The organism is Marinobacter antarcticus (genome assembly GCF_900142385.1).
Lineage (GTDB): Bacteria > Pseudomonadota > Gammaproteobacteria > Pseudomonadales > Oleiphilaceae > Marinobacter > Marinobacter antarcticus.
In genome coordinates this window covers 1,543,398-1,600,057 of record NZ_FRAQ01000001.1, presented here as the reverse complement: position 1 = coordinate 1,600,057, position 56,660 = coordinate 1,543,398, and the positions used below count along the sequence as shown (strand labels likewise).

General features: G+C 55.2%; 56 protein-coding genes (1 of these 56 only partly in view). 22 read left to right on the top strand and 34 right to left on the bottom strand.

Translation table 11 applies throughout. From position 1 onward, the window contains the following. The first annotated feature begins 230 nt into the window (after window positions 1–230). The 8 genes from BUA49_RS07575 to BUA49_RS07540 all read left to right on the top strand — a co-directional run bounded on the left by BUA49_RS07575 (window position 231) and on the right by BUA49_RS07540 (window position 8,440). Entirely contained in the window at window positions 231–3,032 is a 2,802-nt protein-coding gene (locus BUA49_RS07575; protein ID WP_072796571.1) for a monovalent cation/H+ antiporter subunit A, read from the top strand. Further along, the gene (locus BUA49_RS07570) at window positions 3,032–3,400 is read left to right on the top strand and encodes a Na+/H+ antiporter subunit C (protein WP_072796570.1); all 369 of its coding nucleotides are present in this window, start codon (window positions 3,032–3,034) and stop codon (window positions 3,398–3,400) included. Before BUA49_RS07575 ends, BUA49_RS07570 begins: the two co-directional genes overlap by 1 nt. Further along, window positions 3,397–4,935 carry a monovalent cation/H+ antiporter subunit D gene (locus BUA49_RS07565; protein WP_072796569.1) on the top strand — a complete coding sequence of 513 codons (1,539 nt, stop codon included), beginning with the start codon at window positions 3,397–3,399 and terminating at the stop codon, window positions 4,933–4,935. Before BUA49_RS07570 ends, BUA49_RS07565 begins: the two co-directional genes overlap by 4 nt. Continuing rightward, entirely contained in the window at window positions 4,935–5,423 is a 489-nt protein-coding gene (locus BUA49_RS07560; protein ID WP_072796568.1) for a Na+/H+ antiporter subunit E, read from the top strand. Before BUA49_RS07565 ends, BUA49_RS07560 begins: the two co-directional genes overlap by 1 nt. Then, window positions 5,420–5,689, top strand: coding sequence for a K+/H+ antiporter subunit F (locus tag BUA49_RS07555; RefSeq protein ID WP_072796567.1), 270 nt, complete (start codon window positions 5,420–5,422; stop codon window positions 5,687–5,689). The genes BUA49_RS07560 and BUA49_RS07555 overlap by 4 nt, the downstream gene beginning before the upstream one ends. A gap of 54 nt (window positions 5,690–5,743) precedes the next feature. Continuing rightward, the gene (locus BUA49_RS07550) at window positions 5,744–6,076 is read left to right on the top strand and encodes a Na+/H+ antiporter subunit G (protein ID WP_072796566.1); all 333 of its coding nucleotides are present in this window, start codon (window positions 5,744–5,746) and stop codon (window positions 6,074–6,076) included. Window positions 6,077–6,207: 131 nt separating this feature from the next. Further along, the gene (locus tag BUA49_RS07545) at window positions 6,208–7,851 is read left to right on the top strand and encodes a fatty acid--CoA ligase (RefSeq protein ID WP_072796565.1); all 1,644 of its coding nucleotides are present in this window, start codon (window positions 6,208–6,210) and stop codon (window positions 7,849–7,851) included. 118 nt (window positions 7,852–7,969) lie between these two features. After that, window positions 7,970–8,440, top strand: a complete 471-nt coding sequence (locus tag BUA49_RS07540) for a DUF4442 domain-containing protein (RefSeq protein ID WP_072796564.1) — start codon at window positions 7,970–7,972, stop codon at window positions 8,438–8,440. Here BUA49_RS07540 and BUA49_RS18140 read toward each other — a convergent pair. From BUA49_RS18140 to BUA49_RS07440, 21 genes are all read right to left on the bottom strand, one after another. Beyond that, a complete protein-coding gene (locus BUA49_RS18140; RefSeq protein WP_267283707.1) occupies window positions 8,437–8,580 on the bottom strand; it encodes a RidA family protein in 144 nt (47 codons plus the stop codon). The two genes, BUA49_RS07540 and BUA49_RS18140, sit on opposite strands and share 4 nt — an antisense overlap. A gap of 34 nt (window positions 8,581–8,614) precedes the next feature. Beyond that, window positions 8,615–8,701, bottom strand: coding sequence for a hypothetical protein (locus BUA49_RS18265; protein WP_407656689.1), 87 nt, complete (start codon window positions 8,699–8,701; stop codon window positions 8,615–8,617). 155 nt (window positions 8,702–8,856) lie between these two features. Further along, entirely contained in the window at window positions 8,857–10,737 is a 1,881-nt protein-coding gene (locus tag BUA49_RS07530; RefSeq protein WP_072796563.1) for a sigma 54-interacting transcriptional regulator, read from the bottom strand. A gap of 25 nt (window positions 10,738–10,762) precedes the next feature. Then, window positions 10,763–11,398 (bottom strand): 3-isopropylmalate dehydratase small subunit, encoded by a 636-nt coding sequence (gene leuD, locus BUA49_RS07525; RefSeq protein ID WP_072796562.1) that lies wholly within the window; start codon window positions 11,396–11,398, stop codon window positions 10,763–10,765. Window position 11,399: 1 nt separating this feature from the next. Beyond that, complete coding sequence (gene leuC, locus BUA49_RS07520; RefSeq protein ID WP_072796561.1) at window positions 11,400–12,809, bottom strand: 3-isopropylmalate dehydratase large subunit; 1,410 nt, start codon at window positions 12,807–12,809, stop codon at window positions 11,400–11,402. A 4-nt stretch (window positions 12,810–12,813) separates the two neighbouring features. Continuing rightward, window positions 12,814–13,158 (bottom strand): isopropylmalate isomerase, encoded by a 345-nt coding sequence (locus tag BUA49_RS07515; RefSeq protein WP_228704426.1) that lies wholly within the window; start codon window positions 13,156–13,158, stop codon window positions 12,814–12,816. 82 nt (window positions 13,159–13,240) lie between these two features. Then, a complete protein-coding gene (locus tag BUA49_RS07510; RefSeq protein WP_072796559.1) occupies window positions 13,241–13,831 on the bottom strand; it encodes an isochorismatase family protein in 591 nt (196 codons plus the stop codon). Next, window positions 13,831–15,702, bottom strand: a complete 1,872-nt coding sequence (locus tag BUA49_RS07505) for a hydantoinase B/oxoprolinase family protein (protein ID WP_072796558.1) — start codon at window positions 15,700–15,702, stop codon at window positions 13,831–13,833. Before BUA49_RS07505 ends, BUA49_RS07510 begins: the two co-directional genes overlap by 1 nt. Before the next feature lie 4 nt (window positions 15,703–15,706). Continuing rightward, window positions 15,707–17,779, bottom strand: coding sequence for a hydantoinase/oxoprolinase family protein (locus tag BUA49_RS07500; RefSeq protein WP_072796557.1), 2,073 nt, complete (start codon window positions 17,777–17,779; stop codon window positions 15,707–15,709). Window positions 17,780–17,816: 37 nt separating this feature from the next. Next, entirely contained in the window at window positions 17,817–19,079 is a 1,263-nt protein-coding gene (locus BUA49_RS07495) for a DUF1329 domain-containing protein (protein ID WP_072796556.1), read from the bottom strand. 19 nt (window positions 19,080–19,098) lie between these two features. Next, window positions 19,099–20,757 (bottom strand): DUF1302 family protein, encoded by a 1,659-nt coding sequence (locus BUA49_RS07490; RefSeq protein ID WP_228704425.1) that lies wholly within the window; start codon window positions 20,755–20,757, stop codon window positions 19,099–19,101. Window positions 20,758–20,770: 13 nt separating this feature from the next. Then, the gene (locus BUA49_RS07485; RefSeq protein WP_072796554.1) at window positions 20,771–23,161 is read right to left on the bottom strand and encodes an efflux RND transporter permease subunit; all 2,391 of its coding nucleotides are present in this window, start codon (window positions 23,159–23,161) and stop codon (window positions 20,771–20,773) included. A gap of 2 nt (window positions 23,162–23,163) precedes the next feature. After that, complete coding sequence (locus BUA49_RS07480; RefSeq protein WP_072796553.1) at window positions 23,164–24,153, bottom strand: WD40/YVTN/BNR-like repeat-containing protein; 990 nt, start codon at window positions 24,151–24,153, stop codon at window positions 23,164–23,166. Next, window positions 24,143–25,069: a hydroxymethylglutaryl-CoA lyase gene (locus tag BUA49_RS07475; protein ID WP_072796552.1), complete on the bottom strand. Its 927-nt coding sequence runs from the start codon at window positions 25,067–25,069 to the stop codon at window positions 24,143–24,145. The genes BUA49_RS07480 and BUA49_RS07475 overlap by 11 nt, the downstream gene beginning before the upstream one ends. 14 nt (window positions 25,070–25,083) lie before the next feature. Further along, the gene (locus BUA49_RS07470) at window positions 25,084–26,280 is read right to left on the bottom strand and encodes a CaiB/BaiF CoA transferase family protein (protein WP_072796551.1); all 1,197 of its coding nucleotides are present in this window, start codon (window positions 26,278–26,280) and stop codon (window positions 25,084–25,086) included. Between the two features lie 244 nt (window positions 26,281–26,524). Next, window positions 26,525–27,778, bottom strand: coding sequence for a D-amino acid dehydrogenase (locus tag BUA49_RS07465; protein WP_072796550.1), 1,254 nt, complete (start codon window positions 27,776–27,778; stop codon window positions 26,525–26,527). A gap of 143 nt (window positions 27,779–27,921) precedes the next feature. After that, entirely contained in the window at window positions 27,922–28,278 is a 357-nt protein-coding gene (locus tag BUA49_RS07460; protein WP_072796549.1) for a translation initiation factor Sui1, read from the bottom strand. A 93-nt stretch (window positions 28,279–28,371) separates the two neighbouring features. Beyond that, entirely contained in the window at window positions 28,372–28,902 is a 531-nt protein-coding gene (locus tag BUA49_RS07455; RefSeq protein ID WP_072796548.1) for a DUF4136 domain-containing protein, read from the bottom strand. A gap of 76 nt (window positions 28,903–28,978) precedes the next feature. Further along, entirely contained in the window at window positions 28,979–29,584 is a 606-nt protein-coding gene (locus tag BUA49_RS07450; protein WP_072796547.1) for a YigZ family protein, read from the bottom strand. A 20-nt stretch (window positions 29,585–29,604) separates the two neighbouring features. Beyond that, window positions 29,605–30,921 (bottom strand): sensor histidine kinase, encoded by a 1,317-nt coding sequence (locus BUA49_RS07445; protein WP_072796546.1) that lies wholly within the window; start codon window positions 30,919–30,921, stop codon window positions 29,605–29,607. After that, on the bottom strand, window positions 30,918–31,604 hold the full coding sequence (locus tag BUA49_RS07440) for a response regulator transcription factor (protein ID WP_072796545.1): 687 nt from the start codon (window positions 31,602–31,604) through the stop codon (window positions 30,918–30,920). Before BUA49_RS07440 ends, BUA49_RS07445 begins: the two co-directional genes overlap by 4 nt. Before the next feature lie 206 nt (window positions 31,605–31,810). Between BUA49_RS07440 and BUA49_RS07435 the strand changes: the two genes are divergently transcribed. Both BUA49_RS07435 and BUA49_RS07430 read left to right on the top strand, forming a co-directional pair. Continuing rightward, the gene (locus BUA49_RS07435; RefSeq protein ID WP_072796544.1) at window positions 31,811–32,173 is read left to right on the top strand and encodes a hypothetical protein; all 363 of its coding nucleotides are present in this window, start codon (window positions 31,811–31,813) and stop codon (window positions 32,171–32,173) included. Window positions 32,174–32,230: 57 nt separating this feature from the next. Next, entirely contained in the window at window positions 32,231–33,397 is a 1,167-nt protein-coding gene (locus BUA49_RS07430) for a GNAT family N-acetyltransferase (protein ID WP_072796543.1), read from the top strand. 39 nt (window positions 33,398–33,436) lie between these two features. On the opposite strand, the gene BUA49_RS07425 is transcribed toward BUA49_RS07430, so the two are convergent. The 4 genes from BUA49_RS07425 to BUA49_RS07410 all read right to left on the bottom strand — a co-directional run bounded on the left by BUA49_RS07425 (window position 33,437) and on the right by BUA49_RS07410 (window position 35,966). Further along, on the bottom strand, window positions 33,437–33,652 hold the full coding sequence (locus BUA49_RS07425; protein WP_072796542.1) for a dodecin: 216 nt from the start codon (window positions 33,650–33,652) through the stop codon (window positions 33,437–33,439). Between the two features lie 126 nt (window positions 33,653–33,778). Next, entirely contained in the window at window positions 33,779–34,090 is a 312-nt protein-coding gene (locus tag BUA49_RS07420; protein ID WP_072796541.1) for an AzlD family protein, read from the bottom strand. Then, on the bottom strand, window positions 34,087–34,821 hold the full coding sequence (locus tag BUA49_RS07415; protein WP_072796540.1) for an AzlC family ABC transporter permease: 735 nt from the start codon (window positions 34,819–34,821) through the stop codon (window positions 34,087–34,089). The genes BUA49_RS07420 and BUA49_RS07415 overlap by 4 nt, the downstream gene beginning before the upstream one ends. Before the next feature lie 74 nt (window positions 34,822–34,895). Then, window positions 34,896–35,966, bottom strand: a complete 1,071-nt coding sequence (locus tag BUA49_RS07410) for a mechanosensitive ion channel family protein (protein ID WP_072796539.1) — start codon at window positions 35,964–35,966, stop codon at window positions 34,896–34,898. A 420-nt stretch (window positions 35,967–36,386) separates the two neighbouring features. On the opposite strand from BUA49_RS07410, the gene BUA49_RS07405 reads away from it, so the two are divergent. The 3 genes from BUA49_RS07405 to BUA49_RS07395 all read left to right on the top strand — a co-directional run bounded on the left by BUA49_RS07405 (window position 36,387) and on the right by BUA49_RS07395 (window position 40,273). Then, the gene (locus BUA49_RS07405) at window positions 36,387–37,487 is read left to right on the top strand and encodes a Leu/Phe/Val dehydrogenase (protein WP_072796538.1); all 1,101 of its coding nucleotides are present in this window, start codon (window positions 36,387–36,389) and stop codon (window positions 37,485–37,487) included. 85 nt (window positions 37,488–37,572) lie between these two features. After that, window positions 37,573–38,982 carry a sodium-dependent transporter gene (locus BUA49_RS07400; RefSeq protein ID WP_072796537.1) on the top strand — a complete coding sequence of 470 codons (1,410 nt, stop codon included), beginning with the start codon at window positions 37,573–37,575 and terminating at the stop codon, window positions 38,980–38,982. Window positions 38,983–39,211: 229 nt separating this feature from the next. Continuing rightward, the gene (locus BUA49_RS07395) at window positions 39,212–40,273 is read left to right on the top strand and encodes a sodium:calcium antiporter (RefSeq protein WP_228704424.1); all 1,062 of its coding nucleotides are present in this window, start codon (window positions 39,212–39,214) and stop codon (window positions 40,271–40,273) included. Here the strand turns inward: BUA49_RS07395 and BUA49_RS07390 are convergent. From BUA49_RS07390 to BUA49_RS07375, 4 genes are all read right to left on the bottom strand, one after another. Next, entirely contained in the window at window positions 40,264–41,166 is a 903-nt protein-coding gene (locus tag BUA49_RS07390; protein ID WP_072796536.1) for an NAD-dependent protein deacetylase, read from the bottom strand. The two genes, BUA49_RS07395 and BUA49_RS07390, sit on opposite strands and share 10 nt — an antisense overlap. 16 nt (window positions 41,167–41,182) lie before the next feature. Next, window positions 41,183–41,914 carry a polyamine aminopropyltransferase gene (locus BUA49_RS07385; protein WP_072796535.1) on the bottom strand — a complete coding sequence of 244 codons (732 nt, stop codon included), beginning with the start codon at window positions 41,912–41,914 and terminating at the stop codon, window positions 41,183–41,185. Between the two features lie 240 nt (window positions 41,915–42,154). Continuing rightward, window positions 42,155–42,718 (bottom strand): DUF1415 domain-containing protein, encoded by a 564-nt coding sequence (locus tag BUA49_RS07380; RefSeq protein WP_072796534.1) that lies wholly within the window; start codon window positions 42,716–42,718, stop codon window positions 42,155–42,157. Window positions 42,719–42,888: 170 nt separating this feature from the next. Then, on the bottom strand, window positions 42,889–44,475 hold the full coding sequence (locus BUA49_RS07375) for an ABC-F family ATPase (protein WP_072796533.1): 1,587 nt from the start codon (window positions 44,473–44,475) through the stop codon (window positions 42,889–42,891). Window positions 44,476–44,657: 182 nt separating this feature from the next. On the opposite strand from BUA49_RS07375, the gene BUA49_RS07370 reads away from it, so the two are divergent. Further along, entirely contained in the window at window positions 44,658–44,936 is a 279-nt protein-coding gene (locus tag BUA49_RS07370) for a peptidylprolyl isomerase (RefSeq protein WP_072796532.1), read from the top strand. A 79-nt stretch (window positions 44,937–45,015) separates the two neighbouring features. Here BUA49_RS07370 and BUA49_RS07365 read toward each other — a convergent pair whose 3' ends face one another. Next, the gene (locus tag BUA49_RS07365) at window positions 45,016–45,834 is read right to left on the bottom strand and encodes a DUF2059 domain-containing protein (protein WP_072796531.1); all 819 of its coding nucleotides are present in this window, start codon (window positions 45,832–45,834) and stop codon (window positions 45,016–45,018) included. A gap of 167 nt (window positions 45,835–46,001) precedes the next feature. Here BUA49_RS07365 and BUA49_RS07360 point away from each other — a divergent pair, with 167 nt between their 5' ends. After that, window positions 46,002–46,643: a transglycosylase SLT domain-containing protein gene (locus BUA49_RS07360; RefSeq protein ID WP_139248751.1), complete on the top strand. Its 642-nt coding sequence runs from the start codon at window positions 46,002–46,004 to the stop codon at window positions 46,641–46,643. An 18-nt stretch (window positions 46,644–46,661) separates the two neighbouring features. Here BUA49_RS07360 and BUA49_RS07355 read toward each other — a convergent pair whose 3' ends face one another. After that, complete coding sequence (locus BUA49_RS07355) at window positions 46,662–47,561, bottom strand: LysR family transcriptional regulator (protein ID WP_072796529.1); 900 nt, start codon at window positions 47,559–47,561, stop codon at window positions 46,662–46,664. Between the two features lie 142 nt (window positions 47,562–47,703). Here BUA49_RS07355 and BUA49_RS07350 point away from each other — a divergent pair, with 142 nt between their 5' ends. Beyond that, complete coding sequence (locus tag BUA49_RS07350; protein ID WP_072796528.1) at window positions 47,704–47,898, top strand: hypothetical protein; 195 nt, start codon at window positions 47,704–47,706, stop codon at window positions 47,896–47,898. A 115-nt stretch (window positions 47,899–48,013) separates the two neighbouring features. Here the strand turns inward: BUA49_RS07350 and BUA49_RS07345 are convergent, their stop codons facing one another. Together BUA49_RS07345 and BUA49_RS07340 are read right to left on the bottom strand one after the other, a co-directional pair. Continuing rightward, complete coding sequence (locus BUA49_RS07345) at window positions 48,014–49,696, bottom strand: AMP-binding protein (RefSeq protein ID WP_072796527.1); 1,683 nt, start codon at window positions 49,694–49,696, stop codon at window positions 48,014–48,016. A 237-nt stretch (window positions 49,697–49,933) separates the two neighbouring features. Continuing rightward, window positions 49,934–50,362 carry an Lrp/AsnC family transcriptional regulator gene (locus BUA49_RS07340; protein WP_072797733.1) on the bottom strand — a complete coding sequence of 143 codons (429 nt, stop codon included), beginning with the start codon at window positions 50,360–50,362 and terminating at the stop codon, window positions 49,934–49,936. A 116-nt stretch (window positions 50,363–50,478) separates the two neighbouring features. Between BUA49_RS07340 and BUA49_RS07335 the strand changes: the two genes are divergently transcribed. The 6 genes from BUA49_RS07335 to BUA49_RS07310 all read left to right on the top strand — a co-directional run bounded on the left by BUA49_RS07335 (window position 50,479) and on the right by BUA49_RS07310 (window position 56,382). Next, entirely contained in the window at window positions 50,479–51,591 is a 1,113-nt protein-coding gene (locus BUA49_RS07335; RefSeq protein WP_072796526.1) for an arginine N-succinyltransferase, read from the top strand. Next, on the top strand, window positions 51,581–52,387 hold the full coding sequence (locus tag BUA49_RS07330) for a DUF1338 domain-containing protein (protein ID WP_072796525.1): 807 nt from the start codon (window positions 51,581–51,583) through the stop codon (window positions 52,385–52,387). The genes BUA49_RS07335 and BUA49_RS07330 overlap by 11 nt, the downstream gene beginning before the upstream one ends. 204 nt (window positions 52,388–52,591) lie before the next feature. Next, window positions 52,592–53,257 carry an AbiTii domain-containing protein gene (locus BUA49_RS07325; protein ID WP_072796524.1) on the top strand — a complete coding sequence of 222 codons (666 nt, stop codon included), beginning with the start codon at window positions 52,592–52,594 and terminating at the stop codon, window positions 53,255–53,257. 61 nt (window positions 53,258–53,318) lie between these two features. Continuing rightward, window positions 53,319–53,804: a hypothetical protein gene (locus BUA49_RS07320; protein ID WP_072796523.1), complete on the top strand. Its 486-nt coding sequence runs from the start codon at window positions 53,319–53,321 to the stop codon at window positions 53,802–53,804. A gap of 63 nt (window positions 53,805–53,867) precedes the next feature. Beyond that, window positions 53,868–54,653, top strand: coding sequence for a ZIP family metal transporter (locus tag BUA49_RS07315; RefSeq protein ID WP_072796522.1), 786 nt, complete (start codon window positions 53,868–53,870; stop codon window positions 54,651–54,653). A gap of 55 nt (window positions 54,654–54,708) precedes the next feature. Beyond that, the gene (locus BUA49_RS07310; RefSeq protein WP_072796521.1) at window positions 54,709–56,382 is read left to right on the top strand and encodes a GMC family oxidoreductase; all 1,674 of its coding nucleotides are present in this window, start codon (window positions 54,709–54,711) and stop codon (window positions 56,380–56,382) included. On the opposite strand, the gene BUA49_RS07305 is transcribed toward BUA49_RS07310, so the two are convergent. After that, on the bottom strand, window positions 56,379–56,660 hold the final stretch of the coding sequence (locus BUA49_RS07305; RefSeq protein ID WP_072796520.1) for an NAD(P)H-binding protein. It continues 399 nt past the right edge of the window; 282 of the gene's 681 nt are visible here — the last part of the coding sequence; the start codon falls outside the window, past its right edge; its stop codon occupies window positions 56,379–56,381. The two genes, BUA49_RS07310 and BUA49_RS07305, sit on opposite strands and share 4 nt — an antisense overlap.

The following is a 56,660-nucleotide window of genomic DNA, read 5'->3' as shown; positions in this document are numbered from 1 at the left end:
AGGTCCGTCGGCTGCATGCAGATCAATCGTCCCCCTATTACCGCTGACATCGCGCGGCATCGTGGGCGTTTGCCGTACTTCCCAGACCCACCGGCCTCCCGCTGATTCATCTCCTGGCGCCTGCCATGACCGCCTCGATGCGACTTATGCAGGGTGGCTGACCGGAGACTAGACTCAGACTCATAAGCCATCCCTATCCATAACAAAAGAAAACCGTTAACGAGGCTGCGATGTCGCTACCGCTGGTTGTACTACTGCCATTTCTGGGGGCCTTAGCCGCACCCCTGTTTGCCCAGGCCGGGCGAACAGCTATCGCAATAGCATCATCTGTCCCTGCACTGATTGCCCTGGCGGCACTTTTTCCACACTGGCCTGTTCTTTCGGCGGGCGGCACTGTGCTGCACAGCTACGAATGGCTTCCTGCGCTCGGGCTGTCTTTCAGTTTTCGTCTTGATGGCTTGGCACTGCTGTTTGCATTGATAATTCTGCTCATCGGACTTCTGGTCATACTCTATGCCCACTACTATCTTAAAGCGCATGAGAATGTAGCCAAATTCTACTCTCTGCTTCTGTGCTTCAAAGGCTCGATGTTGGGCATAGTGCTCTCCGGCAACCTGCTGCTGATGCTTATTTTCTGGGAGCTCACCAGCTTGACGTCATTCCTGCTGATCAGTTTCTGGACGCACAAACAAGATGCCCGGCGTGGCGCACGTATGGCACTGGCCGTCACCGGAGGCGGTGGCCTCGCCTTGCTGGCCGGCATTCTGCTTATCGGCAATATTGTTGGCAGTTTTGAACTGGATGATGTGCTCGCCGCCGGCGATCAGATAAAAGCCCACGCCCTTTACCCGGTTGCACTAACCCTGGTTTTGCTCGGCGCCTTCACGAAATCTGCCCAGTTCCCGTTTCACTTCTGGCTACCCCACGCCATGGAAGCACCCACGCCAGTCTCTGCCTACCTGCATTCTGCCACCATGGTCAAAGCCGGCATATTCCTCATGGCACGCCTTTACCCGGCTCTGGCTGGAACCGAGCAGTGGTTCTACATGGTCAGCTTTACTGGCTTGGCCACTCTGCTGCTTGGCGCCTATGTGGCCATGTTCAAGCACGATCTGAAAGGCCTGCTCGCTTATTCAACTGTGAGCCATTTGGGCCTGATCACCCTGCTGTTCGGCATGGGTACCCAACTGGCCGCGGTCGCGGCGGTATTTCATGTGATAAATCACGCCATTTTCAAAGCGTCACTGTTTATGGCTGCCGGTATTATTGACCACGAAACCGGCACCCGTGATATGCGTCGAATCAATGGGCTCTGGCGCTATATGCCGCATACCGCCACGTTGGCGATGGTTGCAGCAGCATCGATGGGGGGGGTTCCTCTGTTGAACGGCTTTCTCAGCAAGGAAATGTTCTTTGCGGAATCCCTTCAGCTCAACCTTCCTGGCCTATGGTCATGGATTCCACCCATTATCGCGACCTTGGCGGGCATCTTTGCCGTTGCCTACTCGGCTCGCTTCATTCACGATGTTTTCTTCAACGGCAAGCCGGTTGACCTACCGATATTCCCGCCCCATGAGCCGCCACGCTACATGAAAATTCCGGTGGAAATTCTGGTGTTCGCGTGCGTCATGGTTGGTATCTTCCCAACGTTCTCCGTGGGCCCGCTACTTTATTCTGCTGCTTCAGCCACACTCGGTGTTGACGCGCCAGATTATCAGCTTGCGGTGGTCCATGGCCTGAACCTGCCCCTGTTGATGAGTTTCCTGGCGTTCTTCGGTGGCTTGCTGATGTACAGCCAGCGCCAGCGCTTTTTCGACTTCCATGCCCGTTTCCGGGAGATTGACGAGAAAGCCGTGTTTGAAACCGTGGTTTCAAAGTTCGTTGACCTGGCACACCGTTTTACCGGATGGGTCGAAAATGGCTCTCTCCAACGCTATGCCATGCTTTTGGTTGTGAGCGTGATTGCAGTGACCGCCCTGCCTCTGGCCGACACCGGTTTCTATATAGGGGAGAACGGGCTGAGCAAAGTAGACTGGCCCACGGCGCTTGCCGCCGGTGCGCTCATGATATCTGCACTGGCAGCAGCCGTCTGGCACCGGGAGCGCTTTTACGCACTCGTGCTCCTGAGCGTTGTTGGCCTGATTGTCGCGTTAGCGTTCGCACGCTTCTCCGCACCGGATCTGGCCATGACACAACTCTCTGTGGAAGTGGTCACCATTGTTCTGTTGATGCTGGCACTCTATTACATGCCGTCCTGGACACCAGTGGAGACCTCTAGAGGACGGCGTATTCGCGATATCCTGATTGCACTGGTTGCAGGTACCGGGATGACCCTGATCACATTGGCCATGCTGACCCAGCCGTTCAGCTCTATTTCCGAATTCTTTCTGGAAAACAGCAAGCCGGGCGGCGGCGGAACCAACGTAGTTAACGTAATTCTGGTCGACTTCCGTGGTTTCGATACGCTGGGTGAGATCACTGTGCTGGCCATTGCCGCACTGGGCATCTACTCCATGTTGAAAAATACGGCGCTGACACCACCGCCCGGAGACGGACTGGGGCATGCCTGGACCCGGGACAGCTACCCGCTAATGCTGCGCCAGATTGCCCGCCCCATGCTGCCGCTGGCCCTTATGGTGTCTGCCTATATTTTCCTGCGCGGGCATAACCTGCCCGGCGGTGGCTTTATCGCCGGCCTGATCACCTCCGTGGCGCTAATCCTTCAGTATATCGCCAGCGGCATGATATGGACTCAGGATCGCATTCCGTTCCGCTACCATAATGTTATCGGCCTCGGCCTGCTGTTCGCGACCATTGCTGGTTCCGGCAGCCTGGCCTTCGGCTACCCCTTCCTGACATCCACATTTGGCTATATTACCTGGCCCGTGGTGGGCAAGTTCGAGGTTGCCTCGGCACTGGTGTTTGATCTGGGTGTCTACCTGGCCGTGATTGGCGCCACCTTGCTGGCACTGGTCAGCATTGGCAGGCTGTCGCCTCATTCGGCCATCAAAAGCAAAAAGGAGGGCGTGTAATGGAACTGTTATTTGCACTGGTTATCGGCGCCCTGACGGCGTCCGGTGTCTATCTTCTGCTACGCGCACGCACCTTCCCGGTGGTCATGGGCCTCACCATGCTTTCTTACGGTGTAAACCTGTTTCTGTTCGCCACGGGGCGTCTCGCTACCGGACAGCAACCGGTCATCGGAACCTCCGCCAGCTATTCCGACCCGCTGCCTCAGGCGCTGGTGCTCACGGCAATCGTTATTGGCTTTGCCATGACAGCGTTTCTGGTTGTTCTGTCCCTGCGCAACCTGGCAGACAACGAAGACGATCATGTGGATGGCCAGCGTAAAAAAATGCCGCCATCATCGAAACAGGAACGGGAGGTAACCGGTAAATGACTCACTGGCTTATCGCTCCGATTCTGATACCACTGCTCGGCGGCATCCTGCAGGTATTCATGGGCTATGCCCCGATCAGGCTGCGCCGCACTCTGGCAATCGCCACGACCGTGCTGATGCTGGTGTCCGCTGTTGTGCTGCTGATGCTTGCCAGTGATGGCAGCTACCGCATCTATGCGTTTGGCAACTGGCAACCGCCCTTCGGCATAGTTATGGTTCTTGACCGTCTGGCTGCACTGATGCTGGTTCTGACGGCGATTCTTGGTCTGTTCTGTCATATCTATGCCAGTGGCGGAGCCGATGAGGACAACCGGCAGTTCCATGCCCTGTTTCTGTTCCAGTTGATGGGCCTGAACATCGCGTTTCTGACCGGCGACCTGTTCAACCTGTTCGTTGCCTTTGAGATTCTGCTTATCGCCTCCTACGGTTTGCTCATGCACGGCGGTGGTACTGCACGAACCGTACCCGGGCTTCACTATGTAGTCCTGAACCTGTTGGGCTCGGCACTGTTCCTGATCAGTGTCGGTATGATTTACAGCGTTACCGGCACATTGAACATGGCGGATCTGGCCGTAAAAATCCCGCAAGTCTCCGGCAGCAACCTGAACCTTGTGAAGGCCGGCGGCATGATGCTGCTGGTAGTTTTTGGCCTGAAAGCCGCCATTCTGCCGCTGTGCTTTTGGCTGCCCAAGGCCTATGCCAGGGCAACCGCCCCGGTGGCGGCGCTCTTTGCGGTCATGACCAAGGTAGGCATTTATGCCATCGTGAGAATCTACCCGCTGATCTTCGGAGAAGGCGCCGGCGAGTTAGCGAACCTGGGCATGGATTGGCTATTCCCTCTGGCCCTGGTAACCCTCAGCATGGGTGTTATCGGAGCACTCGGCGCCAACAACCTGAAAACACTGGTGGCCTGGCAGGTGATTATTTCCGTGGGCACTCTGCTTGCGCCCATCGCGCTTGGCTCAGTAGCTGGCTTGTCGGCGGCCCTGTTTTATCTGGTCAGCACCACCTGGACGGTTGCCGCCCTGTTTCTGGTTTCCGAACTGGTCGCAAGCCAGAGAGGCCAGGCCGGTGACAATATCGTCACAGCGCCAAAGATGCGCCACCGGACTTTTCTGAGTGTACTTTTTCTGATTGGCGCGGTCTCCGCCGCAGGCCTACCACCCCTGAGCGGTTTTTTCGGCAAGCTTCTGATCCTTCAGTCGGTTGACCCCGGCATCGAAATGGCGTGGCTATGGGGCGTTCTTCTGGTTGGCAGCTTTCTGACGCTTATTGCCTACAGCCGCGCCGGGAGCATCGTTTTCTGGTGGAACATAGATGGCCACCTGGAAACGCCCGAACCTCTTAACAGCCGGGTTTCGGTCTCGACCGGTATTCTGACCTGCCTGACCATTCTGATCGTTGTCCTGGCCGGGCCGGTAAGTGATTACACCCGCGCAACCGCTGAGCAGTTGCACGACAACCATGGCTATATCAATATTCTGCAGACTCCCATGTATGTTCCGCAGGACTCTCTGGTGGGGGAGATAAACTGATGTTTGATCGTCTGAGTTTTCCTCAACCCTGGCTGAGCCTGACTCTGTTCCTCACCTGGCAGATACTCAGCGATGGCGTATCCGGTGGCAGCCTCGTTCTCGGGCTGATCCTGGCCTGGCTGATTCCCCAAATGACTCACGGTTTCTGGCCAGAGCGACCTGCCTTTGTAAAAGCCTGGCGTATGCCGGCTTACATACTGCGAGTGCTAAAGGATATTCTGGTGGCGAGCTTTTCCGTCGCCTGGCTTATTCTCAGCCCCCGTGCGCCACGCCCGGTTTTCGTCTGTTACCCGCTGAGACTGGAGCACCCACTGGCAATATCCATTCTGGCCAGCACCATCTCACTCACTCCCGGAACCGTCAGTGTGGATATAAGCGATGACAATAAAACCCTGCTGATCCATGCGCTCGACGCCACCAGTGACCAGGAGGTTATTGACGCCATTTACAACAGCTATGAGAAGCCGTTGATGGAGATGTTCCAATGATCACCATTGCTCTTTACCTCACCATTGCCATGGTGACCCTGGCCGCGCTGCTTAACGTGTACCGTGTAATCAAAGGGCCGGATGCGCCAGACAGGGTACTGGCACTTGATACTCTCTATATCAATGCCATTGCGCTAATTATTCTGCTGGGCATAACCCTGGGTACGCGTATGTACCTTGAGTCCGCCCTGCTGATCGCAGTTATGGGCTTCGTCGGTACCGTAGCCATGGCTAAATACCTGAAGCGAGGTAGTGTCATTGAGTAACGATCAAGCCCGGTCGGCCTACCTTTGCCCGTTCGCTCACGGAGGATATAACTCATGAGCCTGTTTGCGGAATACGCCATCTCGGCCCTGCTGTTGCTAGGTGGTTTCTTTACACTGGTTGGCGCAATCGGCCTTGCCCGACTGCCAGACTTTTACACCCGGCTGCACGGGCCAACCAAAGCAACCACCGTTGGCGTGGGCGCCATCATGCTCAGCTCGGTTATTTATTTCAGCAGCCGGGGCGAGGCTATCGGCATTTCTGAAATTCTGATTACCGTTTTTCTGCTGATGACCGCCCCGGTGAGCGCCAACATGCTGGCCAAAGCAGCCATGCACATAGGTGTAAAAACCATGGACGGCACCGAAGGCAATCCCTGGGAGCAGTAACTCAAACCCAGCCCGGATTCTCCACCGGGCTTTAACGGGAATGCGGTGCAAGCTTCCGGTTTTACACAATTTATGTCAGATTTAGCCAACTTCTCAGATAACACCAAAAAACGGGAAAGAGGATTCCAGACATGGCACAGACACGAGTTTTACCCGCGGCTGAAAATGCCCACCAGTACCCTCTGTTGATCAAGCAGCTGCTGCTTTCGGGGCCAAGATATTCTCCAGATCAGGAAATCGTATATGCCAATCGTAGCAAGTACACCTACACCGATCTGGTAGAGCGCATTCACCGCCTTGCTAACGCCCTCACTGATGCCGGCGTTAAGCCAGGCGATACTGTGGCGGTTATGGACTGGGATACGCCCCGCTATCTGGAATGCTTTTTCGCGATCCCGATGATTGGTGCGGTATTGCATACTGTAAACGTACGCCTGGCACCGGAGCAGATTGTTTACACCATGAACCACGCTGAAGACGATGTGGTGCTGGTGCATGACGACTTCCTTCCAATCCTGGAAGGCGTCCGGGACGAAATCAAAACCGTCAAAACCTATATCCAGCTGAGCGATGAGAAAACCGCGAAGGATACAAAGCTCGAGACCGCCGGCGAGTATGAAGCACTTCTGGCCGGCGCGGCAGCAGAGTTCGACTTCCCGGATTTCGATGAGAATAGTATTGCCACCACCTTCTATACCACCGGCACCACCGGTAACCCGAAAGGTGTGTTCTTCAGCCATCGCCAACTGGTGCTGCATACCCTGACAATGACCGGCTCACTTTCAGCCTACGATGAATTGCCGCTACTGCGCTCGTCGTCGGTCTATATGCCGGTTACGCCGATGTTCCACGTTCATGCATGGGGCGTTCCCTATGCTGCCACCATGATGGGTATCAAGCAGGTTTACCCCGGCCGCTATGAGCCAGAGTTACTGGTTGACCTGATCAAGGAACACAAGGTGACCTTCTCGCACTGTGTTCCAACCATCATGCAGATGATGATGGGCACGGAATCCATCAAAACGGCGGACCTGAGTAACTGGCAGGTTCTGATTGGCGGCAGCGCATTGACCAAAGGCCTGTGTGATGCTGGCGCGAAGCTTGGCATCCGCATGTACACCGCTTACGGCATGTCGGAAACCTGCCCGTTGCTCAGCGCAAGCCATCTCAAACCAGAAGACCTCGAACTACCGCTGGAGCAGCAAACCGCCAAGAGGATCAAGACCGGCATCGCGGTACCCATGGTGGAACTGGAGATTGTTGACACTTCAGGCAATCCGGTGGCGCACGATGGCGAAGCCAAAGGTGAGGTCGTTGCCCGGGCACCCTGGCTCACCCAGAGTTACTTCAAAGAGCCGGCTAAAGGCGAAGAGCTTTGGGAAGGTGGCTGGCTGCATACTGGTGACGTTGCTTCCATGGAGCCAAATAACACGCTTACCATCAAGGATCGAATCAAAGATGTGATCAAAACGGGTGGTGAGTGGCTGTCATCCCTGGATCTGGAAAACCTCATCAGCCAGCACCCTGCGGTAGCCGGTGCTGCTGTTGTAGGCATTCCGGATGAAAAATGGGGCGAGCGGCCTTATGCTCTGGTGACCCTGAAGCCGGGCGAGCAGGCAAACTTGGAAGATATACAGAGCCATCTGCAGCACTATGTCGATAGCGGTGAAATCAACAAGTGGGCGATACCCTCCCAGATCGATTTTGTTGATGATATTCCGAAAACAAGCGTCGGGAAGATCAACAAAAAGCTGATTCGTGACCAGATGCAGTAAACAGATCTGATATGGCAATGGCCCGCCAGGTTTTCCTGCGGGCCATTTTTGTTTTTCATCGTATAATTCCCCGCCTCAGACCTTCCTCAACTTACTACTGCAAAAGAGTCTTACCATCATGATGCCCAAACTGCGCAACTGGATAGCCAGCCCGAACGGCGTTCGTAAAATAATGAATGTTTACGGTCCATACGCAGGCGCAGGCGTGAAGGTTACCCACATTGCGGATGACTACAGTTCCGCGTCGGTAGAAATGAACCTGCGCTGGTATAACACCAATTACGTGGGCACTCACTTTGGCGGTTCGCTGTACAGCATGGTCGACCCTATATACATGCTGTTGCTGATGAACAGCTTGGGCAATGACTATATTGTGTGGGACAAGTCTGCCTGTATCGACTTCATCCGCCCAGGCAAAGGCCGGGTAACGGCACACTTCGAGCTGACAAAAGAGAGACTTGAGGAAATCCGCACCGCCACCGCAGGCGGCGAAAAAATGCTGCCCCAGTGGGATGTGAATATAGTCGATGAGAAGGGTGAGCTGGTCGCCCAGGTTAACAAGGTTCTCTATGTCAGGAAAAAGCGCTAACTCCGGGTGGCGATGACGACGTCCAGCTCTACCACAAGCCCCGGTAGTGCCAGTGCCTGAACGCCGACTGTCGTATCGGCGGGCCAAGGTTCGGAAAAATACCGGTGGCGCATGGTTATGATGTGCTCGAAGTCGGCCATATCGGTTAGATAGACAGTTATCTTGAAAATACGCTCAATGCTCGGGCCGGCGGATTAAAGCGCGCCTGATGTTCGACACCGCCTGTTCGATCTGAGCGTTGATATCTCCCGGGCCAACCACTTCTCCTGCGTCATTGATGCCAGCCTGACCTGAAAGAAAAATCAGGTTACCAACGCAATGCCCCTACCCAATTGCGAAAGCACTGAAGACATCCGGCTCAACACGAATGGGCTCTGTTCCAACTGTCATGTTTTCCCCTTGCAAAGATTCACGCTTCAACCCTGACCCGTTTGCGGTTTAAGCTGTTTTAACCGACGCCACAAAGTAGTCTGGCTCATTCCCAGATATTCAGCGGCGCGCGTTTTGTTACCTTCAAATTGATCCAGCACTCTGAGGATTTCCTCCTGTTCCAGCGCCTGAAGATGACCGCCTTCAGCTTGACCTGACCGCGGCTTCGTTACGGTCTCAAACAACTCTGGAATAAGGGTGGGCAAATGCGCTGAAAACTGACTGATGGAGTCATAAAGTGTCGAGGATACCAACAGACGTTCGAGCAGGTTTTCAAGTTGACGAACGTTGCCTGGCCAGTGGTATCTATGAAAGTGTGGAACCAGAATGGCGGCCAAAGACGCCTCTTCTGCGTTAATCTGGTAGCGTCGACCAAGCAAGGAAATAAAATGCCGGGTCAAGGGTTCAATATCTTCTGGACGTTCTCTTAACGGCGGGAGGTTAACGATGAATACATTGAGCCGGTAGTAGAGGTCTTCCCTGAAACGGCCCGCCCGAACCTCCTCGATGAGATCGTGAGTCGTGGCTGCTACAAATTTGATATTCAGTGCAATAGACCGGCGCGACCCAACCGGCCGGACTTCCCTTTCCTGGAGAACCCGCAGCAGTTTTGCCTGCTGGGGCATGGGCAACGAATTGACCTCGTCCATAAAGAAAGTGCCGTTGTTTGCCGACTCCAGCAAACCAGACTTACCACCACTGCGGGAATTGGTAAAGGCCCCATCAGCGTACCCGAACAACTCAGACTCAAACAGCTCTCCAGGAATAGCGGCGCAGTTGATAGCGACGAAAGGGCCGTCACGGTTGGCACTCGACTCATGAACAATGCGCGCGGCAAGCTCCTTTCCGGTTCCAGTTTCGCCCCGCACCAGGACCGCTCCCGGCGTAGCTCCATATATCCGCAGGAAATGCTTCACTTCCGCCATGGATAGCGATTGGGAAACAAGCCGTTCTGCCGATGAATTGGTCTCCGCGTTTTTATTAGGGGCTGCCTTGATAGAATAGAGGTGACCTACGCGCTTGCCGTCGATATCAAATGCCGCTTTATCGACCCGACATAAGCGATCATCAAGCAATATGGCTTCCGCTACCGTATTCGGCGCCTGCAAAAAACGCCCGTCGAGAAAGCGGTCGATCCGTTTGTTACGGACCAGCCCGTTCACCAACTGCAAGGCCTGGCGGTTGAAGCCAATGACCTCTTCATCTCGGTTGGTAATGATTGCTGCCACTGGCGACTGATCCAGCAGGAACTGGCCAAATGCCCGCTGTTCTCCCTCACGCTTGTACTTACCCGCGACGGCAATCGCCTTTCGTACCATCTGTCGGCAAGCTTCACGGGAATAAACAAGGATGTAGGGAATACCGGCTTGCTCCGCCAGATCGCACACAAAACTTGTCCCGATCACTACCCCGAACCCGTCTTTGTCGATTCCGTTGAAGATGTCTTTTGCCTCTTCTGCAGTCTGATAAGTGCGGTGGACAATCTCGGCCCCTTCTACATAATCCAGAAACTCCGTCCAGGCGCCCTGTTGTTCATGGGTAAGTATCAGCATTGTGCGGCTGACCAGCCGGGCCTTGAGCACGGCATTCACCAGATCAGACTGGAGGACTTCTAACGCCACCACCGGAACCGGAAGGGTATCCTGAAGATAGAACGCGTTGGCACCGGCACTGACAAACACATCAACGGCATCATGCTCCACCAGCCTTCGTGCTGACATCAATGCATCGTTGAAAATACTGTCAATAATGATGACATCGGCAATCGATGCAAACTCCGGTATCAACGAATGAACCAGTTTGCTGAGCTTGGAGTTGCCAATAAGGCACACTCTTACCCGGCTGGTTTCGGCATTATTAAAATCCAACGCGGTTCTCCCTCGTGTCGGCTACTTAACGAAATATCCAGGGCTCAAGGTGACGTCGCCGAGCCTCATAGTCACGAATGGCTTCGCCAAAAGCCAAAGTGCGGCCGATATCGTCCAGACCACTCAACAGATTGTCCCGTCGGCCCGGCTCCACTACAAACGGCCAGAGATCCTCACCGTGAACGAGCTCGCACCGCTCAAGATCGACATTCACGGCAAATTTTCCTGGTCGGCTCGCCAGCTCGAACAGCTTGTCTATAACAGGCTGCGCAAGAATCACAGGTAGCAGGCCATTGTTGAAACAGTTATTAAAGAAGATATCACCGAAGCTGGGAGCCAGCACCACACGGATACCAAAATCATGCAACGCCCAGACAGCATGCTCTCGGGATGATCCACACCCGAAGTTTGCACCCGCAAGCAGAATCGTCCCGCGCTCGAACGGAGATCGGTTGAGAATAAAATCAGGATTAGGTCGTCGTTCGGCGACTGGAATATCCACATCGCCGGGATCCAGATAGCGTTCATCATCGAACAGGAAATCACCGTAGCCGGCCTTTCCCAACATTTTCAGATATTGCTTGGGCAGAATAGCATCCGTATCAACGTTGGCGCGGTTGAAAGGAATAACCAACCCCGAATGTGTTTTGAAGGGCTCCATGTCATAACTCCCGAACATCAGTGAGTTTACCGGTCAGAGCTGCCGCAGCCGCCATAAGAGGACTCATTAGATGAGTTCGGCCGCCCTTGCCCTGCCGCCCTTCAAAATTACGATTGGAGGTGGATGCACAGCGTTCACCTGGCTGCAAACGATCATCGTTCATCCCGAGGCACATGGAGCATCCGGCTGAACGCCATTCAAAGCCGGCTTTCTGAAATATCGCATCCAGACCCTCTCGCTCAGCCTGCAGCCTGATCTGACCGGAGCCCGGGACAATCAGTGCCTGGGAAATCGAGCGGCTCACCTTCTGACCCTTCACAAGGTTCGCTACGGCCCTGAGATCCTCCATCCGGGCATTGGTACAGGAGCCGATAAAAACCTTGTCTACAGGCAAGCCCTTCAAAGCCTGTCCTGGCTCAAGTCCCATGTAGTCCAGTGTGCGCTTCAACGAACGCCGTGCTGCCTCGTCAGATCTGGCAGATTCCGGCACACATCCGTCAATGCCGACCACCATTTCAGGGGACGTGCCCCAAGTAACCTGTGGTACCAGCGCGGATACCGGGAAATGCTCCTCACGATCAAAAACAGCATCATCGTCTGAGCGCAGCGATTGCCAGTAGCGACAGGCATCAACATACTCAGTGTCCTGAGGGGCATAGGGCCGGCCCCGCACGTAAGCCTCGGTAACCGCATCGTAAGCTATCATGCCAGCACGAGCGCCAGCCTCAATGCTCATATTACAAACAGTCATTCGCCCTTCCATGGACATGTTTCGTATGGTTTCTCCCGCATATTCTATGGCGTAGCCGGTTCCGCCAGCAGTACCAATGCGACCGATCAGCGCCAGGATCAGATCCTTGGATGTCACTCCAAAACCCATGGCTCCATCAAACACCACCCGCATATTTTTCTGTCGATGAGTGCGCAGAGTTTGGGATGCCAGCACATGCTCAACCTCGCTGGTACCAACACCCATGGCCAGCGTGGCAAACGCACCGTGGGTCGCGGTATGGGAATCACCGCAGACGATCGTCATACCAGGTAGAGTCAGCCCCTGCTCGGGGCCAACCACATGCACAATGCCCTGGCGTGCGTCTTCCAACTCGATAAGCGGGATGCCGAACTCACGACAATTGCTGGTCAATGTCTCGACCTGAACCCGCGCCACTCGATCGGCGATGCCTGCAACACCAAGCTCCCTGCGCCTGGTCGGTACGGCGTGGTCCGGCACCGCCACGTTAGGCCCAATACGCCAGGGCTTTCGTTCAGCGGCACGCAATCCTGAGAACGCTTGAGGAGACGTAACTTCATGGAGCAGATGTCTGTCCACGTACAGTAAAGATGAACCGTCGGGCAGCTCCGCTACCAAATGCCTGCCCCAAAGCTTGTCGTAAAGCGTCTGTGGCGCCATGCCGCTATCCTCTTTGTGAACGCTTCATTCCCGCCTGAACCGTCTCCCAGTCAAGCCACTGATAAAGATCTTCACCTTCGTCGGCGTCGAGCCGGTAACCGCACCAGGTGTCCAGCCGGCCATTCTGCAAAGGCTCAATGATGCAGTAAGGTCGCAAACAATCCGCTTCAGTCAGACCCTCATCCACAAGCTTGAGACGGCTGTCCGACAGTCGCTTTTGCGCCTGATCCTGAGCATCCGCATTCTGGGCGGCCAAAGCCGCCACATTTTCTCGAAAGCCACGAACGTAAGCTTGTCTGTATGTCTGACATGCCGCAGGGGTGCTGGCAAGACCCTCAATAAACTGCATACGATTGTCGCCTCCTGCTTTCATGCCCGGCTGCATGGCGCATCCGGATAGGCCCACGAACACAGCCAGAGCCGCAGCTCCGTTAAGCCAGGAACTGAAGAGTTTCTTCGAGGGAAAGTACATCGACATATTTGATTCCCAAGTCTCGCAGATTAGCTTCATGCGCTGCGGCATCACGATCACCCACGGCCTCGCGCGGAACTAACGTACGATAGTTGTATTGCAGACTGTCCAGAGCGGTTGCGCGAACGCAACCGCTGGTTGTAAGCCCGGTCACTACCGTGCCGTCCACTCCGGTTGCCTGAAGCTTCTCATGCAGATCTGTTGCAAAAAAGCCGCTCGCCCAATGCTTTACCAGCACCGGTTCATCCTCCTGAGGCGCAAGCCTTGCATCGATTTCTTCTAGGCCGGAGCCAACCTGGAGCATATTCAGCGCCGGCAGTTTTTCCCGGAACACCGTGGCTTGCGATTCGTCGGAGTAAGCAACTGTGGTGAAAAACACCGGCCAGTTACGTTCCCGAAAAAACGCGAGCAGCTGCTGATTGGCCGCCACCACACTGTCAGCATTCGACGCCAGCGGGCTGAGCGCCGGGTTCGTAAACCCGACGCACATGTCCACCAAGATCAAGCCGTAGCGATTACCGCGCCTCAACACGTTGGATTCCAGTTGCATCAGTGCACCCCGGAGGTTTTCCAGACCGGTGTTGCAGGCGCCGGTAATCCGGTTTCCGCCTCGCACCTGGCCTTGATCTCTTCAATGGTGCCCCCTCTGGAGAACAGATCATCGCTGTTGCGGGAGAGCGCCATGTCGGCCCGCAATTCCGCAGTATCTTCAGCAGAGATTTTACCCATTCTGTCCAGCACTACGCCGTAGCGAAGGGCGCCTTCAACACTGACAAGGCCCTTTAGGACGTCCATTGCAACCGCAGCAGGATCACGCTCCAGAGGGTTGCCCCAACCACCACCGCCCCAGGTATCAAAGATCACCAGATCCCCGGCCTCAACCTTGATATGGTCACACTTGGACGGAAGAATCCTGCTCTCACCGTTCGCTTTGATGAGTTCCTTGCGGCTTCGCATTCCAGGGTCACCACCAATAACGCCCCAGGGATAAGTCAGCCAGCGATCATCATGGATGGAGATTTCGCCATCAGCCAAAAGGCGATAGGCCATCCGAATGCCGTTGCCACCGCGATGCTTGCCTGCGCCACCCGAATCGGTAATCGTTTCATAAGTCTCGATCCGAAGGGGGAAATAGGCCTCTACAAACTCGTTGGGCACGTTGGTGAAGTTAGGCCAGAGGCTATGGCCGTCCGGCCCATCGCCGATCGGACGACCGGGAATGCCGCCAAACCCAATCTGGAACAGCTGGAACCATTCGCCTTTGGAGTCGTATCCTGAATACATGAAGTGCGGTGAATCCGAGAAGCCGGCCGCGTTCATGGCATCCGGTGTTCCCTGCCCCAACAAACCGCCCATCACATCAAAGATGCGGCCCAAGAGGTGTGTGCGACAAGAAAGCGCCGCAGGGAAGTTCGGCTTTAAAATAGAACCTTGCGGAATGCGTACGTCCACCAGGTCGTAAAACCCGTCATTGAACAAAATCGAAGGGTCAAACAGGTTGATGGTGAACGCGCCGAAGAACATCTTGAACATTTCTTCGTTGAGGAAGTAGTTCACGGATGAAGGCGCCTGAGGGTCGGTCCCCTCAAAGTCAAAAATGGCTATATCACCCTCGCGCCACATGGTGCAGCGAATGGTGTAAGGGCCCAGGCCCGCGCCATCATCACAGATGTAATCTTCAAACGACCGTTTTTCTTCAGGCACCACATTGCGAATGATCTCGCGCATAGCCACATAGTTACGCTGCAGCATCATGCCCAGGGCGCTGGTAAAAATGTCGTCGCCAAAACGGTCGGCCAGTTCCACACAGCGGCGCCCCGCCGTGCGGCAGGATGCAACGATGGCGTTGAAGTCAGAACGGTTCCAGCTGGGCATCCGCACGTTGTGCAGAATGAGTTCCAGTACATCGTGATTGAGCACGCCTTTTTTATAGATCTTCACCGGCGGAATCCGGATGCCCTCTTCAAATATGGTCTGGGCATCGGTTGGAAGACTGCCAGGAACTTTGCCACCGACATCTGACATGTGGCCAAACATGGCGGCCCAGTTGATGAGTCGGCCATCCTTGAAGACCGGCACCAGCACCAACCAGTCTGGCAAATGGCTCACTGCACCATCGCACATGTATGGGTCGTTGGTCAGGAAGATGTCGCCCTCTTCGATATCGCCGCTGTAGGACTGCGTAAACCCGGTGATAAACGAGCCGAACTGACCCACCACCATTTTGCCTTCGTGGTTAGCGATCATGGGAAAGGCATCACCCTGCTCCCGGATTCCCGGAGACATGGCCGTTCGAATCAGTACCGCATCCATCTCGTTACGGGCGTTGGCCATAGCGTTTTCGATAATATCGAGGGTAACGGTGTCGACATCAATCCGCTTGAGCGGAGTGGTATTTGGTTGAATAATATTCGCAGGCATACGATTACTCCTTACCCTTGAAGCCAACGGGCTCGATCAGCAGGTTGCCGACTTTGTCCACGGTTGCCTGATGGTCAGGGAAGATAACGGTGGTGGAGTCCATTTCCGTCACAATGGCGGGGCCAGGTACAACGTGACCCGGGCAGAGCTTTTCACGGTCGTATAACGTCGCCTGATAGTCCGTCCCGCGAAGATATATCGAGCTGTGTCCAGTCACGGCGTCCGCAAGTGCGCCGGCCTCGGCTTCCCAGACACGATCGGCGATATTCGGCCGCGGTGCACGGGCAATGGCCCGCACGTTCACAAGCTCCCGGTTCTCATCAAGGGAGAAGCTGAACAACTTTTCGTGCTCTGCATCGAACGCCTTTTGCAGCAACTCAAGCCCGTCCTTACGCAAATCATCAGGCGATACATCCTGAGTCAACAACAGCGCCTGCCCTTGATAACGCACATCCGCCTGCCAAATAACAGTCTGCTCATTGGAGGGTATTGCCTGTTTTTCCAGTGAATCGCCGACCTGCTTGGTCAGACCCTCAAGAATACCCACCACCTCCTTCAAACTGAGTTCAGAGAAATTTTTGACCAGCGAGCGAGAGGCTTCATCCTTAACCCGAGTTGTAGCGTCACCATAGGCGCAAAGCACGCCGGGCGATGGCGGCACGATAACCGGCCAGGCGCCCATAAGAATGCCGAGAGCATTGGCGTGGAGAGGTCCCGCGCCGCCGAAACCGCAAAGAGCAAACTCTCGCGGATCGTAGCCCTGCTCGACAGAAATAAGGCGCAGAGCACCAAATATATGCTCGTTGGCAATGCGTACAATGCCTTCAGCAGCCTCTTTCAGTGAGACGCCCATGGCATCCGCAACTTTCTGCACGGCTGCCTCTGCAAGGTCCGTGCGAATGGCCATTTCACCACCGAGCTTCTGGTTTGCAGGGAGGTAACCCAGCACGACGTTGGCATCCGTTACCGTCGCCTGTTCACCACCTTTATTGTAGGCAGCGGGTCCTGGCTCTGCGCCAGCGCTGTCTGGCCCGACACGCAAGGCCCGGGTCAATTCCGGTACAAAGGCAATCGATCCGCCACCCGCACCTACCGTTCGAACGTCCACCGAAGGCGCACGAACGGCCACATCACCCACCCGGGTTTCACGTCTTAGCCGCGCGCTGTTGTGCTCTATCAGAGCCACGTCCGTGGATGTGCCGCCCACGTCAAAAGTTAAAACCTTATCGAACCCTCCGCGAGAGCAGAACCAGATTGCACCGGCCACACCGCCGGCAGGGCCGGAAAGCAGCAGGTTCACTGGTGTATAAGACGCCGACTCACACGCGGCGAGACCGCCGTCCGAGCGCAATATTGAAAGCTCAACATCATCGGCCAACCGCGCACGAATCTCGGTTTCAAGATGGTTCAGGTAGTTGGAAACTTCCGGGCGAACAAAGCTGTTCACCACGGTCGTTTCTGTGCGCTCATACTCCTGCATTTCAGGCACAACCCGAGACGACAGGGAAACAGGTATTCCCGGCATTACCTCAGCCGCGATCTCGCCAATCCGCTCTTCGTGAACCCCACTGACATAGGCATTGATGAGCGATACGGTCAACGCCTCAATGCCTGCATCCTTCAGAAATTGGAGCTGTTTGCGGATATCAGCCTCGTCCAGGGGCGTCACAACCTCGCCCCCTGCGCCCAGCCGCTCTATGGCTTCTACCGTATGCTCCAGCGACGCAAGCAGGGGCTGTTTTTTGAACGTCACCCAGCCGCCCAGGCCACCCGGTACAAACGAGCGTGCAATGTGCAGCACCTGCCTGTAACCGCGAGTCGTGACAAGACCAACCTTGGCACCTCGTTGCGTGAGAATGGCATTGGTTGCCACCGTGGTTCCGTGCATAACCGAGCGAATCTGCTTCGGGTCAATGCCAGATGTCCGGCAGATCTTTTCAATGCCGTTCAGGACCCCCACGGACGAATCCGAGGGGGTGGAGGGTACCTTGGCCGTATAGGTCGCACCCGTGTCGTCGTTGATGAGGAGCAGGTCCGTGAAGGTTCCACCGACATCAGCCCCAAGTCGAAAGCTCATACTTCTCTCCTGACTCTGCAATAGGGTTTGTGCCAGTTCAGCGAACCGCTGCCTGTTCAAGCTGGCGCAAACTTATGGAGTTACCGTCAACACCCGGCGTGTTGAATTTCGGTATCGGGTTCAGAAAGATAGTGGCGTGGCGGCGTTGATAGTCGATGGTAAAGCCCGCCATTGAAACGATGCCGCGATCGCCATCTTCTGTATCGATGGTGCGAAGGCTGTAGTTCATCCACTTCCAGAACTCACCCTTGCGATCATAGACATCCGCCATGTAAAACCGCGGAAACTCGGTGTCCATATACATCACTTTTTTGCTGTAAGGATGCTCGGGCGGTGCAATAGCTTCGATTACCCATACCTCACGGGGCTCCCATTCTTCTTTCGGGTTCCAATAGGGTGCGTTATCCAGATCAACAACGGGGAATCTTGCGTTGCCACTGGCATCAAAATCCCAGGGCGTAGTGGTGTTGTTTGCTACGACCAGAATTTTGCGTTTACCCAGCAGTTTGTACTCGGGGTACCAGGTTGGGTGGGCGTTGAAAATCTCGATATCATCGTTGAGCTGATCGGTTCCACCAATAGGGTCCATCCAGGTTCCCCCGGATAAGCGACGGGTACGACGTACCGATTTGATGTACGCCCAGCTGTCATCGAGCTTTGGGCTGTCATAACGAACCGTGTAAAGACCCAGCCCGCGAATATCCGCCGGATAGGTGGCGTAAAGCAATTGCTTCCAGAGAACGTCGTCATTCCCCTCGACGGTATCCTCCTCGCCCAGGCGTCCTTTCATGTAATAGCGGAGCAAAACCCATTCCTGAGTTCGCTCGAGGCCACGATCGTCATCTATAAACAGATAGGTGAATCGCGAATAATCCTGGTAGTTCTTGATTGGCTGAGCAACGTTGTGATTCCAGATCAGCTTTTCAGCAGCGTTCGCGGTGTCTTCTGTGATATTCGGGAAGGGTATACCGGCTTTCCAGCCCTCCATCATCCGGGTATCCGGGTTGAAGCTAACGCCGCCGGAGTATTCCTTGGTGGCCGCCAGATAATCATCGCCTAACCGGATGGGCTCCGGGTCTTTCAAGGTTATGACCAACCCTTCGTCCCGGATCAGTTTCTGCTGAACATCGGTTAACAAAGTGTCTATTCCGTCACCCTTAAAGGTATCGGAAAGACGCTGATCAAGGTTGCCCGCGTTAATGACGTCACCGGCAGACAGATCCGCCGCTGAGAGAAAGCCCGAGCTCGTCATTAAACCCACGGCAAGGGCGAGGCTTTTAACAGAAGTGATTGTTTTCATTATTACTCTCCTCAAATCCTCAGAACTGATAAGTCAAGCGGGCGACGAGCTGATCGTTGCCGGAGAAGTATCCGAACAGGTTGGTATCGTTAAAGCCCTGAAGTGGGCGATCCTGATCCTTTTCATGGAAGAAAATGTCCGCCTCAAGGCGCACCCGCAAATGGTTACCGTAAGCAAACTCAACCGCTGGAATGACAAAGCCACCGCCGTAGGTAAGGTCAGAACCCAGTGCCAAAGATGGATTGATCTGGTCATTGGCGTAGTTGGCCGCAAGAACCGCCGTAAGAATACTGCTGAACTCTTTGGTCTCACCGCCAAAGCCGGCAAGGTTTACAAGCTGCTCGTCTTTTTCAAAATCCGTTATCCAGTTATTGAACAGTTGGACGGTGAAGAAAGACGGACGGCTCGTACCCAGAACACTCTGGAGATCAAGCTGCTTGTCTACGCGGAGCATTGAACGGAAAAGGCTCTTTTCTTCTATGCCACAGAAACCAGGGAAGAATCCGCAGCCCGCGCCTTCCGCAATGCTTTGGATACCCACGTTGTAGGGTGCGTTAGGGATGTAGGCCAGCTCGGCACTGAACACCAGGTCGGGGCCGGCAAAGTAGTTGTTGGCAGTTACGCCAAATACATCAATGTAGGGGAATATAAACTCACCCGCCTCGGTGGCGCCGCCCTCATAGACTCCTTCATAAGGACCCGTCTGAAGCTGCGGCTGACCCGGATTTGTTGCCGGATTGGCATTAGCGACCGGATTGGGGTTAGGCCCGTGGAAATAACCCAGAGAATAACCCCAGTCACCCGCCAGACCACTCCACCGCAGGCCGAAGGAGTCATCGTCCATATCAGCATCCGGGTGGTCATAGTTGTAGCGCACATTCGCGCCGAAAGGTGCCGAGGCAAAGGTTATGCCTTTATTGGGATTGTTCGCCCAACGGCCGCCTTCAACATCATAATTATTGCCCCGGTCTTTACCGTCGTTGAGTTTTCCCGGGATGTAGAGCACCTGAAGGCTGCCATCAAGATCGTAAAACTGCTGTGTCAGGTTGATCATGTTCAACGGTTTACGCAGTTCCTCGTTTTCAGGCTCGAGGAACGAACGCCAGCGGAAATCATAACCATGAACAACGTCCAGCAGCTGGAAGAAATCGGTCTCCCCCCAAACTACCTGCTGTCGGCCAATCTTTATGCTGGTTGTATCGGTAAGGTTGCCCTGCACCCAGAACTCGCGCAGCTCTTCGTCATCGTAGACGTCGTCGCGCAGATTCACCGCAGAGCCGGAAGCACCGCCGGTGCCTGCCCACTCATCCATCACATCCTGCAAGTCCTTGCCATAGTCTGTGGGCGACTCACGGGAAATCCGCCCGGTCATTTTCATTCGCCAATTACCGAAATCACGGTAAAGGTCGAGTTTCGCCACTGAGCGGGCCATCGACAGATCGTATCGATAGTCGTCCCGCTGCTGCCCGTCGGGCCCGATCAACGTCGGATTCTCAAGATTCCAGGACAGGTACTGGCGGAGATAACCGCTCACTTCCCAGTCCCGGGTTAACCAGTCACCCTCATCGGCAAACACCGCCTGGGGCGTGCCGACTGTCGCTGCCATAACTCCGGCTGCCAGAAGCCCTCGCTTCAAAGGCCAGCCGCCCAAATGTCTATTTTTGTTATCACTTTTCATGTTGGTACCCATGTCACTGAGTGGATTGCGCCAGCCGCTCCGTCTGTTGACCGGATTCAGCATTTTTGATGCTGTCACCAAAGATAAACTTCGGCTTCAGCACTCGGATCAGGGATGGCATAACGAACAGCGATGTAAACGCTGCCACGAGCAACCAGAGCCCAATCAATGTCCCCATCTCCGCCTGGAACCGCAGCGAAGAGAGAGACCAGAACAAAACGCCGGCCGCGAGAGTCACCGATGTGAGGAGTACACCGCGGCCAGCAGAAAACAGGGATTGCCGAATAGCCTCCATGGGCTCAGACTCCGGATATCTCTCAAGATATTCCTTCACAGAATCAACGATATAAAAGGCATAATCGACACCCAGTCCAATCCCGAGCGCAACTACCGGGAGAGTGCTGATACTCATGCCAATTCCCTGCCACGCCATAAAGGCAAAGGTCACCACGTTGGAGATAAGCACCGGGACGATGAAGAAAACGCCGCTGGCAGAGGATCGGTAGACGGCCAGACAAGAGAGAATGACCACCAGCAGAGCAAGCGCAATCGCCTCAATCTGGTCAGACAGAAGGATTTCATTGACGGCAGCGATAATGCCGAGAGACCCTCCCGCCAAGCGAACCTTCACGCCCTCCAGAGGGTTCTCATCAATGTATCTCCGAATCTGATAGGTCGCCTGGCGCAGTGTTTCACCCTGACGGTCCCGGAAAAACAGAATGACTGAGCCGTTGCGGAACAAGGGGTCTGCAAACTGTGCCAAGTCGTCGGGTGCGGCACCCTGCATGTAAAAACTGATCAGCTCGCCATTCTCGAGTTGCGTTGCGCCTAACTCGCTGTAGCGGGGATTGCCTTCATAGAGATTTCTGCGCACATCCAGCACGATATCGGCGAGGGAGACACTGCCACCGACTTGGGGAAGCCGCTCCATCCGACGCTGAAAGCCCTGCATCCAGGCAAGCACGTCCGGGCGCTTGAGGGCATCGTTCTCTTCAGACTCAATCACAATGAACATCTGCTCAGTGCCGGGATAACTGGCGTTGATCCTTGCGCTATCCCTGTTAAACGCGGAATCCTCCCAGAGCACCGGCGAACCGGTGGTGGCGTCACCGATCGTCAAGTCCGTCGCCTTGAAGACAAGCAGGCCAACAACCAGCAGAGTCACGGGTATCACGAAAAAGCGCGCTCGGGTTTCCACAACCCGAACCGCAAGTGTGAGAACAGCCGTCAGCAGAAAGCGCAGATTGAGCGGGTGTGCATTACGCAGAGGAGTCTTGACCCAGCTCAGCATGACCGGCGTGAGGATCACCGCCGAGAAACCAATGGTGACAACCCAGATTGCACCGATAATGGACACTTTCTGGATCAGCGGGATGGGCGTGAGCAGCACACAGAGGATTGCACCGGCGTCGGAAACCAACCCAAGCAGCCCGGGCCGGAATAGCTCCTTCATGGTTTGTTCAGCAGACTTGCGGGGTGAGATGCCCTCGCCCTCGCAAATATCATCAAATCGGGTGATCAGTTGAACTGCATGACTGAAACAACGCGCCGTGATGATGAACGCCACAACAATGACCAGTGGGTCAAAATTGAACCCGAGCAGTACGCCGATGCTCAGTGCCCAGATCGCCGAGACCACGCCGCTGAGTAGAGGGAGCAGCGTGCCACGCCAGGTGCGGTTGAGCAGGAAGAGCGCAAACAACATGGCTCCGAGGGAGACCAGCGCGATCGTGACGGTTTCGTCGAGGAAATGGTCCACCCAGCCATAAAGGATTGGTTCCCCTACAACATGGTACGTCACTTTATCCGCTACCGGTGAGGCATCCAGAATGGACTGGACCTGCGGAAAAATGCGGCTGTAATCTACCAGATGGTCATAGAAGTCCATCTGGATGAGCGTTGAAGAGAGATCCGGCTCAACGTAGATCCCGTACACCAGCGGGTTACTGACAATTGCTTCCCTCAGATCCTCAATTCCCGCCTCAGTCTCTGGCACATCCGGCCACATCAGCGGAACGCTTTCAATACCCATAGAAGACGCACGGACAGACTTGAGTTTGCGAGATGCAAGGGAGACAATCTGGAATGAGTTTACGCCACTCACTTTTGCCAGTTCGCGGGTTACCCGCTGGACTTCCTGGAGTATCGGGAGGGTCATAATATCCCCGTCCCGGGCCTGAACCAGAATAGAAACCTTGTTACTGCCGCCAAAAGTTTCCTTGTAGGCCTCGTGCACATCCACGTATTCGTGGTCGCTCGGAATCATGTCGCTGAACACAGTACGAACATCGATTCTGAGCAGGTTCAGAGCCATCAGCGCGGTGCTGAGGAAAATGATAACCGCGACCCAACCCCGATAACGGATTGAGACTTCAGATAAAGACCGTGCAACCTGATTAATCATGATCAGCGCCCTCCCGCCAGCGAGTCAGGCAAGCTCATCCAGCGCTCCCCAGACAGCAAACCGATTGACTGGCCAGCAACGAGAACACCGTTTTCTGTTGCCAGTAAGCGCGTGTGATAGCCATCTGCGAAGCCTTCGGGGGATAGCAGGCTCCAGCTTTCGCCATCCTGTGAGCTCAATAGAACCCCGCTGTTACCGGTAGCCAGCCATCGCTCTCCGTCATTGATTACATCATAAAGATGCTCTGATGTTGGTGACGAAACCTCGGCCCAGTTCAAGCCGGAATCGTCTGTGCGGAAAATTACCCCACCATTACCCACGATGACGCCTTCCGTTCCATGAAATGCCACGGAACGGAGACTTTCATAACCTAGTTCCTGACTTTTCCAGCCCTCGCCCTGATCGACAGAGCGATAGAGCGTTCCAAACTCGGCGGTGATCCAGAGATCACCATTTTGGGTTCGGGCAATATCGTTGAGTGCCACATCGCCTTCAATGCTGAGGTCTTCCCATTGAGTGACTTCAGCATCAGTACGGAAAATCGCACCCATCTCACCGATCACCCAGAAGTAGCCGTCCTGCCAGGTAACTTCGATCAACTTGCCTGCAATGTCGGAAACCGGCAGGTGATACGGCGCCCACTCTCCATTACCGTGATGCCTGAACGTCCAACCGGCATTGCCAACCGCCAGGACCGTTCCATCAGTTGAAGCAGCGATACCCTGAAGGTTCACGGGCTCCGACATGATATGGCGTTGCCATTGCTCTATCGTCTGTCCTCCCTCGAGGATCAGACCGTTATTACCCGCAAACCAGAACTGGCCCGGTGCGGATTCACTCACGTCATAAAACAGGTCACGAGGCTCGTTAAGCGGTTGCGGTAACGGCAAAGCCTCGACACCGGGCTTGATGAACGCTGCTGCGTAAGCCAGCCCACCGACGATCGCCCAGGGCGCTATTTGCGCTGCAAAACCCAGAACTTTACCCACCATGAGGAGTCCCCGCGGCAGAAGCCTTTGATGACTGCTGACTGAGCCAGCGGAAACTCTTCCCGCCCAAAGACACGCCGGTTAACTGTTCGGCCAGGCTTACAACTGGGATGAGATCAAGGGGATTAATTCCAGTGCCATACCCCATACTATTGAGCAACAGCACCACATCTTCGGTGGCCACATTACCGGTGGCACCCGGCGAAAACGGACAGCCACCGAGACCGCCAATGGATGAATCAAACTCACGTACACCGCGATCCACGGCAGCCGTGATATTGGCTAAAGCCATACCCCGCGTATCGTGGAAATGACAGGACAGAATGTCGGAACCCACTTCGCTGATGACCGCATCCAGCAGACGGCGAACATGTTCCGGATTTGCGGCACCAATGGTGTCGGCAATGATGACCCTGCTTGCCCCGGCCTGTTTCACAAGTTTGGCGAACCGCGCAACGACCGCTGGCTCCACCAACCCCTCAAACGGACACTCGAATGCCACCGCCAGATAAGCCTGAACCTCAACGCCCTCGCGCCGGCCGCGCTCAATAATCGCCGTGCAAACCTCAACGGTCTGTGGCAGCGACATGCAGATGTTTTTCTGGTTCATGGTTTCAGTCACAGAAAGAACGACATTCACCACATTTGCGCCGGCAGCAACCGCAAGCTCATAGCCTTTCATATTCGGCACAAGCCCGGCGTAACGCACCGCGTTTCGCTCTGGAAGCAGCGCAAACAGATCATCCGTACCCGCCATTTGAGGAACTGCTTTTGGTGACACAAAGCTGCCTGCCTCGACGCTTTTAAGTCCAGCCTTCACCAGCGCCTGGATCAGAGACAGCCGGCTCTCCACCGATAACGTCTTGCCCTGGCTCTGCAGCCCGTCACGGGGACCCACTTCATTGATACGAATTTTCATGCTGCTTCCTCCCGTTACCCGACGGCCTTACTGGCCTTTAACTCGCTTATGCGCTGAGCGCTGTAACCGAGTGATCTGAGCACTTCCTCCGTGTGCTGCCCCAACAAGGGTGGCGCGGTGAAGGAATCCGAGGAGTCCACGCTAAGTTTGATCGGGTTACCAGGCGCCTTGACCACACCGCCGTCCGACTGAGGGATATCCACCACCATTTTCCGGAACAGCACTTGTGGGTCAGTCAGTGCATCCGAGAACTTGTTGACCGGCCCGCAGGGAATACGAGCGCTGGAGAGCTGCTCAACCCAGTGTTCTGTGCTGTTAGTTTGCAGCAGTTCGGTGAGGATTCCATTGATCTTGTGTTTGTCGGCAAAGCGACCAGGCTGGGTTTTGTATTTGGAGTCCCGGAGCTCATCAATGTCGAGCAACTCGACCAAGCTGTCCCAGAAACTGTCGAAGATTACCGCGATAATCACAAAACCATTACTGGTTCTGAAGGAGTCGTAGGGCACATGAACAAAATGTCCGTTACCAATGGGCGTCGGGTTATCACCGCTGAGGAAGTGCATGGTAGCCATGTAGTTCAGCATGCTGATCTGGCAATCCAGCATGGAGATATCCACGTGCTGGCCGTAGCCTTTAGCGTTCCTTGACTGCAGCGCCGCAAGGATGCCCATCGCTGCAAACATGCCCCCGCCAAGGTCGCCAATGGGAACACCTGAACGTGCGGGATGTTCAGAATCATGACCAGTAATGGACATGCCACCACCAATACCCTGCACAACCAGATCAAATGCCGGCCGGCTGAAGTTGGGGCCATCCTGACCGAAGCCAGTAATGGAACAGGTTATGATGCGAGGATTTATTTCTGACAGGTGTTTGTGATCGATTTTAAGTTTGGCGGGGACACCGGCGGAAAAGTTATCCAGAACGATGTCTGCATCCTTCACCAGATCGTAGAAGGTGCTGAGGCCACTATCGCTTTTCAGATCGATACAGACGCTTTTCTTGTTTCGGTTGAGCGTTATGAAATAGGCGCCCTGCCCGTCGTAAGAGTTATTAGGATCTTTGGCAAGAAGAGCGCGGGTACCCTCCCCTTTGAGAGGCTCAACCTTTATGGTGTCTGCCCCCATATCAGCAAGGAGCATTCCCGCATACGGACCAGAGAGCATATGCGTCAGATCGAGAATCCGGACGCCTTCCAGAGGTTTGGTCATGTTCAGTCAGCACACTGTTGTCGAATGAATTGTTGTTGCCCTTTGCAACGGGGCTTTTAAATCATTCAACGCAAGCGCGGTGCCAACTCACAAAAAAACGACTAAAACACCTGCAATCAACTGAAAAATATTGACTTTATTATATGTAGAAACCGAGATAGGTATAACCCGAAATGCAGGAAGCCATTTCACCATGAAATAACTGAATTTCACAATGAAATTACTCTGTTCTTTGGCAAAGGTATTACAATCCGGAAAACGCAAAGTCCACTTCCGGTTTTCGGCCATCAACAATATCGGCCAGCGCTGCGGCGGAGCCACAGGAGTGAGTCCACCCTAAAGTGCCGTGCCCGGTGTTCAGATAAAGGTTAGCAAAGTGGCTCTTGCCCACGTAAGGGACATTAGAGGGAGTGGCGGGGCGCAGCCCTGTCCAGAACTCGGCCTGATCCCAGTCACCCGCCTCAGGCATTATTTCTGCGGTTCTGCGCACAATGGCGCGGCAGCGGGTGTAATTGAGGTTACGACTGTAACCACTCAGCTCGGCCGTGCCTGCGACACGGATACGATCGCCCAACCGTGAATACACCAGCTTATACTCATCATCCGTCAGGCTGACATTGAACGCCGCTTCTTCATTCTTCACCGGTACAGTGATCGAATAGCCTTTAGCCGGGTAGATATTCAAAAATAGCCCGAGTTGTCGGGCAAGTGCTGCACTGAAGCTTCCGAGGCTGAGCACATAGGCGTCTGCCCGCATGGTTTCATGGTGGCCGTCCCTCAGAACCTGCACTCCAAGAATACGCTCACCGGCTCGTTCGAAACCAAGAATATCGGTGCCATAACAGAACTCCACACCGGCATCCTGACACCTCTGGGCAAGCGCTTGCGTAAACTTGTGGGCGTCGCCAGATTCGTCTTCAGAAGTGTAGGTTGCGCCCGCTATTTTGTACTGGATATGCTTGAGTGCAGGCTCCAACTCTACCGCTCTATTCGCATCTATTACCTGGCGGTCACATCCGAGATCGCACATGATCCGGGTTGGCTCAAGCGCTGCGTCGAACTCCGCCGGGTCGGTGTAAAAATGCAGAATGCCCTTTTCCACCTGGTCGTATTCCAGTCCGGTTTCCTCGCGCAAAGCCTGTAACTGGCTGCGACTGTAAGTGCCGAGATTAACCATCTGACGGATGTTATGGGCGGCCTTGGCCGAGGTGCACTGGCCCAAAAAAGACAGCGCCCAACGCCACTGCGCCGGGTCCAGCTTAGGGCGGAACAGCAGAGGCGCATCCGCCCGGAATAGCCATTTCAGAACTTTCAGAGGCGCGGAAGGGTTGGCCCACGGCTCTGCGTGCGAGACCGAAATCTGACCTCCATTTGCATAACTGGTTTCCAGGCCGGCCTGGCTCTGTCGGTCTATTACCGTTACCTGATGGCCCTGCTTTTGCAAAAACCACGCGGTGGTTGTACCAACAACTCCTGCGCCCAAAACCAGTACGTGCATGCTTGCCTCTTTTCAATGAGAGCCCGCACTGCTGAAGATGATTCGGGAGTTCCAGCAGGGCTCTGGTCAGTATTCAGAAAAAGAAATAGTTCTTCGGGAGTCTTGATTGGAGCGTGAGGCTTCAGTACTTGTGACTTATGTCATCAGCCACCGGAGCGTGTTACAACCCAACCCTTTTGTTCCAGAAGAGGAATAAGTACGTCACGTTGATCTCCCTGGATTTCAACAACGCCCTCCTTCACCGTGCCGCCAGTGCCGCATTTGGCTTTGAGCACTTTGGCGTAGGCTTTGAGTTCCTTCTCGTCCATGGGGATACCGGTAATCAGCGTTACACCCTTTCCCTTGCGCCCCTTGGTCTCGCGACTGACCCTAACGATACCGTCACCTTCCGGGCGTTGAGGCTGGCGGCAGGTGCAGTCTGAAACAGGGTTGCGACATTCGGGACACATTCGCCCTTGCTCGGTTGAAAACACCAGCCCGCCTGTAGATCGATTCGCCATTTATCCCCCGTATCTAAGGCTCCTGGAGTTTATGACCCAAAAGAGCCTTCAGCTTTTTAAAAGCCTTCACCCTGCAATAAAACCTGCTGCTTTTCAGTCCATACCGGGAGGATACTTGGTGAACATCTCGGCGACCACCTCGTCAACCAGCTTACGGCGGGTTTCCGGGGACTGGTTTTCATTAAGATAGCGACGGCTGGCAGCACGCCAGACAACTTCTTCAGTGCTCTTGTCTACCAGCTCAACCACAAGCTTTCCTTCTTTGACTTCGCGCACGGGAGGCGGTGCAGAAAGCCCCCAGCCAAAATTGCCCGTACCAAAACCAAAGCCAAGCCCGACACCAGACTGCTGAAGGCGGTCCTCTTCCACAATTTGCCAGCTCACCAGAAGGTCGGCTTCCGGCTCTGCCACCTTGCGTAAAGACTTACTGTTGAGCTCCCGCTCAACCGCGTTCTGCACACGATTTCCATCCAGAGAAACGAACGAGGAATTGCCGGCACCGGGCGCGAAGGCCCAGGATGAATAGTCGCCGAAAACGACGGCTGAGTTGTAATCAGTCACCACGTTACTGGCGCACCCGGTCATTGCCAGTGCTACCAGCGCTGCCATCAGAATACGAGCCATTGTCTACTCCTTGGTTTCTTAGAGTCTTGGTATCAAGTATACGCACAAGACACTTATCCGATGCGATTTTGCCCAATCATGTTTCAAAACTGTAATCCAGTTTGTGAGCGTCACAAAAGGCGGAGAACACTTCCGCCTGATCTTCCGGAACGAGAACGCGCGCGGCGACCGAAGCGCCGTAGGTAACGGAATCCAGCTCGGCCGCATTCATATCGCACCAATGCCGCAGTGGCTGCTCATCGGCAAACCCCATTGTTATGTTTGCTGCACTGAGCGGTTTGTGGACGACCCTGCCCACTTCTGAAAGCACGCTCTCAGCGGCGCCGGCGTAGGCTCTTACAAGGCCTCCGGCGCCAAGTTTGATGCCGCCAAAATAGCGAATCACCATCACGAGGACATCGCCCATATCCTTGTGCTGAATCACGCTGAGAATCGGTTTGCCTGCGGTACCTGAAGGCTCGCCATCATCGTTCATAGCGGCTTCTGCTGCGGAGCCAGGGCGTCCGACCTGGTAGGCCCAGCAAATATGGCGCGCATCTGGATGATCCTGATGCGCCTTTTCCAGCCAGTCTTTCACCTCATCCCGGGAACCCACAGGCGCAACCCGGGCAATAAAGCGGCTTTTCTTCACTTCTGTTTCGCGCTCAAGGAAGCTGGCAGGTACCGGATAATCTTTTTTCATAAATTAGCCCGTGGTTATGATCAATCAACAGCAAACACCGGTAGCCGGGCCACAACCTGCAAACCACCGCGCGCGCTGTTAGTTGCCGCGATATCCCCATCATGGGCCTGCAGAATATCCTTGGCGATTGCCAAACCAAGCCCCCAGCCTTTGCCGCCACGGGATTTGTCAGCCCGGAAAAATGGCTCGAAGAGATGTTCCAGGATTTCATCTGCGACCCCTGGCCCCTCATCCTCGATCGTCAGGCTTATCCAACCTGCAGACAACGTCAGCGCGACATGAACCACCTTGCCCGGCGGGGTATGGTCCAGAGCATTCTGCAGGATATTGTCAAAGGCCCGCTGCAACAGGCCTGCATCCCCAAGCACGGACACACCGGTGCTTTCAGGCATTGAAACCAACTTGCAATCCACCCCATGATGCTCTGCGTAGTCTGCCGAGTCCCGTAACACCTGACTCAGAAGATCCACGGGCCGCACAGGCTCCCGCGCAATATCTCCACCCTGCTCGGTAACCCGATACAAAGTCAGTATCTGCCCGGTCATGGTATCAAGACGCTCGTTCTGGCGCAGAATACTGGCCATCAGTTCACCTTCCACGCCGCCTTCACTGGCCAGTTCAATGGCAACGCGCTGACGCGCCAGCGGGGTTCGCAAATCATGGGAAATGTCCCGTAGCAGGTGTTTCTGCCGGCCCAGCAGGGTGCAAAGCTGATCCGTCATCGCATTAAACGCCGTCGCCAGTTGCCCCACCTCATCTCTGCGCGCCGCTATACGCTCATTGACTCGCAACTCTGTATTACCCCCGGCGATAGCCTGTGCGGTGGATTCCATATGCTTCATGGGCCGCGATACAAAGCGCGCAATCAACCAACAAGCCAAGGTGATCAGAACAAACGCCAACCCCATTTCCATAAATCGGAAAACCCGGGGTTCCAGCCAGCCCTCACCGTCCATTTTCGGCCACGCAACCAATCGATACCCATCACCGACATCTACAATCGCGGGCTTTTGCCGATACCATCCGGATTCAATCCGTGACCGAATGGCCGACGGTAAGCGTTTGTCATCATCAGCACTGATCATCATCAGGTGCAGGCCCAGCTCTTCCCCCTGCGCCCGGAGAAATCTGTGGGCATCCCTGCGCCCACGGCTATCACGGATGGCTGACACCTCAAACCCAAGATCCCGCAGCTCAAGCTGGCGCTCAATGGCAGCGCGCTCGCGATCCAGTAATACCCGCGAGGCCAGGTTACTCACAACCACCGTTATGGCCATGGCCAGCCAGATCAACAGGAAGATACGCCAGAACAGCGGCACCATCAGCCGGCGTTTCATACCGGCACCCGGTAACTGTACCCAAGACCGCGCACTGTCTCGATCCGGGGCGGATCATCATTGCCCAGTTTTTTACGAAGATTACTGATGTGCATATCCAGTGTCCGGTCGAAGGCCTCGAGGCGGCGCCCCAGAGCCCATTGCATCAGGTCTGTCTTGCGCACTACGCTACCGGCATGAGCCAGCAACACCTGCAGAATTTCGTACTCTGTCGCCGTCAATTCCAAAGGCTCGTTGTGCTGGTATATGCGGCGGTGATCAGGCTCTAAGCGCAAATCCCCATAGTGCCGCTCCGCCTTCACTTCAGCCTTCTGATCCCAGGCAACCCGACGCAGAATCGCCTGAAGCCGGGCAACCAGCTCACGGGGGTTGCAGGGCTTGGGAATATAGTCATCCGCACCTACCTCAAATCCTACTATGCGATCCGTTTCATCTCCCCGGGCGGTCAGCAATACCACCGGCAGATGCGTTTCAGAACGTAATTCACGCAGCACCTCCAGCCCGTTAATATCCGGCAGCATTATGTCCAGCACAACAATATCGCAATGTTGCCCGAGCGCCAGTGCCAGCCCGTCCCTTCCATTGGCGGCTTCGCGCACAGTGAACCCCTGGCCGCTCAAGTAGCGGGCAAGCAGTTCACGAAGCTCGTCGTCATCTTCTACCAGCAGGACTCTGTTCTGCATCGTTTGTCTCTACCCAGGTTTACCCGATCAATATACACAAGATGTGTTGACCGAAGTCTAACACGGGCCCCGGAACCTGCTGACTCTGGCCTGCATTCCTTTGCAGAACCTTTACATGCCGCTGACGCTCGTTTACCAAGACCCGCAGTACCATAGCGGTGAATCATGCTTCTGCCGCAACGCGGCTAATAATGCGAGGAAATATCATGACTAAACGTAAAACATCTACCATTGCTGCCGGCCTTCTGGCGACCACATTGCTTGCCGCCAGTCCGATGCTGATGGCAGGTAACCACTCGGAACATGATGGTGACAGCTACCGTGGCAAGCACCACGACAAAACTGAAATGTGCGAAAACATGCGCGAGGGTAAAGGCCCTTTCAACAAAGAAGAACGGCAGGAAAAAATGGCCGAGAAGCGCGAAGCTATGGCGGAGCGCCTGAAGCTGAACGACGAGCAGCGTGGAATCTGGAACGAGATTCACGAAGAAAGGCGTCAACAGCACGAAAAGCGCATGGAAAAAATGATGGAAGAGATGGAAAAACGCTGCGACCAGTCTAAGGAGTGATCACAAGCCGGGTTTTGACGTAAGGTATTGGGAGCGATCAAGGAGTCCGCCCCAGCCATGTCAGAACCCGCAGTATCATCTATAACGATCGAGGCCTGCCATTCCCTTTCCGACATCCCCCGGGAAACATGGGAAAGGCTGGCAGGCACCGACAATCCGTTTCTTCGATACGAGTTTTTCGAGGCGCTGGAAACGTCCCGCTGTACCACTGAGGAAACCGGCTGGAAGCCCTGCCATCTTGTATTCCGTCTGGAAGGCGACATTGCCGGGGTTGCACCCGCCTACCTCAAGTCCCACTCCATGGGCGAGTATGTATTTGACTGGGCCTGGGCGGATGCTTACCGCCGTTATGGGCTGGATTATTACCCCAAACTCCTGATAGCCGTCCCTTTTACACCTTCCCAAGGGCCGAGGCTGCTGCTTGATCCACAACTGCGCAGTGCTCTCGATGCCCATCGGATTCACAATCTTCTGGACACCCTCATCGCCGACCTTGGCGCTCACTCGTGGCACCTTCTGTTTCCGAATGCAGATGATCAGCAACTGCTACAGCATGAAGAACAGCTGCACCGCATTGGCTGCCAGTTCCACTGGCACAATCGCGGCTATGGATGCTTCGACGATTTTCTTGGCCAACTCACGTCCCGCAAGCGCAAATCCATACGCAAGGAACGCCGGCAGGTCGCAGAGCAGGATATTACGTTCACCCAGTTTCAGGGACGAGACATCCCCGACCATGTTCTTGCTGCTTTCTATGTATTCTATCAAGCAACTTACCTGAAACGCGGGCAGCGGCCTTATCTGACCCAGCAGTTCTTTGAACAGATGCGGGAGAAAATGCCGGAGCACCTGCACGTGATAATGGCCGTAAAGGATGGAGAGATGATTGCGGGGGCTCTGTTTCTGAGTGGGCAGAACACACTCTACGGCCGCTACTGGGGCTGCCTTGAGGAGTACAACCACCTGCACTTTGAAACCTGTTACTACCAGGGCATTGAATTGGCCATTGAACTGGGCCTCCAAACGTTCGACGCAGGCGCACAGGGGGAACACAAACTGGTGCGCGGCTTCGAGCCTGTGCTCACGCATTCATGGCATGGGATCGCCCACCCTGCCTTTCATGAGGCTATTGAAGCGTTTACATGGGAAGAAGCGGAACAGGTTATGGGTTACTACGAGGACGCCAAAACGGCGCTCCCGTTCCGGCAGAACGACGGAGCCTGATGGGGTCACCCTCCGGGCGTTGCAGGCTCCGCATTCATATCAGCTTTCCTTGATCCGGAAACCTATTTTCAGCGACACCTGATAGTGGCCAACCTTGCCATCAACAATGTGTCCACGGGTTTCCGTTACCTCGAACCACTCCATATTGCGAATGCTCTTCGCCGATTCCGCGAGGGCATTTTCGATCGCGCCCTCAATGCTTTTCTCTGACGAACCTACAATTTCAACTTTCTTGTACACGTGGTTATCGGACATACCAAAGCTCCTTGGACTCAGTGGCTTTCTCCAAAAGCCTATAAGACAAGCCGCTGCCCGGCAAATCACAACCTTGCAAGCTTAGGGAGAAGCACGCTACCGATTTCCAAGCTATCTGCTCATTACCTAAATGAGATACCGAACAAGCGCGGCCGCTAGGATACCAGCTGCAATCGCTGGCAGTGGCTTCTTGATAATGAGCATGACAACGGCGGTAACTGACAGGGCCGCAAGCGCGCCTGCATCACCACCAAACGCCATAGGCACAATGATGGCGATCAGCACGGAGCTGGCCATGGCATTGATAAAACTCTCAATGCGAGGACTTATCCGCACATAGGACATAACAAACACGCCGCCGAACCGGGTGACCAGGGTAACCAGCATCATGATCAGTATTAATGCCAGAACGCCTGTCGTGTTGGTTTCAATGGTCATGCCGGTTCCTCCACATCCTTATCAGCCGGCTTCTTTTCAAGCCAGAAGAAGCCGACTAAACCACCAGCAAGGGCTCCGGCGACCACATGCGTATTGGCGGGCAGCCACTTCCATGCCGCCAGCGACGCAACAGCTGCCAGAGACCAGGCAACCAGCACCCGTGGGTTCTTCTTTCCGCCCAGTGCCATGGCCAGCAAAAAACAGCCCAGAACCATGTCCATTCCAAGGCTTTTAGGGTTCTGCAAAAGCCCGCCAAAATACACGCCCAGCCAGGTGCCGACAATCCACGCCAACCAGAGCGCCAGGCCACCGCCCAGAATCACCTCCAGGTTCCGTCTGCCACTTTGATACTCTTGGGCAGATATGGCCCAGTTGGCATCTGTCAGAAGCAAAATAAGGCCATAGCGTTTAGCCGGGGACACATCCTTCAGCATGGGATAAAGCGAAGCGCCCATCAAAAGGTGTCGGGAATTGATGGCAAAAACCACAACCATAACGGGGATAACAGAGACTTCAGCTCCCCACATATCAATCGCAGCAAACTGCGAGGCGCCGGCAAATACCAGGGTGCTCATCAGCAGCGACTCTAGCGGAGCCAGACCTTTCTGCACCGCCGCCAAGCCAAATGCAGCGCCGAACGCCACCACAAAGAGTGAAATAGGGAACATCCGGATAAGTTCGGAGCGAACCTTCGCGGGCTGGAACTGATAGGAGTATGGCGTATTTTTCATCTACGCAAGCTAAGGAAGTTTTGCGGAAACGCGTATAGGTACTTTCCGCATACGTGGAAAATAGCCTGCCCAATCTACTGCTCGGGAGCCATATCGGAGCTATCCACCAGCCGGGCCCGAACCCTTGGCAGGTATTGCGGATAGTGGTTCTGGACAAAGGCCACCAATCCCTCCCGCACTGCGCAACGCAGATCCCAGGTCTGACTGGAATTCGAGGCGCTCATCAGAAAACGTATCTGCAAAGCCCGATCGCTGGAGTCGGTTACCTGCACCGTCTCTATTTTTCCGTCCCACTGAGGCGATTGTCTGAGCAGGCGTGCAAACTCCTCGCGCAACGGCTGCACCGGCATGGCGTAATCGAGCCAGAGAAAAACCGTGCCCATCAGGTCGGCGGTATTGCGCGACCAGTTCTGAAACGGGTTCTCGATAAACCATTGCAATGGCACGATCAGCCGGCGCAGATCCCAGACCCGCAACACCACGTAGGTCGCGGTCACTTCCTCGACCCAGCACCACTCACCCTGAACATGGAGTACATCGTCAATGCGGAACGGCTGGGTCAGCGCAATCTGCATGCCCGCCAGCAGGTTACCCAGCACGGGACGGGCCGCGAAGCCCAAAACAATGCCACCAATACCCGCGGAGGCCAGCAAACTGCCGCCAACGTGGCGTACGCCGTCAAAGGTCATCAGGGCTGCCCCCAGCCCTATGATCACAATCAGGATATTAAGGCCGCGAACCAGAAAACGGGTCTGTGTTTCGACTTTACGGGCACGTTTCCATTGACCCTCAAGCACCGGGTTGAGCGTGACAATCACATCACCGATGGCCGAGGTGCAGCGCACCGCCGCCCAGGTCATCGACAAGATCAGCAGCAGCGTGGCGAAATGCTGCAGCTCTGCAAGCAGGGGAAGGCCTTCGGGTGCGGCTTCCAGGACCCCGTTCAGCACCAGCAGACACAAAACGACGCCCAGGGCGCGGGCCGCTGCGTCAAGAAAGATACGGGGAACGGCCTTGGAGCGGGTAAACCGGCGTGTCAGTGCCAACGCAATGCGATAGGCGGCGTAGGTTGCCACCAGCGCCAGTAACGCGGACGCTCCCGGCAACAGCCATGCGGTGAGACCGGCCTTGATAGACTCCAGCATCCTTTACTCCCGGGACAATGACTCTTAAGCCCTCAAACTAGCGCATGACCGCGGGTTGTGGCAAAAGAAAGTAAGCCTGCCCCGACTTTTTGGAATCGTCAGTGCCCATCCAGACACCACATCTACAATTGACCTCTCCGCTTAGAGCGATTAGTTTACTTTCAGTCCGGCCCCACAAGGGCAATCCCCTTCGGGAGATCCGGGCACCTGAAATCAAACGCCGGCCACAAGCCGGACGACAAAAACAACACCGCCACTGCCGCCGAGATCCGGCCAGGTGGAGAGGATTTCAAAATGCCTATACCAGCACGTCCCCGGGACGTCTTGTGCCGTGCACAGTCGCGCCCCTCTGCTAAGACCCTCGCCTTTCATTTCCGCAGGTTAACGCCCGTCAGGGCCAGGGAAGAGAGGTAAGCCGCCATGAACGTATTCAGCCATCCCGAATTTGATAACCACGAACACCTGTCCTTTTTCTGCGACCCAGAAACCGGGCTCAAAGCCATTGTGGCCATCCATAACACCTCCCGCGGGCCGGCTCTGGGCGGTTGCAGGATGTTCCCCTATGCCAGCGATGAAGAAGCCTTGCGCGATGTGTTGCGTCTGTCTCGTGGCATGACGTACAAATCCGCGCTTGCCAACCTTGATCTGGGCGGCGGCAAATCGGTCATAATCGGCAACCCGCGCACGCACAAAAGCGACGCCTTGCTGGAAGCCATGGGCAGGCATCTGGAGGGGCTTGGCGGCCAGTATATTGCCGCCGAAGACTCCGGAACCAGCGTGCCGGATCTGAAGATAATGGGGCAACATACGAAGCACGTTGCAGGCATTGTCGAGCGCACCGCTTTTGACGGCCAGCCCAGCACTGGTGACCCCTCCCCTACGACGGCCTATGGCACATTTGTTGGTTTGAAAGCGGCGGTAAAGCACAAACTTGGCCGCGAGGACCTGACCGGTTTGAAAGTTGCTATTCAGGGTGTTGGTAACGTGGGTTACCGCCTGGCCCGCCACCTGACAGAAGCCGGCGCAGAACTTTGGGTGCACGACATTCACCAGGAGAACATGCAGCGTGCGGTGGATGAACTGGGAGCTCATGCAGCATCCGCCGAGGACATCCTGCTCCTGCCGGTAGATGTAATCGCACCCTGCGCCATGGGTGCCGTGCTTAACGACGATAGCATCCCCCGCTTGAAAACTACGGTCATTGCGGGCGCAGCTAACAACCTCTTACAACGCCCGGATCACGATCGGGCGCTGAAGGACCGGGGCATCCTCTATGCTCCGGACTTTGCCATTAACGCCGGCGGCATCATTGATGTGTTCTACGAGCGTACCGGAGCTTCTCCGGAAAAAGTGCGAGCCCATGTGGAGGGCATCGGCCGAACCCTGGCTGAGATCTTTATGCGCTCGGATCGCAGCTGCGTACCAACCGGAGAGGTCGCCAACACAATCGCCGAAGAACGCTTCCGGAAACACTCCGGCGTGGCTGTGGCATCGCGCGAGCGCTTTTCTGGCGCGATATAACTAATAGCATTTTCTTTACGGGGCCGTGCTCAATTCACGGCTTCCGCTCTTACAAACAAAAACAAGTATCTCTCAGGAGACAATCATGTCTGAATCAAGCGCGCCTATTTCAGGTGCAATGAAAGGCTCGAACGCCAAACGGGGGCTCTGGTCCTCACGCCTGGCTTTTATTCTTGCGGCCACAGGTTCTGCCGTTGGTCTGGGTAATGTCTGGAAGTTCCCCTACATCACCGGTGAAAATGGCGGTGGTGCCTTTGTACTGGTTTATCTTTTGTGTATAGCGGCTATTGGCCTGCCCATCATGATGGCCGAAGTGCTGATTGGTCGCCGTGGCGGCCGCAGCCCGGTTAACAGCCTCAGAGAAATTGCCAGGCATGACAAGCTGAACCCGGCCTGGCCTATCGTCGGCGCAATCGGGGTGATCGCCGGCTTCCTGATTCTGTCGTTCTACTCAGTGATTGGTGGCTGGGCGGCATCCTATGTGGTCAAAGCGGGCAGCGGGCAGCTTGCCGGCCAGTCTGCGGATGCCATTGGTGCCATTTTCTCTGACCTGTTGGCTGATCCGGCCACCCTGCTGATGTGGCACACTCTGTTTATGGCGCTGGTTATGCTTGTGGTGGCAAAAGGCGTTCGTGCAGGGCTTGAGCGGGCGGTCAGCATTCTCATGCCGGCATTGTTCCTGTTGCTGCTCACGGTGGTCGGCTACGCCATGACCACCGGTGAGTTCGGTCGGGCCGTGACCTTCCTGTTCCAGCCGGACTTCTCCAAACTCACCACCTCGGGCATTCTGGTGGCATTGGGCCACGCCTTCTTCACCCTGAGCCTCGGCATGGCTGTGATGATGGCTTACGGTTCCTACTTGCCAAAAAATATTTCCATCGCCAAAACCTCCATTGCCGTGTGCGTAATCGATACAGGGGTGGCTCTGCTTGCGGGCCTGGCCATTTTCCCGATTGTGTTTGCGAACGGCCTTGAGCCGGGAGCAGGCCCCGGCCTGATCTTTCAGACCCTGCCGCTGGCATTCGCCCAGATGCCCATGGGCAGCCTGTTCGGAACCCTGTTCTTTGTGTTGCTGATATTTGCCGCCTGGACATCGGGCATTTCCCTGTTGGAGCCCATCGTGGAATGGCTGGAAGAGCAAAAAGGCATGAACCGCACGACTAGTACATTGGGTGCTGGCTTTGTGTGCTGGGCACTGGGCATTACATCGATCCTTTCCCTGAACCTGTGGTCGGATTTTGCGCCACTGGGGGCGATCAGTATGCTTGAAGGCAAAACCATCTTTGATCTGCTGGACTTCTTTACCGCCAACATCCTGTTGCCTCTTGGCGGACTGCTGATTGCCGTGTTTGCCGGCTGGGTGATGTCACGCCAGGCAATGGAGGACGAACTGGCGCTCTCAAAGCCCATGTTCCGCCTCTGGTACATCACCGTGCGCTACATCACGCCGGTGGCTGTGGGGGCAGTTTTTATCTACAACCTGATCGGATCTTGAGCCACGTCAAATCTGAAGCCAAGCTGAAACGGACCGGGATGAGCTGAGTGCTGCTGGCAGCTATCGCCATTGCCATTCTTGAAATCGAAAAACGTGTCCTGCGCCATCAAGCGCGCAGGACACGATATAATCCTGTTTGGGATGGGACGCTCGTCGCCGGTTCGGTGATCATTACATACCATTGAGTGTATCGTCTGTTCAGACTCACCTGCCAAGGAGCTAATTTAACGTGTCAATCCCACCGACGGAAAGCTGGACCCTGCTGCAGGGTGGTCTGGTTTTTTTGGTGTGTGCAGCCATTATCGCGATTGCCGGAACGCGTATCACCCGAGTGGTCGACCAGCTGGCTGACCGCACCGGAATTGGCGAGGCGGCCGCGGGTGCCGTGCTGCTGGGCGCGTCAACTTCCGTGGGCGGCTCGGTTCTCTCAGTCACCGCAGCATGGAATGGCAATGCCGAACTGGCGGTCAGCAATGCGCTGGGGGGTATTGCCGTGCAGACGTTTTTCCTGGCGGTTGCCGACATGGTCTATCGTCGGGCCAACCTGGAACATGCCGCGGCGTCGGTTCCCAACATGATGCAGAACGGGTTGCTAATCTGTCTACTGGCACTGATCCTGTTCGCGCCATACCTGCCAGATGTTACCGTTGGCGGGGTTCACCCGGTAACGCCGGTACTGTTTGCGGTCTATTTCTACGGCATTTATCTGGTGCGTACAGCATCAGAATCGCCCATGTGGCTGCCATCCGCCACCGGGGAAACCCGTGAAGACAAGCCCGATGACGTGACGGCAATGCCCCCCATGTCTCGCCTGTGCGTCGAGTTTCTGGTGTTGATGGCCGTTCTGGGTATCGCAGGATGGGTGCTGGAGCCGGCGGCCACGGTGATTGCCAACAGAACGAATCTGACACAGACAGTGGTCGGTGTGCTGCTCACGGCCGTCAGCACCTCGATTCCCGAACTGGTGACGTCGGTTGCTGCGGTTCGCCGTGGGGCACTCACTCTGGCGGTGGGCGGGATCATTGGCGGCAATGCCTTTGACACTCTGTTCACTGCCGCGTCGGATATTGCCTATCGGGACGGATCGATCTACCACGCGATGCCCGAGGATTCAAAATTCTGGGCGGCTCTCACATTGCTGATGTCGGGCGTGCTGATGATGGGGCTGATCCGTCGAGAACGCCACGGAATCGGGAAAATTGGTATGGAAAGCGCAGTCATCATGGTGCTGTATGTTTTCGGGGTTGTATTAATGCTTGGCGGTGTCCAAGCACCCCCTGCCTATAACTGATCGAGGGAGACCTTCAGGGTCTCCCCGATTCTCGCGTTCAGCTTCAGATCCGCCAGCTCCTCCGCACGGGTCCGGCCCAGATTAAGGGTGGCAATAGGCTTACCGAACTCTTTGGCATACCGGCAGAAGCGGAAGCCCGAGTAAACCATCAGCGACGACCCAATCACCAACAAACCATCACTGGCTTTGAGTGCATCCAGAGCTGAATTCACACGCTGCTTAGGCACAAAATCCCCGAAAAACACCACATCCGGTTTCAGGATACCGCTGCATTGGGGGCAGTCTGCCAGCCGAAACCCGGAGAAATCCACGTCGAGATACGCATCCCCATCCGGCGCGATATCCGCTTTGTACTGTCTGAAATCCGGGTTCAGATCGGCACAGCGCTCGTGCACATTATCCCGGGGGCATCGATAGCCACAGCTCATACACAGCACTTCATCCGCGCGGCCATGCAGGTCGCTCACGCCGTGAGTACCGGCTTTCTGATGCAGGCGGTCCACATTCTGGGTAACCACCAGGCTGGAGTGATTGCGCAGCTCAAGATCGGCAATGTAGTAATGGGAGGGGTTTGGCGTGGCATTGCGCATCACAGGCCAGCCAATCAGGCTGCGCCCCCAGTAACGCTGACGGGTTTCAAAGTTCTCCATGAACTCCCGATGCTGAACCGGCTGTTTGCGCTTCCAGGCGCCTTCGCCATCGCGGTAATCCGGAATACCGGAATCCGTGCTGACACCAGCGCCGGTCAAAATCAGGAGTTTGGGATAGCGATGAATAAAATCCGCCAGCAGCTCACCGGCCTGCTCCGGTTTATGCAGAACCGATGGCCCATCCAGTTCCGGGAGGCGCTGGTTCGCACTAAAAGGACGAGTACGATGGGTCGTCACTGACATACAAACTCCGGTCGGTTCAGCCCGGTTTGCGGGCCACGTATACGGTGTTGAAAGATTCTCTATTCTGGAATGGATTGTAGAAGCTCACAACATGACAGACCACTTCGGTGAACACATCCCGCAATACCTCCATGAATACGGAATCTTCGCCCTCATTGGACCACATGGCAAAAATGCCTCGGGGTTTGAGCTGCCCGGCCATACGGCGGATGTTTTCAGCTGTGTAGAAGCTGGCGTTTGAATCGTTCAGCAGTGCGCGAGGCGAATGGTCGATGTCGAGAAGGATGGCATCAAACTCTTTGCCGGGCGCTTCGGGATCGAAGCCTCCGCTCTCGGGACCGGCAACAGCCAGATCAAAGAAGCTGCCGTGAACATAGCGGCTGCGGGCATCTGCGTTGATGTCTTTACCGAGGGGCACATATTCTTGCTGGTGCCAGCGGATAACCGGCTCCAGGTACTCGACTATCAGCAACTCTCCGACCCGTTCGTGTTTGAGTGCGGCTACGGCGGTATAACCGAGCCCCAGACCACCAACGACGACGCTCAGGTTGTCGCCTTCGGCTTCGCCTATTCCGAGATCAGAGAGGGCGACCTCGGCGTCGACAAACATGCTGGACATGAGAAATTCTTCACCAAGCTTTACCTCGAAAATGTCTCTGTCGCCCAGTGCCGGGATGCGGCGACGGCGGAGTGTGATTTCGCCGATTTCGGAGGGTTGGCTATCAATTTGTTCGAACAGACGTCCCACTTCAATGCCTCTTTCTAGTCGTTGGCTTGCCTATCGTCGGGCCTGCATCAATTTTGCACCGTGCAAGCGCCGGTGGGTGCCCCTCTCCCAAAAAACGCTGTGAATACGTCCGTGTACGCTTGGCTCCGCCATCCATGGCTCCGCACATTTTTGGGAGAGGGGCACCCACCGGCTCTTCGTTTTACTCCCCTGTATTCTTCCGCGCCCATATTGGGAGGGGACACACACCGGCTCTTTGATCTATTCCCCTGTATTCTCCGAGGCCTGCATGCAACTATGCAGAATATCCCGCATCTTCTGTGCGCCAAGCTTGTTCATCAGATCAATATTGCGCTGGGGAATTCCGTCCACATCCGGATGGCTGTCAATAGCGGCCTCCAGACTGGCTTCACGTAACAGATGGAGCATGGGGAACGGGGAGCGATTGGTATAATTCTCGGCGGCATCCGATTCGGTATCTGCAAACTGGTAGTCCGGATGGAAACTGGCGATCTGGTATACACCTTCCAGATCCAGATAGGTTAACAACCCGTCGGCAGCACCCAAAAACTCATTGTAGTCCGCAAAACTCTGAAGAACGTGAGGATGAATCAGGAGCGTGGTTTCGGTTTCCGGTTCATCTTCCAGACGCAGCAGTTCAGTTTGCAGGGCCTGGAGCAGTGAATCTTCGTTATCAGCCTCGGAGACCACGAACCGAACCCGGTCTCTGACCAGCTCCCGTTTGGCGAATGGGCAAAGGTTGTAACCAACAACAACGTCTTCGACCCATTTCCGAGTCGCCTGAACTACCGATCCTTCGCTCACAAAAAATTCCTCAGTTGTTGATCCAAACTCAGAAGTTCAAATCGGGCAGTCGGGTGGAACTGTCCAAAAATGTGCGAAGCCATGGATGGCGAAGCCAAGCGTAAAGGGAAGTATTCACAGCGGTTTTTGGACAGTTCCACCCGACTGCCCAGCCCCGAAATTAAAAGCTTCTATAAATAGCCTTGGCTACGAAGATAATCATCGTAGGTGCCACTAAAGTCCGTAATACCCTCAGGCGTCAACTCAATAATCCGGGTCGCCAGTGAAGATACAAACTCACGGTCGTGGCTGACAAAAATCAGTGTGCCGGGATAGTTCTCAAGGGCCAGGTTCAGCGACTCGATGGATTCCATATCCAGGTGGTTGGTCGGCTCATCCATCAGCATCACATTCGGCTTCTGCAGAATCAGCTTGCCAAACAGCATACGTCCCTGCTCACCACCGGAGATCACACGCACGGATTTACTAATGTCATCGCCGGAAAACAGCATACGGCCGAGCGTACCTCTTATCAGCTGCTCGCCACCTGTTGTCCACTGGGCCATCCATTCCGTCAGCGTATCGTCGCCGGCGAAATCTGCTGTGTGATCCTGAGCGTAATAGCCCACTTCGGCGCTGTCCGTCCACTTCACTTCACCGCTGTCAGGCTCGTAAACACCGGCCAGACACTGCAGCAACGTGGTTTTACCAATGCCGTTGGGACCAATGATGGCCACGCGTTCGCCAGCGTCAACCTGCAGGTTCAGCTTGTTGAATAGAGTGTTCCCATCAAAACCCTTGGTCAGCTCCCGTATTGTTACCGCCTGGCGGTGTAACTTTTTGCCTTGTTCAAAACGGATAAACGGATTGACACGGCTGGAGGGTTTTACTTCATCCAGCTGGATCTTGTCGATCTGGCGTGCACGGGAGGTGGCCTGTTTCGCTTTCGAGGCGTTGGCAGAGAAGCGACTTACAAATTGCTGCAGTTCCGCAATTTGGGCCTTCTTCTTCGCGTTATCCGAGAGCATACGCTCACGGGCCTGGGTGGCGGCGGTCATGTACTCATCATAGTTGCCCGGGAACAGCCGTAACTCACGGTAGTCCAGGTCAGCCATGTGGGTGCACACGCTGTTCAGGAAGTGACGGTCGTGAGAAATGATGATCATGGTGCTGCTGCGAGCCACCAGTATGTTTTCCAACCAGCGGATTGTATTGATGTCCAGGTGGTTGGTGGGCTCGTCCAGCAACAACACATCCGGATCCGAGAAGAGTGCCTGAGCCAGCAGCACCCGCAGTTTCCAGCCTGGCGCCAGGCTACTCATAGGCCCTTCGTGTTGTTCCAGGGGAATGTCCAGGCCCAGAAGCAGTTCACCGGCGCGGGAATCGGCGGTGTAGCCGTCCATTTCGGCAAACTGCACTTCCAGGTCGGCAACCGCCATACCGTCTTCTTCGCTCATCTCTGCCAGCGAATAGATGCGATCGCGTTCCCTTTTAACATTCCACAGTTCTTCATGACCCATGATCACGGTGTCCATGACCGAACAGGTCTCGAAGGCAAACTGATCCTGCCGCAGCTTACCCAAGCGAACGTTCGGCTCCAGCATAACCTGGCCTCCCGAAGGTTCAAGGTCGCTACCAAGAATTTTCATCAGGGTGGATTTGCCGGAGCCATTAGCCCCGATCAGGCCGTAGCGATTGCCGTTACCGAACTTGGCGGAAACATTTTCAAACAGGGGTTTGGCCCCGAATTGCATGGTGATATTGGCAGTAGAGATCAAGAAACAAACCTATAAATGTGAGGGCCAGCGCCACGCCGACTAAAGAAAGTCGGCATTGTACAGGTTTGCAGTGACAATCGTGAGACCGCAGAAACACGGATAAAAAGGCTTGCCTCGGGCGAAGGGTACGGGCAGCATTCCCTCTTCGAAGTACCCATTCATTCCATTTAAGGATAGTTACCATGACACAGGCAACCGCACGCCACATTCTGGTAGACAGCGAAGCAAAGTGTGAAGAGTTGAAGAAGGACATTGAAGGTGGCCAGGATTTCGCAGAAGTTGCGAAGCAACACTCTTCCTGCCCGTCCGGCCGTAACGGCGGCGACCTGGGATCTTTTGGCCCCGGACAGATGGTTCCCGAATTCGATAAGGTGGTGTTCAGCGGCGACCTGAACACTGTGATTGGCCCCGTGAAAACCCAGTTTGGCTACCACCTGCTGGAAGTAACCAGCCGCAGTTAAGGGAGACCCTCAGGCGCAACCGCCTCAATGGCTCCTGACAGTTTCAGGAGCCAGGGCCAATACGAGTTCTCTTGGCCTCTTATTTTTGCGGAGCGAGGAAGCGCGCCATCTGGTTGCCGATGGACTCAATCGGATCGGTAATTGCCTGCTGAATACTCCCCGTAACGGTTTTTGAAAACGCAGTCCCCGGACCGCTTTCCAGGAAGTCGATATACAGCCCCATCTCCTGGGAGCTGATTTTTTCATAGGTATGCAGATAACTGTCATACACCTGCTGTTCAACAATGCCACGAATTTTGCCGCGCTGGCTTTCTATGGTCTGTTTGAGTTCATCATAATTCGCCGAATCACGGCTGAACGCAGCCATAGCGGTTGCCAGCCCGAGCTGAACGGCAATGGTGGTATCCACTGCGCTTTCGGTGGCGCGGGATGCGCGATCAAATCGCTCAAATAGCTTGGCGCGGTCGGTGCCCTTGTACTTCTTGTTCAATTCCGTCGCCCTGGCCTGAATCTGCTTCCAGACAGCCGGATCTGAGGCCGCAATTTCTGCCGTAGAAATCTTCCGGGCAACCGGGGTTTGGTACCAGCCCTCTACTGCTTCAAGCTGTTTCCCGGAGAGGTCACGCTCCAGATTTTGCACAATCTGCTGCTCTATATCCGCCGCACGGAAGCTATTAGTGACCACGTACCCAATAGTATCTGCGACCATGGGAGGCAACTGCTGGCTGCGCTTCAGGCCTTCGCGAATACCCTCGCTCATCATGGCGGGGTAGCGATCAACAATATCGTCGATGGGCGATGCCGCCAGAACCTGCTGGGCGCTGGGCGCAGCCATGACCGGGCCTGCCAGAAACAGACCGGTGATTAAAAGAGGTTTAACTAGGGTGCCGAGCTTCATTTAACTATCATCCTGATTGGTGGATGCTGCGTTTATGACACGCGCACCCTCCCCTGAGCAAGCAATCCATGGGTTCCGGAGATGACAGTTTGGTAGGAAAATTCTGGAAACCGGCACGACCGCGCAGGAAACGGCGCCAGACACGCCGCAACCGATGGCGATCCCGCGTGAAATGGTACGGGCTTCCGGTTTTCGGGCTGATTATCGGGACCTGGGCAACGCTACGCTTCAGTCTGCTGGCTCCTGAGCCACCGGTTAATCCCGATGATCTATGCGATATTTTCCGGGAACATACCGTCTGGTATGACTATGCGAGCAACTCTCAGGCACGCTGGGGAACACCCATCGCCACTCAGATGGCCTTCGTTTATTACGAATCATCCTTCCGCAGCCACGCTCAGCCACCCAGAACGCTGCTATGGGGCTTTATCCCCTGGACTCGGCCAACCACTGCCTACGGCTACGCCCAGGCTCTGGACCCTGCCTGGCGAGAATATCTTGCGGCCAACGGCGATGGCTTATTTACAGTTCGTACTGACATGGAATACGCACTGGATTTCGTAGGCTGGTATAACCAACTCACCCATCGACAGCTCGGCATTCCCTTCCATAATCCGCGCCAGCTTTACCTGGCATATCATGAGGGCCGTGGTGGCTTCGCCCGCAAAACGTTCACCCGCAAGCCTGCGGTGACAGCTCTGGCTTCAAGGGTTCAGAACCGGGCCTTTCAATACGATAACCAGCTCAAATCCTGTGAACAGGAATTCCAGTGCTGGCGCTGGTATCAGTTCTGGCCATTCTGCAGCTGAGGACCGGTTACCCGGTGATCATGCTGTCGGGCTGAACTCAATTGCAGACGCCTGGGCCTGCAATCGGTCAACCAGAAACTCCATCACAATGCGAACTCTGGCCATTTGCTGGGTATCCTGACTTACGTGTAACCACAGATCGACACTTTCACCCTCAATCGGATCTGACAGGCGACGCAGTTCTTTGGAGCCCTCACCCAGATAACATGGCAGAACAGCCAGACCAGCTCCGGCACGGGCCAGCGCATGCATCGAGTGCAGGCTATTGCAACGGATGACCGACGTGGCATTTTTCAGGTGCTTGCGATACCACCGGCCCGTTGCCAGATGGCTGAAGGTTTCATCCGGAATAATCCAGAGACAGCCTTCAGGATGGTTCTCAATATCCATATTGCGGTGGCGCCGACAGTAACCGGCGGAACCGTAGACAGCGGACTCAATCGCAGCTATACGCTCACCCTCGAGCGTTGCCTGAGGTTTGTTTTCAGGCCGCAAGGTAAGGTCTGCCTCTCTGTGGTTGAGATTAGTAACGTCGTTATCGGTGAGCACTTCCAGCTCAATATCCGGAAATTCACGCACCAGTTCAGTGAGAATCGACCCGAGCAGCTCACTCATCATCGTGTCTTCGGCCGCCAGGCGTACCTTGCCCACAGGCGCTGAATCCTGCCCTACCAGCTTGCGCTCAAGATTCTCCATATCGACAGACAGCTTTTCAGCACTACGAAAAGCGGTCTCCCCAACCGGCGTCAGCTGCAATCCATCCCGGTTACGCTCAAAAAACTGCACACCCAACGACTCTTCCATCTGGTCCAGCCGACGCAAAACCGTGGTTTGGTGTACACCCAGTATTTCTCCGGCCTTTGCGAGGGTTCCACCTATTGCCAGAGCATGTATATATCGAAGATAATCCCAGTCCATAGCTACTGCATATTTGCAACATGAGTACGAAGTTTAACGTATTCACGCTGCAAAAAAATACCTTTATAGTTAGCCTTATATTCGGGTCAATCCCTTTTAGTAATTTACAAACAGTAACCCATCAGTAAAGGAGGAAGTCGCTATGGCTCAACAGCATATCGCAACCGTTCAACCGCTACCGTCCAGTATCCTCCACAACAGTGCTGGGGTAAGAAGCCAGCACACCCGTGCGGCTGCAAAGATGGCAGTGCAGTTCTTGAGCAGCAAACTGCGTTCATTTAATCGCAAAGCTGCAGCAGCAACGCCTGATATCGCCCAGATGCAGGGTGGCCACTGATTCCAGCCGGGCATAGGTAAAGAGCTGCGCCATATAGCGCAGCTCTGAAACCAGAAGCCAGACTGAAAACGCCGACGATTCCCAAGAGGACCCGTCGGCGTTTTGCATTACACAGTCAGAATTCCCAGATCACTTTCTTCTTCTGCTCAAACCATTCGTCCATTTTACGGTTGTAAACATCCTCGATCACATTGCGCTTGATCTTCATGGTCGGCGTCAGCATCCCGTTTTCCATCGTCCAGGGCTCTTTCACCAAAACCACAAACGCGATTTTTTCGTGCGCCTCGCAGCCTTCATTCACCGCCTTCAGCTCGTTTGTCAGCTCTTGCTCCAGCCCGTCCCGGCTCATGCCCGTTGCAAGCGAACCCCGGACGTCTTCCGAAAGCAGCAGCATCAGGCAGGGCTGAGGCTGATTAGCACCGGCCACGCAGACAACTTCCACCGAAGGGTGGTTAAACCGGTTTTCAATAGGCACCGGCACCACATATTTGCCCTTGGAGGTTTTGAACAGGTCTTTCACCCTGCCTGTAATCCGCAGGTAGCCGTCGGCGTTGATTTCGCCCATATCTCCGGTCTTGAGAAAGCCGTCGGCGGTAACGTCCTCCGTGGTTTTTTCTTCGTTCCGATAATAGCCCAGCATCATGCCCGGGCTTCTTACCTGCAGTTCGTCACCATCACCAATACGATGTTCAACGCCGGGATTCGTCACACCCACGTAGCCGATTCGGGCCTGCCCCGGCCGGCTGGCATGGGAGTAACCGAAGTTTTCCGTCATGCCGTAAACCTCCAGCAGCTCCAGACCGAGGTTGCGGTACCAGGTGATAATCTCTTCCGACAAAGGCGCAGCCCCGGTCAGTGCGGCACGGCAATGATCCAGCCCCAGCTGTCTGAGCACTTTCTTTTTCACCATTGAGCGGACGAACGGAATGCTGAACAGTAACTTCTGTTTCCTGGGCGGCAGTTTGGCATTAACCCCAAGGTAAAACTTCATCCACAGGCGGGGAACAGAGAAAAACAGGGTTGGCCGGGCACGCTGCAAATCCTGCTGGAAGGTTTCCAGAGTATTGGCAAAATACACATGAAAACCGAAATACAGCGACTGGGTTTCCACCGCCGCCCGTTCCGCCACGTGAGCCAGCGGAAGATAGGACAGCATACGGTCGTCTGATGACGCAGTGAACATCTGCTGCAAGCCGTCCGCAACCGACATCATGGCCCGATAACTGTGCATAACCCCTTTGGGGCGCCCGGTACTTCCTGAGGTGTATGCAATGGTAGCCAGCGTATCAGGGTCAGGTAATCTCGGCTTAGCCGGCTCGTGCTCAGCAATAATATCCAGCCACTTGGGAGTATCATTTCGCGGCGACATGGGCAGGGAGATGATCGGGAGATCCGAGGGAATATGCCCTTTTATATCGCTCCAACCATCCGCCGTGCCGTCGAGCTTCCCCAGAAACAGCAGCTTTGCTTCGCTGTGCTCAAGGATATAGGCGGCAGCTTCACCATTGAGGGTGGGATAGAGCGGCACAGATACATGGCCTGCAGCCCAGATAGCCAGATCGGACAGAATCCAGTGCGCACTGTTTTTGCCCAGAATGGCGATGTTGCTGCGCTCTGGTAGTTCAAGGCTATTGATATGGGCCGCCATTCGCGACACCTGATCGGCGGCCTGCTTCCAGGTGATGTCCTCCACCGTGCCGTCAGGATATGGCTGAGTCAGGTATAGCTTTTCCGGGTTACGCTCCGCCCAGTAATACAAACAGTGCAAAGAGGTCTGCCTATGGGGATCCACTGCCATGAAAAACTCCTTTTTTATTTTTTTGTGACATTAATCAATATTAGTCTAAAGTGAAGAACGAAGCGTATCGGATTCCATTACTCATAGGAGACCACCATGAGACAGTCGACTCGCTCTTTCCTGATTTTCCCGGCCTGGGGATTTATCCTGCTTGGCTCAGCCGCTTTCTTGTACAGTGCTTTCGCGGGGATGCTGGGTTCCTGATAATCCAGCTGTAAAAAAATTGCAGAAAAGCGCCTACCGCCGGAAGCGGGTTTCCAGCACCACAGCCGAGTTAGTGCGCTCAACACCTTCAAGATTACCGATCTCATCCAGTACGGCACTCAGCTCCTCCAGAGACTGGGCCTGAACGATGGCTATAAGGTCGTATTCACCGCTTACCGAGAACAACTGAGACACTTGGCTGATACCCTCAAGCGCGGAATTTGTTCGCGCAGTCAGTTTCTGGGCAACTTTTATCGAAACGTGAGCTTCCACCTGACTAGACGAAAAAGCCCCTCCCAATTGCACCGAATATCCGGCAATCACACCGCTGACCTCCAGCCGGGCGATCCTGTTTTGTACCGTTGAGCGCGACAGGTTCAGGGCCTTGGCCAGATCCGTAATACTGGTTCTGGCGTTTTGACGTAGCAGCAAAAGCAGCTTTTGGTCTTTGCTTCCGATCATTTTGGTTACTCGCCTGGTCATTATGAAAAAATAATAGCCCATTTCGAGCATAATGCATCTGCAACCTGCCAGCACATCTCTTCATACTGTCCCGAAACATCGTCAGGTTGCAGCCCATGATCATTCGACCGATTACCGACAGGGATCTGGATACTCTTTTTCAAATAGCTCAGGAATCCGGCCCGGGCTTTACCTCCCTCATGCCCGACAGGGATGCTCTGACGCGAAAAATAGCCCATTCCATGGCCAGTTTCGAGCGCCGGGTTACCAGCCCTGGTGACGAGCATTACTTGTTCGTACTGGAAGATGAAGCCACCGGAGATATTCTGGGCACCACCGGCATAGAAGCGAATGCAGGGCATACCCGGCCGCTTTACCATTTCCGGCGTAATACGATTATCCACCACTCCCGGGATCTTGATCTTCGCCGAAACGTGGAAACCCTGACCCGCTGCAACCATTACACCGGCTATTCTGAAATCTGCTCACTTTATCTGCGGCCGGCGTTCCGCCGGGCCGATGCAGGCAAACTGCTTTCCCGGGTCCGTTTCCTCTTTATGGCGCTGCACCCGGAACGCTTTTCAGACAAGGTCATTGCCGAGATGCGCGGTGTCTCGAACGGCGCTGGCCAATCGCCTTTCTGGGACTGGCTGAAAGCTCATTTCGTTGATATCGAGTTCAGTCACGCAACCCATCTGGTTGGCACCGGCTATACTGACTTCATTGATGAGTTGATGCCTTCCCATCCGCTTTACACCTGCCTGATGAGCCCGGAGGCCCGGGAGGTTATCAGTCAGGTACACAACCAAACCCGGCCGGCCTTGCGGATACTGGAAGCCGAAGGGTTTCAGCACAAAGGACTCATAGACCTGTTTGATGCGGGACCAACGGTTGAGTGCGCCCTGGCCGACATTCAAAGCGTGAGATCCTCTTATGCATGCGCGGTAAGAATTGACGAAACTGACACAGGCACAGGAACTGGCAGCCGTTATGGACGTGCCAGCTACCAGCAAAGCGAACCAACTTTGATTACAAACACAGGCACGGCAGACTTCCGGGCAACGGTCACGTCCGAATTGTCTGCCCAGCCAGATACACTGATTGTTCCCCCTGCCCTCGCTGTAAAACTGTGCCTGGAGAACGGCAAGCTCGCGCGCATTCTGCCTTTAAACCAGGCAGCGCCAGCACAAACCCGAAATACGGCCCCGGAGTTAAATTATGCATACTGATCGCAACGCCTTGTTCGAGAAGCTCTGGCAGAATTATCGTGACGTCACGCCTTCGGCTGTGCAAATCCATCGGATTCTGGGTGCGGAAGAAGGCCACGCGATCATTAACGATCATATCGCCCTGCGAACCTTCAATTTGGCGCCCGTTAGCCTGGACGCTCTTGCAGCGCATTTTCTTGCTCTGGGATATCGCGAAGGGGGCGAATACCACTTCAAAGGCAAGAAACTCTATGCCCGGCATTATGAGCACTCAGATCCGGAGGCTCCGAGGGTATTCATTTCAGAGCTGTTGACGGAACAGTGCTCACCGGAGCTTCAGGCCAGTGTAAAAAAACTGGTAGAAGGGGTGACAAAAGAACAGGTTACAGCGGACGACTTTCTATACTCAGGCCGGCACTGGGATCTGGATTACGACACCTACCGCAAGCTGCTGGAAGAGAGCGAATATGCGGCCTGGCTCGCGGCTTGGGGCTACCGGGCGAATCACTTCACCGTAAGTGTTAATGACCTGCAAAGCTTCCATACAGTCGCCGATGTGAACCAGCTCCTGAAAGATAACGGCTTTTCGGTGAATGTTTCCGGCGGTGAAGTGAAAGGCTCTCCCGAAGATCTGCTTGAACAGTCCTCCACCATGGCCGACCGGGTTCCGGTAAAGTTCAGTGACCGGGAGGCCACCATTCCCAGTTGTTTCTATGAGTTTGCACTGCGCTACAAAAAAGCCGACGGCAGTCTCTATAACGGCTTTGTGGCAGCTTCTGCAGACAAAATTTTCGAGAGCACCCACGCTGGCATGTAACGGATTGGGTGTGCGAGCCCGCATATACTGCTTACCCGCCGTTACAAAGAAATAACCTTTTTACAACGGCGCGGCCCGCCGTCATTGTCTACTTTTTGAACACGAGCACGTTTCGAATATAGCCGGTCAGACAATACCGGAAGCCGTACAACAACAAAAATGTGGCGGTGGGAACAAAAAGCCTACCTCCACCGAGGAGAAAACATGTCTGCATCCGCAAGTCACCTCGACGAGCGCACCCGTGATTCGGGCGGGCTGCTCGAGGACATCATGCCTTCAGCCATCACACTTGCCATGATGTTACGTCACAAAAAAATGGCTGCCTGGCTGCGGTCTGAATTCGATGGCTACCAGGATCGTGACGCCACCCCTCCCTACCGCCTGGATTTACCGGGACATATTGTCGCAAAATCACCGCAATATGGATGGATTCCGGCACCGGTAAGCGATCATCAGAAACTTGAGTTTGGCCATATAGATCTCATGGAAGGTACCAAGTCCCTGGAAAAAACCTGCGTCAACAGCAAAAAAGGTGACGGCAACCGGCTATTGCTGGATGTCGATGATATGGCTGTTTTGCAGAAACAGATCAACCTGAGCGCAGAGCTGGCCATCAACCTCAGCCGCGATGTGTATTTGCGCCTGCTAAAAACCGTAAGAGGCGCAGTTTACCTGTGGACGCAGGCACTGATGGAAAAAGGCCTCGCGGGAGAGCATAACCATTACAGCCCCGAAGAGCGCGCGCAGGTTGCGGAACTGGACGACCCGGAACATTTCTGGCGCAGAGCCATGGATGAGCTAGACAGCCTGCCCATTCCGGATGTGCGTTCCGCAGGCTTTTTCGAGAAGATGTTCGGGCGGGCAAGCTGAGCTAAACTGACTCCTTGTTCCGGGACAATCCCGTTTTTGTTCAATGCAACAAGGAGTAACGATGAAGCCTGCCTTCACGCTTCTGCTGGCCTGCCTTTTTATGCTGGCAGGCTGCCAGTCGCTGTCAGATCAAAAATCGATCATCGAGCCAGGCAACGAAAACCTGCCGGGCAAAGACCGCAATACCGTCCTTCTCAGTGCCCAGCACTGCCTGAGCGAATATCTGCGTGATCAGCGCAGAATTCATTTCGGCCCCTGCCTCAAGATCATCAGTGTGGACGACCATCCTCCGCAGGTTCGGGAAGATGGTTTTATAGCGCTACCCGTAGCCACTCCCGTGACCCTTGGCACCAGCTGCGTCTACCGCCATTCTGACGGTTCACCTATACCCGCAACAATGGAAACAACGGATTTCCGTGTTACCTCGCAAACATTTACCGAGCCCGGGAAGCGCTGGTATCTGCACGCACACAAGCAGGCGAGACAGGTTATCGGCTGCGAGCCCACGCTCTCGCGTTCAACAGGCCCGACCTACAAAACGAACTGACGGCTTGAAACAGTTCCGGCGACGATTACCTGACATAACTCCGACCATGAGAATCCGGCCTTCATGACTACTGATATCAGCATCGTCTGGCTTGGCGCACTGGCAAGCCTGTTGGCAGGCCTTGCAACCGGTATAGGTGCCCTGGCGGTCTTCTTCGTCAAAACCCTGTCTGACCGGCTGCAGGACAGTATGCTGGCGGGTGCTGCGGGCGTGATGCTGGCAGCCTCCTTTTTCTCGTTACTGCTTCCGGGGCTGGAGCATGGAGAGGCGCTGTTGGGCTCAACCTGGGCTGCAGCGCTGCTGGTGATATTCGGCATACTGTCCGGTGCAGGGGCGCTGTACTATATCCACCAGAAACTGCCCCATGAACACTTCAACCTCGGGCCGGAAGGCCCTGACGCCTCGCATGTCCGCCGCATCTGGCTCTTTATTATTGCCATAACGCTGCATAATTTTCCGGAGGGCATGGCGGTGGGCGTTGGTTTTGCCGGGGGAGATGTGCGCAACGGCTATGTGCTGGCGATGGGCATTGGCATTCAGAATATTCCTGAAGGCCTTGCCGTTGCATTCTCACTGATGGCCATTCAGTACTCCCGGACCAAGGCATTCACAATCGCGCTGCTGACCGGGCTGGCCGAGCCCATCGGCGGCGTATTCGGCGCTGCCCTGGTATGGCTGGCTGAGCCGATTATGCCCTGGACTCTGGGTTTTGCTGCAGGTGCCATGCTGTTCATTATCAGCAATGAGATTATTCCGGAAACCCACCGGAACAGCTACAAAACGCTGGCGACCTTCTCCCTGCTGGTCGGCTTTGTTGTGATGATGTTCCTGGACGCCACATTGGGGTAGTCTGACGTCAGACCACTATTTAGATCATTATTTAGATCGCTACGGAGAAAATACTTTGCCCGACAACAACAAAGCACCGGGTCCGTTTGAGTTCGACTATATCGTGGCAGGCGCCGGAACAGCCGGTTGTCTGCTGGCCAACCGCCTGAGCGCCAACCCCGAGAACCGTGTTTTACTGATCGAAGCCGGGGGGCGGGACAACTATCACTGGATTCATATTCCTGTGGGTTATCTCTACTGCATCGATAACCCACGCACCGACTGGTGCTTCCGCACAGAGCCGGCACCGGGCCTCAACAACCGGTCGCTGATATATCCCCGCGGCAAAACCCTGGGTGGCTGCTCCAGCATCAACGGCATGCTGTACATCCGCGGCCAGGCAAGGGACTACAATCGATGGGCAGAAATAACCGGCGATGACGCCTGGAGCTGGGACAATTGCCTGCCAGATTTCATGCGCCATGAAGATCATCATGGTCTGGACGCCGGCGACCCTGAAGATAGCGCTCACAAGCGCTTCCACGGCCATGGCGGTGAATGGCGGGTGGAGCGCCAGCGCCTGCACTGGCAGGTCCTTGAAGACTTTGCGGAGGCAGCAGTTCAGGCAGGCGTTCCCCGCACAAAGGACTTCAACCGCGGCGATAATGAAGGCGTGGATTATTTCGAGGTAAACCAACGTGCCGGCTGGCGCTGGAATACCTCCAAGGCCTTTTTGCGAAGCGCCTCGAAACGACCCAACCTCACAGTCTGGCACTCTACCCAGGTACTGAGCCTCGAAATGAATACGGATGGACAGAAGCCCAAGTGCACCGGAGTGCGCGTAGCAGATGCCAACTCTGGTAATGAGACGCTCGCAACGGCCAGCCGCGAAGTTATTCTCTCGGCCGGCTCGATCGGCTCACCCCAACTGTTGCAGTTGTCTGGCATAGGGCCGTCCGATCTGCTTCAGGAATTAAGCATTCCGGTGGTAGCAGACTTGCCAGGGGTAGGCGAAAACCTTCAGGATCATCTGCAAATCCGCTCTGTCTACAAGGTAAGGAACGCCCTCACCCTCAATACCATGGCCAACTCCCTGTGGGGTAAAGCCCGGATTGGCCTTGAATATCTGTTAAAACGCTCAGGCCCCATGAGCATGGCGCCTTCACAATTGTGCGCATTCACCCGCAGTTCGGATGAATACGACTACGCCAATATCCAGTACCACGTTCAGCCCCTGAGCCTGGATGCCTTCGGCCAGCCCTTGCACAATTTCCCGGCCATTACTGCCAGCGTATGCAACCTCAACCCCACCAGCCGGGGCTCGGTACGTATCCGCAGCCGCGACCCCCTGGAGGCGCCGGCTATTGCACCCAATTACCTGAACACTGCAGAGGACAGAAAGGTGGCGGCAGACTCACTGCGAGTAACACGTCGCATCGCCGGGCAGCCGGCCTTTTCAAAGTATCTGCCCGAGGAATACAAACCTGGGTCGCAGTATCAGACCGACGAAGATTTGAGCCGTCTGGCCGGCGACATCGGCACCACTATTTTTCATCCGGTGGGTACGACCCGCATGGGGCGAGCCGATGATGCAATGGCCGTGGTGGATTCTCACCTGCGGGTAAGGGGCGTAAACGGTTTGCGCGTGGTGGACGCGAGCGTGATGCCAGTGATCACCAGCGGCAACACCAACTCACCGACACTGATGATTGCCGAGAAAGCGGCAAGGTGGATTCTGGCCGGCGATTAAGCTGTCTGCGCAGACAGCTCGACGATATCCTGATATTCCCGGATCTGAACCACCTGTTCGGCCGCAGATTCCGATGCCAGACTGCAGGCCTCGTTCACCATGGCATTGGCAACCGTCGCCGCTTCGATGCCACGGTACTTTTCCAGCGGGCCAACAAGAACCCGGTTGATCAGTGGCATGGCTTTAATGCCCAAAGCCTCTCCAAGACGATTCTCATTCCTGGCACCCAGCAACAGGCTGGGGTGGTAAATTGAAAGATAAGGATACCCAAGCCCCTT

Excerpts from the sequence above, each read along its gene's own strand:
- BUA49_RS07575 (WP_072796571.1), top strand. The coding sequence starts at position 231 with ATGTCGCTACCGCTGGTTGTACTACTGCCATTTCTGGGGGCCTTAGCC.
- BUA49_RS07570 (WP_072796570.1), top strand. The coding sequence starts at position 3,032 with ATGGAACTGTTATTTGCACTGGTTATCGGCGCCCTGACGGCGTCCGGT.
- BUA49_RS07565 (WP_072796569.1), top strand. The coding sequence starts at position 3,397 with ATGACTCACTGGCTTATCGCTCCGATTCTGATACCACTGCTCGGCGGC.
- BUA49_RS07560 (WP_072796568.1), top strand. The coding sequence starts at position 4,935 with ATGTTTGATCGTCTGAGTTTTCCTCAACCCTGGCTGAGCCTGACTCTG.
- BUA49_RS07555 (WP_072796567.1), top strand. The coding sequence starts at position 5,420 with ATGATCACCATTGCTCTTTACCTCACCATTGCCATGGTGACCCTGGCC.
- BUA49_RS07550 (WP_072796566.1), top strand. The coding sequence starts at position 5,744 with ATGAGCCTGTTTGCGGAATACGCCATCTCGGCCCTGCTGTTGCTAGGT.
- BUA49_RS07545 (WP_072796565.1), top strand. The coding sequence starts at position 6,208 with ATGGCACAGACACGAGTTTTACCCGCGGCTGAAAATGCCCACCAGTAC.
- BUA49_RS07540 (WP_072796564.1), top strand. The coding sequence starts at position 7,970 with ATGATGCCCAAACTGCGCAACTGGATAGCCAGCCCGAACGGCGTTCGT.
- BUA49_RS18140 (WP_267283707.1), bottom strand. The coding sequence starts at position 8,580 with ATGGCCGACTTCGAGCACATCATAACCATGCGCCACCGGTATTTTTCC.
- leuD (WP_072796562.1), bottom strand. The coding sequence starts at position 11,398 with ATGGAGCCCTTCAAAACACATTCGGGGTTGGTTATTCCTTTCAACCGC.
- leuC (WP_072796561.1), bottom strand. The coding sequence starts at position 12,809 with ATGGCGCCACAGACGCTTTACGACAAGCTTTGGGGCAGGCATTTGGTA.
- BUA49_RS07515 (WP_228704426.1), bottom strand. The coding sequence starts at position 13,158 with ATGCAGTTTATTGAGGGTCTTGCCAGCACCCCTGCGGCATGTCAGACA.
- BUA49_RS07510 (WP_072796559.1), bottom strand. The coding sequence starts at position 13,831 with ATGCAACTGGAATCCAACGTGTTGAGGCGCGGTAATCGCTACGGCTTG.
- BUA49_RS07505 (WP_072796558.1), bottom strand. The coding sequence starts at position 15,702 with ATGCCTGCGAATATTATTCAACCAAATACCACTCCGCTCAAGCGGATT.
- BUA49_RS07500 (WP_072796557.1), bottom strand. The coding sequence starts at position 17,779 with ATGAGCTTTCGACTTGGGGCTGATGTCGGTGGAACCTTCACGGACCTG.
- BUA49_RS07495 (WP_072796556.1), bottom strand. The coding sequence starts at position 19,079 with ATGAAAACAATCACTTCTGTTAAAAGCCTCGCCCTTGCCGTGGGTTTA.
- BUA49_RS07490 (WP_228704425.1), bottom strand. The coding sequence starts at position 20,757 with ATGAAAAGTGATAACAAAAATAGACATTTGGGCGGCTGGCCTTTGAAG.
- BUA49_RS07485 (WP_072796554.1), bottom strand. The coding sequence starts at position 23,161 with ATGATTAATCAGGTTGCACGGTCTTTATCTGAAGTCTCAATCCGTTAT.
- BUA49_RS07480 (WP_072796553.1), bottom strand. The coding sequence starts at position 24,153 with ATGGTGGGTAAAGTTCTGGGTTTTGCAGCGCAAATAGCGCCCTGGGCG.
- BUA49_RS07475 (WP_072796552.1), bottom strand. The coding sequence starts at position 25,069 with ATGAAAATTCGTATCAATGAAGTGGGTCCCCGTGACGGGCTGCAGAGC.
- BUA49_RS07470 (WP_072796551.1), bottom strand. The coding sequence starts at position 26,280 with ATGACCAAACCTCTGGAAGGCGTCCGGATTCTCGATCTGACGCATATG.
- BUA49_RS07465 (WP_072796550.1), bottom strand. The coding sequence starts at position 27,778 with ATGCACGTACTGGTTTTGGGCGCAGGAGTTGTTGGTACAACCACCGCG.
- BUA49_RS07460 (WP_072796549.1), bottom strand. The coding sequence starts at position 28,278 with ATGGCGAATCGATCTACAGGCGGGCTGGTGTTTTCAACCGAGCAAGGG.
- BUA49_RS07455 (WP_072796548.1), bottom strand. The coding sequence starts at position 28,902 with ATGGCTCGTATTCTGATGGCAGCGCTGGTAGCACTGGCAATGACCGGG.
- BUA49_RS07450 (WP_072796547.1), bottom strand. The coding sequence starts at position 29,584 with ATGAAAAAAGATTATCCGGTACCTGCCAGCTTCCTTGAGCGCGAAACA.
- BUA49_RS07445 (WP_072796546.1), bottom strand. The coding sequence starts at position 30,921 with ATGAAACGCCGGCTGATGGTGCCGCTGTTCTGGCGTATCTTCCTGTTG.
- BUA49_RS07440 (WP_072796545.1), bottom strand. The coding sequence starts at position 31,604 with ATGCAGAACAGAGTCCTGCTGGTAGAAGATGACGACGAGCTTCGTGAA.
- BUA49_RS07435 (WP_072796544.1), top strand. The coding sequence starts at position 31,811 with ATGACTAAACGTAAAACATCTACCATTGCTGCCGGCCTTCTGGCGACC.
- BUA49_RS07430 (WP_072796543.1), top strand. The coding sequence starts at position 32,231 with ATGTCAGAACCCGCAGTATCATCTATAACGATCGAGGCCTGCCATTCC.
- BUA49_RS07425 (WP_072796542.1), bottom strand. The coding sequence starts at position 33,652 with ATGTCCGATAACCACGTGTACAAGAAAGTTGAAATTGTAGGTTCGTCA.
- BUA49_RS07420 (WP_072796541.1), bottom strand. The coding sequence starts at position 34,090 with ATGACCATTGAAACCAACACGACAGGCGTTCTGGCATTAATACTGATC.
- BUA49_RS07415 (WP_072796540.1), bottom strand. The coding sequence starts at position 34,821 with ATGAAAAATACGCCATACTCCTATCAGTTCCAGCCCGCGAAGGTTCGC.
- BUA49_RS07410 (WP_072796539.1), bottom strand. The coding sequence starts at position 35,966 with ATGCTGGAGTCTATCAAGGCCGGTCTCACCGCATGGCTGTTGCCGGGA.
- BUA49_RS07405 (WP_072796538.1), top strand. The coding sequence starts at position 36,387 with ATGAACGTATTCAGCCATCCCGAATTTGATAACCACGAACACCTGTCC.
- BUA49_RS07400 (WP_072796537.1), top strand. The coding sequence starts at position 37,573 with ATGTCTGAATCAAGCGCGCCTATTTCAGGTGCAATGAAAGGCTCGAAC.
- BUA49_RS07390 (WP_072796536.1), bottom strand. The coding sequence starts at position 41,166 with ATGTCAGTGACGACCCATCGTACTCGTCCTTTTAGTGCGAACCAGCGC.
- BUA49_RS07370 (WP_072796532.1), top strand. The coding sequence starts at position 44,658 with ATGACACAGGCAACCGCACGCCACATTCTGGTAGACAGCGAAGCAAAG.
- BUA49_RS07365 (WP_072796531.1), bottom strand. The coding sequence starts at position 45,834 with ATGAAGCTCGGCACCCTAGTTAAACCTCTTTTAATCACCGGTCTGTTT.
- BUA49_RS07355 (WP_072796529.1), bottom strand. The coding sequence starts at position 47,561 with ATGGACTGGGATTATCTTCGATATATACATGCTCTGGCAATAGGTGGA.
- BUA49_RS07350 (WP_072796528.1), top strand. The coding sequence starts at position 47,704 with ATGGCTCAACAGCATATCGCAACCGTTCAACCGCTACCGTCCAGTATC.
- BUA49_RS07345 (WP_072796527.1), bottom strand. The coding sequence starts at position 49,696 with ATGGCAGTGGATCCCCATAGGCAGACCTCTTTGCACTGTTTGTATTAC.
- BUA49_RS07340 (WP_072797733.1), bottom strand. The coding sequence starts at position 50,362 with ATGATCGGAAGCAAAGACCAAAAGCTGCTTTTGCTGCTACGTCAAAAC.
- BUA49_RS07335 (WP_072796526.1), top strand. The coding sequence starts at position 50,479 with ATGATCATTCGACCGATTACCGACAGGGATCTGGATACTCTTTTTCAA.
- BUA49_RS07330 (WP_072796525.1), top strand. The coding sequence starts at position 51,581 with ATGCATACTGATCGCAACGCCTTGTTCGAGAAGCTCTGGCAGAATTAT.
- BUA49_RS07325 (WP_072796524.1), top strand. The coding sequence starts at position 52,592 with ATGTCTGCATCCGCAAGTCACCTCGACGAGCGCACCCGTGATTCGGGC.
- BUA49_RS07320 (WP_072796523.1), top strand. The coding sequence starts at position 53,319 with ATGAAGCCTGCCTTCACGCTTCTGCTGGCCTGCCTTTTTATGCTGGCA.
- BUA49_RS07315 (WP_072796522.1), top strand. The coding sequence starts at position 53,868 with ATGACTACTGATATCAGCATCGTCTGGCTTGGCGCACTGGCAAGCCTG.